Origin of the sequence: Rhizobium ruizarguesonis (assembly GCF_017357285.1) — a bacterium.
GTDB classification, from domain to species: domain Bacteria; phylum Pseudomonadota; class Alphaproteobacteria; order Rhizobiales; family Rhizobiaceae; genus Rhizobium; species Rhizobium ruizarguesonis.
This window is the reverse complement of sequence record NZ_CP071678.1, coordinates 4,220,676-4,274,909: the sequence shown is the minus strand read 5'-3', so window position 1 is coordinate 4,274,909 and position 54,234 is coordinate 4,220,676. Positions and strand designations below refer to the sequence as shown.

Below are 54,234 nucleotides of genomic sequence, written 5' to 3'. Positions count from 1 at the left end.
GTTCTTCGCCTTTTCCTTGCGCATGGTTTCGCGCAGCGCATAATTGGTGCGGTCGGCGTTGCTCATACCCTTGTCGAAATAGAAGCCGAGCCAGGGTTCGACGACGGTGTCGATATAGGGAACGTCGAGTTTGCGGCAGAGCTTGATGATGTCGAGCGAGGAGGTGTCGACCGAGAGGTTGACGCAGAAGCCCTGGCCTTCGCCTTCCGTCAGCAGCGGCTTCAGCAGTTCCTTGTAGTTGTCCTTGGTGACATGTTCCTTGACGTGACGAACGCCGTGCTTGCGCAGGATCTCCATGTCGGAGGGCTCTTCCCGCGGATCGATGACGACCATCCGGCTCTTGTCGAATTTGAAATGGCGCTCGATCAGGGGCAGGGTGCCGCGACCGATGGAGCCAAAGCCGATCATCACGATCGGACCGGTAATTTCGGCATATACCGGATAGTTTTGTTCCGTCATTCTTTTCTCCTGTGGAAGGCGACGAAGGCGTTCAGCCCGAAGAATTATTTTGAAATTGCCGCAGAGAGTGCGAAGTGACCGGCTCTAACCATAAAACGGCGTCACAATAAAGGGCGTTGACGGGGAAAGGTCAAATATCGGGCGGGCGAGAAAGCTTCGGCGCGAGAGGGGGGAGCCCGTCACCGGGGTGAGAGAGTCGGCTGCCCGCCTTAACCTATAACGGTGCCCTGGTGGAAAAGCATGCGCCAGTGCCCGTCATCCTCCAACCGCCAGATGGAACTACGCAGCGTTCGCCTTTCGCTTCCGTCAGGGTCGGTGTAGATGGCCCGATAGGTGACGAGCGCAATGTGTTCGGCGAGCCGCTGGGTTTCGAAATGCTCCCCGCGTGACGTACCCGTCCGTTTCTCGGCCAGGAGCGCTGGCACGATGACGTCGAAGATATAGAGCCGCCCGGAACTACCGATTTCGCGGAAATCGCGCGAGAGCAGCGCGGTCAGCATCTCCCGCGAGGCACGCACCGATGGTTCGAAGAGCTTTTCCTCGAGCTCTTTCAGATGGGCTGCGAGATCATCCATGATCGGCTCCTCTAAATTTAGCCCTTCAGGATTTCCAGTCCTTCGACCGCCGTCGTGACGGCAAGCTCGGTGATTTCGTATTCGGCAACGCTATGGATGGTGAAGGGATCGGCGGCGACATAGGCCTCGATTGCGGCGCGCTCGCCGATTGCGAGGATGACGCCGCCGGTACGCGGCACCTTGCGGCCGGAAGCCAGAAACCAGCCCTTGGCATAACCCTCTTTCACCCAGGCCATGTGTGGCTCCATGTGCCTGTCGGCTTCATCGTTGGGTTTCACATAGGTGAGGGAGAGAATGAACATGGTCAGCTCCTGACGAGGTTTGCGCGGATCAGGCCGCGCAGCGAGTTGCCGATATAAAACGTGCCGGCATCGAGATCGGCAAGCGTGATGCGGCCGACACGGGCCTGGCGCCGGCAGATGAGCTCGGTCCGCAGCACGCCGGCAAGCAGGCCGCAGGAGATGGGCGGGGTGCGGAGGATACCGGTTCCATCGTCCAGGAAGATCGAGGTGATGGTGCCCTCGCAGACTTCGCTGCGTTCGTTCAAAAGGATGACTTCATCGGCCTCATCAGGCCTGTATTCGGCGCGTGCGGCCTCGTAGACGGCACGGCGCGTGGTCTTGACGCGGAGCAGCGTGTCGGCGGAATCGAGGCGAGTCTCGGCGAAACGGACGGTCCAGACCGTGTCCGGTGCCAACGGAACGAAGGCGGCACTCGTTATTTCGATATGGCCTTGCGCGTCGAAGGTCAGGCGGATGCGGCGCGGACCGACGGCATCTGCAGCGGCTGCTTCGAGCTTCGCTGCCGCGGCGGTCGGCTGCGGGAATCCAAGGCGACGGGCGGAGCGGGAAAGCCGGGCGAGATGCAGCCGCAGCCGGATGAAGCCCTCGCCAGGCTGCCAGCGCAGCGTCTCGATCAGCGAAAAATCGATCATCGCGCAATCCATTGGTCGCCGACAGCGAAGCGGGCCTTGAGCAGGCATTCCTCATATTCGGCCTCGGCGGTCGAATCGAAGACGATGCCGCCGCCGACATTGAAGACGGCCCTGCCGCCCTCAAAAAGCGTGATGGTGCGGATGGCGACGGAGAAACGCATGGCGCCGGTGGGCGAGATCATGCCGATCGCGCCGCAATAGGCGTCGCGCGGGGCATCCTCGAGCGCATGGAGGAGTTCCATTGCCCGCATCTTTGGCGCGCCGGTGATCGAACCGCAGGGGAAGAGTGCGGAGAAGATGTCGCGGATCGAAAGATCGGGGCGGAGCCTTGCCTGGACATGGCTCACCATCTGGTGGACGGTCGGATAGGTCTCGATGTCGAAGAGCTTCGGGACGTCGAGCGTGCCGACCTCGGTGATGCGGGAGATATCGTTGCGCAGCAGATCGACGATCATGCGGTTTTCCGCCTGCGTCTTGATATCGCTGCGCATCGCCTCGATGATCTCGGCATCCTCGGCGGCAGTCGTGCCGCGTTTTGCCGTGCCCTTCATCGGATGGGTCTCGATCCAGCCCTGTTCATCGGTGCGGAAGAAAAGTTCGGGCGAACGCGAAAGGATAATTGGGCCGCCGAGATCGACCAGTGCGCCGTATTTAACCGGCTGGCGTTCGATCAGCGACCAGAAGGCGGCACGGGGATCGCCGTTCCAGCGGGCCTCGACCGGCATGGTGAGGTTCGCCTGATAGGCGTCGCCGAGCCGTAGGTGCTTGTGGAGGCGGTCGAAGCGCTCCTTATATATAGGGAAATCCCAGGCGGCTTTCGGAGCGGTGAGGAATTCCTCGTTTTCGAGGCGCTGTTTTGGCTGGGCAAGCGGATGCGTATCCGGCTGCGGAGCGTCGAAGACGCCGAAACAGATGAGCGGGGTGTCGCGATGTTCCCTGGCGAAGGGAGCGAGTTTTTCCTCGAAGAGGTATCCGGCCTCATAGGCCATGTAGCCGGCAAGCCATTTGCCTGCGGCCTTGGCCTGCTCCATCCGGGCAAGGCCTGCAAAGAACTCGGCGCGCGTCCTGGCAACGATGATCTCTGCCGGCTCGGCAAAGAGCATCACCTGTCCGGTCACGTCGTCGCGGAAGAGAATAGTGGGTTGGGTTTCGGCCATCGGCGGCGTCTTTTCTTGGAGCGCGATCCTTCATCCGCCTGCCGGCACCTCTTCTCGCATGCGGGAAGAGGTTTGGCGTGGGGACAGGGCTGATCAGGCCGCTCTATCTAACGCTTCCAGCTCATCGATCAGCCCTTCGATCATCGACAGGCCCTGGCTCCAGAACGACGGATCGGTGGCGTCGAGGCCGAAAGGCTTCAGCAGTTCCGAGTGATGCTTGGTGCCGCCGGCCCTCAGCAGTTCGAAATACTTCTCCTGGAAGCCCTTCTCGGCTTTCTGGTAGACGGCATAGAGCGAATTTACCAGGCAATCGCCGAAGGCATAGGCGTAGACATAAAAGGGCGAGTGGATGAAATGGGGGATATAAGCCCAGTAGGTCTCGTATCCCTCGGAAATGCTGATCGCCGGCCCGAGGCTTTCCGACTGGACGGAGAGCCAGAGTTCGCCGATGTCGTCGGCCGTCAGTTCACCTGATTTGCGGGCGGTGTGGAGCTTGCGCTCGAATTCATAGAAGGCGATCTGGCGCACGACCGTGTTGATCATGTCCTCGACCTTCTGGGCAAGCATCGCCTTGCGCTCGCGTTTGTCGGTGGTCTTTTCCAGCAGCGCGCGGAAGGTCAGCATCTCGCCGAAGACAGAAGCGGTTTCGGCAAGCGTCAGCGGCGTCTGGCACATCAGTGCCCCTTGTGCGCCGGCGAGAACCTGATGCACACCGTGCCCGAGTTCATGGGCAAGCGTCATCACGTCGCGCGGCTTGCCCATGTAATTGACGAGCACATAGGGATGGGCCGAGGGAACCGTCGGATGGGCGAAGGCGCCTGGCGCCTTGCCGGGACGGACCGGGGCATCGATCCATTGTTCGTCGAAGAAGCGCCTGGCTATATCCGCCATCTCCGGGGCAAAATTGCCATAGGCCGACAGCACCGTATCCTTCGCCTCCGGCCAGGAGATGATGGCGCTGGAGGTTTCCGGAAGGGGCGCGTTGCGGTCCCAGAAATTCATCTGCTCCATACCGAGCCATTTCGCCTTCATCTTGTAATAGCGATGCGAAAGGCGGGGATAGGCTTCGCGGACGGCCGCGGCCAGCGCATCGACGACCTCGCGCTCGACACGGTTTGCCAGGTGGCGGCTGTCGGCGATGTCCTCGAAGCCGCGCCAGCGGTCGGCGATCTCCTTGTCCTTGGCAAGGGTGTTGGTGATCAGCGTGAAGGTGCGGATATTCGCCTTGAAGGTTTCAGCGAGCGCCATGGCCGCCTTGCGTCGCGCCTCAGGATCCTTTTCCTGCAGCCTGTTCAGCGCCACTTCGAGCGGCACTTTCTCGCCATCGATGTCGTAGCGAAGTTCCGCCATGGTTTCGTCGAAGAGGCGGTTGAAGGCGGCGGCCGATGTCATCGACTTCTCGAGGAAGAGCTGTTCCAGCCTGTCGTCGAGCTGGTAGGGCTTGTCCTTCCTGAGGTCGAGCAGCCAAGGACGATAGTGCCCAGCGGCGGGATCATTCGCGATGCAGGCGTCTATCACCGCGTCGTCGATGCGATTCAGTTCCAGCGCGAAAAACAGGAGATGGCCGGAAAATTCGGTAATCTTGGCCTGTACGTCGCCATAGAGCTTGCCGTTTGTCGGGTTGGTGGTGTCGGAGAAATAGGTGAGGCCGGCAAAGGAGCCGAGGCGGCCGATGATGTCGTCCAGCGCCTCATATTCCTTCAGGGCCGCGCCGATGCCCTCAGCGTCGGTCTTCGCTGCCGCCTCCGTGAGTTTGCCCTTCCACTTTTCTTCAAAGGCGATTGCGGCCTTGCCGGCCTTTTCCATGTCGGCGACAAAGGCGGTGGAGGTAGCGGAGGGATAAAGATCCTGCAGCTTCCAGACCGGCAGATCGCCGAGCGCCGGGTCGGCGGCCCCAGCTGGCACTGCTGGAGATAAAAGAAGGCCGGCGTGCGGGAGCTTGATTTTCATGGACGCAATTCCTCTCCACTTTCATAACAGGTCTGATTGTCTACCGCATCGGCCCGAAAATCGGAATCGATTTTCGGAAAGCACGATGCGTCGATTCAAAGTGTTACAGCGTCCTTTGCGCGTCTGAAAAGACGCGCGGCGCTGTAAGCGCGCTAACGCCTCGCATCAAGGGGCTTTCGGCGCATGAAACGCGTCGCTTCGGCACCAAAATGACCCGTTCCAATCGTTAAAATGCAATTGTTTCTCAAAACTGGATGTTCAAGCCTTCCTGTCAGAGTGCGCTTTATGGTTTCGCATGAAGTGAGGCGACAATGACCGGTTACAATGAGCTCAAGGGAGCAGGGCAAATCCTCGTGGTCGAAGACGACCCCGTGCAGCGCCGTCTGCTCAAGAACGCAATCGAGCGTCACGGCCATGTCGTGCACCAGGCGGAAAACGGCCGCATCGGCCTGGAAATGGTCAAACGCGACAGCGGCCTTTTCAACGTCATCGTACTCGACCTGATGATGCCGGAGATGACCGGCCTCGAATTCCTCGATGCGCTTCACGAATTCGGCACGCAGATCCCCGTCATTGTGCAGACGGGGCAGGGCGGCATTGAAACGGTGGTGCAGGCAATGCGCGCCGGCGCCTTCGATTTCGTCGTCAAGCCGGTCTCGCCCGAACGCATCGCCACTTCGATCTCGAACGCGATGAAGCTCGACCAGCGCGAGGTCAAGGCGCGAGCCGGACGCCGGTCGCGCTCAGGTTCGGTCGGCTTCGACGATATCGTCTCGGCAAGCCCGGCGATGCTCCGCGTCATCGATCTCGCCCAGCGGGCGGCTCAGTCCAACATTCCCGTCGTGCTCGAAGGCGAATCCGGCGTCGGCAAGGAGCTGGTGGCGCGTGCCATCCAATCCGGCGGCGACCGCTCGAACAAGCCCTTCGTCACCGTCAATTGCGGGGCGATCCCGCATAATCTGGTCGAGAGCATTCTCTTCGGTCACGAGAAGGGCGCGTTTACCGGCGCGACCGAGCGCCACATCGGCAAATTCATGGAAGCCGATGGCGGCACCATCTTCCTCGACGAGATCGGCGACCTGCCGCTCGAAGTGCAAGTAAAGCTCTTGCGTGCCGTGCAGCAGGGCGAGATCGAGACCGTCGGTGCGCGCACCGCGCACAAGGTCAATGTCCGACTGATCTCGGCGACCAACAAGGATCTGATCGAGGAGGTCAAGAACGGCCATTTCCGCGAGGATCTCTATTATCGCCTCAACGTCTTCCCGATCACCATTCCGGCGCTGCGCAAACGCAAAGAAGACATTCCGAATCTGGTGCGCGTCTTTGCCGAGCGCTTCTCCAGCGAGCAGAAGAGTGGTCGCCGCATGACGGTGAATGCCGGCACGCTGGCGTTGCTGACCGCCTATGACTGGCCGGGCAATATCCGCCAGCTTGAAAACGCGATCTTCCGCGCGGTCGTTCTGGCCGAAGGGCCCGAGCTGACCGAAGCGGATTTCCCGCAGATCGCCGCCCAGCTTCCGGAATACGATGTGGTGGATCACCTGGCGCTCGTTGCCGACAATACCGGCCTCGATCCCGACGATAGCTATGGCGAGGACTTCAGGGCGTCGATGTCGGGAGAGGTGCACCACCGCCTGTCCGAGGTTTCGGAAAACGCGATCGCCAGCGTCAATCCTGCCGGAGACGTGCGCAGGCTTGCCGATGTCGAGGAGGAACTCATCCGATTCGCGCTCAAATTCTATCGTGGACAGATGAGTCAAGTAGCGCGCAAGCTCGGTATCGGCCGGTCCACACTTTATCGCAAGCTCAAGGACTACGGCATAGACCCTGACAATCCCCAGAAAGATGCGGCTTAAACGCTTTTCGTTAAGATTAAGGCAACCACGTTTTGTTACTAGTCATAAACCACTTGTTAGTGGCGCGTTCACTATGTAAAGAAAAGGTTGATCATGTGTGGCATTTTTGCCATCGTGTGACCGCATTTGACAGTCATCTGAGACAGTACGGGACATTGTCTGTCTGACGGGGATCGAGTTGCCGAATCTGAATGGGAATTCCAAGCCTTCGCGCTTGAGCTGGCGTTTGTTGTGCGCCGACATCTGCGGAAAGGCAATAAGGACGGTAGCGGCCGCCCTTCTTGCGCTCGCGGTTTCCTCACCGGTATTCGTTAGTACGCCTTCGCAGGCAGCGGGCGACACCCGCAGCCTCAAGCTCTATTTCATTCATACCGGCGAAAAAGCCGTCATCACCTACAAGCGTAATGGCAAGTTCGACCCCAAGGGTCTGGAGCAGCTGAATCGCTTCCTGCGCGACTGGCGCAAGAACCAGCCGACGAAAATGGACCCGCGGCTGTTCGACCTGATCTGGGAAGTCTATCGCCAGAGCGGTTCGAGGGACTACATCAACGTCGTCTGCGGTTTCCGTTCGCCGGGAACCAACGAGATGCTGCGTGGCCGCTCGCGCAATTCCGGTGTCGCCGAAAAGAGCCAGCATATGCTCGGCAAGGCGATGGACTTCTTCATTCCCGACGTCAAGCTGGCGACGCTGCGCGGCATCGGCATGAAGATGCAGGTCGGCGGCGTCGGCTTCTATCCGAAGTCGGGCTCGCCCTTCGTGCACATGGATGTCGGCGGCGTTCGCGCCTGGCCGCGCATGAGCCGCGACGAGCTGGTTCGGCTCTTCCCGAACGGCAATACCATCCATATTCCGGCCGACGGCAAGCCGCTGCCGGGCTACCAGCAGGCGATGGCCGACTATAAGCGCCGCGTCAGCGGCACGCAGATCCAGATCGCCAGCGCTTCCGAATCGGCGCCGAAGCACAAGACGCTGTTTGCCGCGCTCTTTGGCGGCGGAGCCGACGAGCAGGAGGACGAGACGGACGATTCCACCCCTGTTGCCGTTGCCAAGGCGACGCCGCCGAAGGCCGAGCCTGCTCCTGTCGAGCCGCAGCAGACCGAAGTCGCGGATGTGAACGCGCCGGTGCCGCAGGTTCGCCCGGCGTTCAGCAACCAGCCCGCCGGCAGCGAAGTGGCGAGCGCGCTCGTAGCGCCGCCTTCGGGTAATGCCGCACAGCAGGCTCTTGCGGCCGCCCTTCCGGTCGATCAGGCCCAGCCGCAGCAGTTCGCCGACCTCAGTGCCTACAGCATTCCGGTTCCCTCGCTTCTCGGCCAGCGCCGCGCGCCTGGTGACGCCGAGGTCGCGTCGACCGATCCCATGCTGACGGGCGCAAATGGGCTGCCGGTTCCGACGCCGGTCGAACGCCCTGCCGTTGCCGAGAACCTACTTGCCGCGGCCGATGCCGATCCGGAGGCAGAAGCCGACGAAGCCGATCAGGACGCGCTGTCTCCTGCCCTGGCCGATGCACTCGACCAGCAGCGGAACGAGGGGGAAAGCCAGATCGCGTCGAAGGCGCCGCCGCAGACGGTTGAGCAGGCGATCAACGCAGCGATGACTCAAAAGGCGCCTGCCGCAAAGCCACCGCTCGAACTCGCAGCATTGGCGCCGATGACCAAATCGGCAAGCTTTGGCGATAGTTTCGACGAACCGGCCGCCGAAAGCGCCGTGGCGCAGGGTCTTCCTGCCAAGGGTGGTCGCCCGACGCAGAAGGAAGCCGCCGCAGCGGATGCCAGCCGCACGACGGTGCGCACCGAGCCGAAGCTGACGGAAAAGATGATCTCGCAGTGGGCGCTCACCAATGCCCGCCTGGAAATGGCCTCCAAGCAGGTCAAGGCGCCGCGGTTCGTCAGCCAGACGATGCGCGCCCAGCCGTCCGCCGTCTATGCCGAGGGCTTCAACGTCAAGACCGCTTCGGTCGACCCGGCCCGCTTCAGCGGCACGGCTGTGAATTTCATGGAAGTGCGCAAGTTCAACACGAACTGAGCCTGCCGATTATGGAAATATCGAAAACCGCCGGAGCGATCCGGCGGTTTTTCATTTTGCTATTTCGATGGAGCACGTGGCTGTTCCGCCTTGCGCGCAAAAGAAAAGCCGCCGGAAGGCCCCGGCGGCTTATCGATATCGGCGATGTGGGCGGATCAGCCTTCCGGCGGCGCCTCGATCATGCCGAGCGCGTGCAGGTAGGTATCGAGGATTGCTTCCTCCTCCATGCGCTCCTGCTCGTCCTTCTTGCGCAGCGCCACGACCTTTTTCAGGATCTTGGTATCGAAGCCCATTCCCTTGGCTTCGCCATAGACGTCCTTGATGTCGTCGGCGATGGTCTTCTTTTCTTCTTCCAGCCGTTCAATGCGCTCGATGAAAGCGCGAAGCTGATCGCGGGCGACGCCATGAGCATCAGACATCGTGTTCTCCTGGTTTTTCGGTGATCGATTTTGGATGCCAGTGACTGCCGCGAAGCGGCGTCACGGTCAAGCCTGTTCGCGGTCAGCCAAGCTATTTGTGTGGGTTGTTCAGTTCAAAAGCAGCTTTTTGCACAGGCGAGGCCTCGTTCTGGTGAAGATTTTTCCAGTCCTCATAGGGCATGCCATAGACCATCTCGCGCGATTCGTCCCTGGTAACCGCGACACCTTCGGCCTCGGCGGCTTCGCGATACCAGTTCGACAGGCAGTTGCGGCAGAAGCCGGCCAGATTCATCAGATCGATGTTCTGAACGTCGCTGCGTTCGCGAAGATGTGCGACGAGGCGGCGAAAGGCGGCGGCCTCGAATTCGGTCTGTTGTTCCTTGTTGAGCGCGGTCATCTCGCTTCCTTTCGTTAAGTGGGGCCTTTCGTTCAATAGGGGCCGGTGCGTGACAGGTGAACGTCGTATTCGTGCAAGGCGGGATTGGCATTCATCGCCGCAAAGATCGGCGCCAGGCGTTCGGCCCATGCCGATATGCCGGTCTGGTCTCCGATCAGATCCTGGCGCACTTCGAGCAGTGCATGCGGAATGCCTGTGATCATGCAATGGCGGTACATGGTATCGCCCTTCAGCGCGCCGTCATAGGGTTCGTTGTCGCCAACGGCGAGATCGGGATCGGCGCGCAGCATGTCAAGCAGCGGGCCGACAGCGCGATGGTCGCTGTCCCAGAGGACGGCAGCGTGCCAGGGACGGGGAATGCCTTTCCAGGCCGGCGTGAAGGAGTGCAGCGACAGCACCAGCGGTGCCCTGCCAGTGGCAATCGCCACGCTGTCGATCGTTGTGGCCACGGCATGGTGATAGGGGCGATGGAAGGTTTCGACGCGGTAGTCCCACTCCTGCGGCGTAATTGGATGGTTGCCTGATATGACGGCGCCGTCGGAGATCTTCATGATCAGCGTCGGATCGTCTTCGCCGCGGTTCGGGTCGATCAGCAGGCGCGAAAAGCCGCCGAGCACGGCGGGAACGCCCAGCCTTGCCGAGAGCTGCCGCGTCAGGCCCTCGATGCCGATGTCATAGGCGATGTGGCGGGCGAAGGCCGCGTCGGGAAGTCCCAGCCGGCCATATCGCGCGGGAAGGCGGTTCATCGCGTGATCTGCGAGGATCACCATGCCTTTGTCATGTTTGCCGGATAGGATTTCGAAGGATTGGAAGTCGTCCATCAGGGAATTGCCGTTTGTCATTGCGCCGTCGGGGGCAGTGATCGCATGCGCCTGCGGCGGGTTCAAGCGCGGCAGGCGGGGAGAGGTTGAGCCGGACCCTCGACAGGTGGTTATGAAAGGAAATATAATCGATTAGCATTGCGTTGACTTTCGCTTGACGGCGGCGCAAGAAGACACGGATACGAATAACCGTGGAGCTATTTGGGAGCCGTGTTGATCCAAGCCGCGCCAAGTTTCCTCACGCGGTCCGGGCCGCTGGTCCGTCTCGCTCTGTTCGCTCTTGCAGCCGCCATGCCGTTTTTCATCGCAGATGCCGCACGCGCCGATTTTCGCGTCTGCAACGGAACACAGAATCTCGTCGGCGTCGCGATCGGATACCGGGCCAAGGATGGCTGGGTGACGGAGGGCTGGTGGCAGGTGCCGGCAACGACCTGCGCCACGCTGATCGAGGGAGAATTGCAGTCGCGTTATTATTACCTCTACGCAGAGGACGCCGCCCGGGGAGGACGATGGACGGGTGACGTGCAGATGTGCGTGGCGGAAAACGAATTCAAGATCACGGGTGTGCAGGATTGTTATGCCCGCGGTTACCAGAAGATGGGATTCAAGGAATATGATACGGGCCGCCAGGGTAGCTGGATGGTTCAGCTCTCCGACACCCCAGGGACGCAAGAAAGCCAGAATTGATGAAGCGTAATCGCAAAATTAAAATCCTCGCCACCCTCGGGCCAGCCTCCGCCGAGGAATCGATGATCGAGAAGCTGCATCAGGCTGGTGCCGATGTCTTCCGCATCAATATGAGCCATGCGAGCCACGACGTGATGCGGACGCTTATCCAGCGCATCCGCTCGGTCGAGGCGCGTTCCGGCCGGCCGATCGGCATTCTCGCCGACCTCCAGGGACCGAAACTGCGTGTCGGCAAGTTCGTCGACAGCAAGGTGGACCTGAAGCCCGGCCAGACCTTCACGCTCGACAACAACGAAGCGCTCGGCGACCAGAACCGCGTCTATCTGCCGCATCCCGAGATCCTGGAATCGGTGCAGCCCGGCCACCGCCTGCTGATTGACGACGGCAAGCTCGCCTTGCGCGCAGAAAAATGCGACGGCAAGAGCATCGTCACCACAGTTATTTCGGGCACGCGCATCTCCGACCGCAAGGGTGTCAGCCTTCCCGATACGCTGCTCGGCGTCGGCGCTCTGACGGACAAGGACCGTGCCGACCTCGATGCCGTGCTCGCCACCGACGATGTCGACTGGGTGGCGCTTTCCTTCGTCCAGCGTCCCGACGACCTTGCCGAAGTGCGCAAGATCGCCCGTGGCCGTGTCGGGTTGATGTCGAAGATCGAAAAGCCGCAGGCTCTCGAGCGCATCGAGGAAATCATCGAGCTCTCCGACGCATTGATGGTCGCCCGCGGCGATCTCGGCGTCGAAATGCCGCTCGAATCGGTTCCCGGCATCCAGAAGCAGCTGATCCGCGCCTGCCGCCGTTCGGGCAAGCCGGTGGTCGTTGCCACGCAGATGCTGGAATCGATGATCTCAGCGCCGGTGCCGACACGCGCCGAAGTTTCCGACGTCGCGACCGCCGTCTTCGAAGGTGCGGATGCCGTCATGCTCTCGGCCGAGTCGGCCTCGGGCGACTATCCCGTCGAAGCCGTCGCGACGATGGCGTCGATTGCCACTGCCATCGAGCGCGAGCCGCATTATCCCGGCATCATCTATGCCCAGCGTGCCCAACCGGAAGCGACCGGTGCCGATGCGATCTCGCTTGCCGCCCGCCAGATTGCCGAGACGCTGAAGCTGTCGGCGATCGTCTGTTACACCTCGTCGGGCACGACAGGCCTCCGCGCCTCGCGCGAGCGTCCGCAGGTACCGATCCTGGCGCTGTCGCCGATCATCAAGACGGCACGCCGCCTTGCCATCGTCTGGGGCCTGCATTGCGTTGTCACCCATGACGCGACCGATCTCGACGACATGGTCAACCGCGCCTGCCGCATCGTCGCGGACGAAGGCTTCGGCAAGCCGGGCGATCGCATCATCATCTCGGCCGGCGTGCCGCTCGGCACGCCCGGCGCCACCAACATGATCCGCATTGCCTATATCGGCTCGGACGGCCAGAGCGGCGTCTGATCCAACCGCATGCCTTCGAAAGCCCGCTGCCTGGAGAGGCGGCGGGCTTCTTCGTTGACGGACGGCATTGCCAAGCTTGGCGGCGCGTGCAAGTTTCGGTCGCTGGAGCAGGACATGCTCTGGGTTCGGAGGAGCATCATGGATATCGTCACGCTTCTGGCTTTTGCAGCCGTTTCCTTTGTCGGCATCGCGACGCCGGGGCCAACGGTGCTGCTGGCGCTGACCAACGGTTCTCGGCATGGCCTGCGCCGGGCAGTTGCCGGCATGATCGGCGCGGTGCTGTCCGATTTCGTGCTGATCGGCGCCGTCGCGATCGGGCTCGGTGCGCTGCTCGCCGCATCGGAATTCTGGTTCTCGATGCTGAAATGGGCGGGTGCCGCATATCTCGCGTTTCTCGGTATCATGCTGCTGCGCTCGAAGGGCACGATCGATGCGGCGTTGAAGTCCGGGGCGGCTGCGGGTGCGACATCGCCCTTCTCGATCGGACTGAAGAGCTTCATGGTCGCGGCGACCAATCCGAAGGGTTATCTGTTCTTCTCGGCTTTCCTGCCCCAGTTCATCCACCCGACCATGCCGCAGGCGACGCAATATATGCTGCTCGCCCTTGTCTTTGCCGCGCTCGATTTCCTCATCATGTTCGGCTACGCCTTCTTCGGCTCGCAGGCGGTGCGTTTCCTGAAAACCTCAGGCGCCATGTGGCTGGAGCGAGCCTGCGGTGGCGCGCTGCTGGCGCTTGCCGGCTCGCTGGCCTTCTATCGCCGGGCAACCGTCTGAGTTCAGGGTTGAGGCAGGGATAGGTGGCCGACGCGATAGGCCTGGGTGTGCTCGCCGATCTCGGGAATCTCTCGCCATAACCTGAAGCGTACCCTCGTCCAGCTCGTCGGTTCGAAGCCGGAAACGGAGGCGAGTGCGCCGCCTGTCGTCAGGTCTGCTTCGGCCGCCGCGCTTTCGGCGCGGCGAATATCGCCGAGCGGCGCGTAGGGCTGCGTCTGCAGGATATCGCGTGTGGCGAACCTGGCCGAGGCGATATCGCGCGAGATTTCTGCCTGCCAGACGATCCAGGTCCTCACCTGCGGCCAGCCGAAGGCGCCGGTCAGCGTCTCAAAGCCCGGACCGCAGAGGAAGTCGCTTGCCCCTTGCGGCCTCTGCCAGAGATAGAAGGGCGCATAGAGATTGTCGTGGCTGCCGAACTCTCCCTTGCGGGCGCTGAGATAGGCTTTGAAACCGAGATTGGGAAAGCCGTCGAGCAGCGGACCTTTGTCGCGGATGCGGCGGTCGATGACCGACATGTCGTAATCGGCGGGCAGGGCGAAGCTGTACTGCATGGTGATCATGACTGTCCCTCCACCGGCTGCAGTCATTCGACGATGCTGCCGTTTTCCACCGATTGAATACTGATATAGCTGAAGGGGCTGTCACCGGCCGCGCCATGCCAGTGGCGCTCGCCGGGCGCAAACCAGACGGCATCGCCGGCACGCAATGTTTCGACCGGGCCGCCCTCGTTTTGCGCCAGCCCGTAGCCCGAAAGTACATAGAGCAGTTGGCCTCTGGGATGCGTGTGCCAGCGGGTGATGGTGCCGGGTTCGAGCGTGGCGCGCATTGCGGTGTTCTCGCCATCGGCGCCGCCTTCGAGCAACATCTCGACCCAGAAAGGCGAAGTTGCGACGCCCTCAGGCGAGCGGATTGCCCTGCCGGGGCGCTTGACAGTCATGGTCTTCGGGTTCGAAGCGCTCATTGTCGGCCTCCGACCGCACGAAGCCGCCAGTCTGCGTCGGTCATCTGGGCAATACCATTGCCGAAGGACCAGTCTTCCGGTGCGCTGGTGCTGATGACGATCATCACGTCCTCGGGCCGGAGGCCCGGCGATTGCGCCAGGAGATCGGCGAGCCGCCGATAGAGCGCTGCCTTCATCTCGCCGGTGCGAGGCCTGCCGATCGTGATCGAGATATAGACGAAATCGTCGGAGCGCGGGCCGGCAAGATAGCTGCGGTCGAAGATCAGCTCGTTCCCGTCATGCTGGTGGATGGTCTGGAAGCGGTCGTTTTCGGGCACGTCGAAGGTCTCGACCAGGGCGCGCTGGATGTTATCGGCCAGCGCCGCGAGGTAGTCCGGCGATTTGCCTTTGCGAAGGGAAATGCGAACGAAGGGCATCGGGATCTCCATGGTTCAGGCCGTCCGTCGGCCTTGACAGCAGAACCATCGCACGGCACGATGATACCGAAAATCAGAATTTTCTGGATTAATGATCCTGAAAAATGGGATTATAGAATGCGACGGACGATCTTTGATCTCGAGGTGCTTCGAACCTTTTCGACCGGCATGGAACTCGGCAATTTCGCCAAGGCGGCCGAGCGGCTCGGGCGCTCGACCTCGGCAGTGAGTGCGCAGCTGAAGAAGCTGGAGGAACAGGCGGGTACGCCGATTTTCCGCAAGGTGGGTCGCGGGCTGGCGCTGACCGATGCCGGCGAGACGATGCTCGGTTATGCCAGGCGACTGCTGGAGCTCAACGACGAGGCGGCTGCGGCCGTGCACAGCGTCGAGCTGGAAGGCTGGGTGCGGCTCGGCCTGCAGGAGGACTTCGGCGAGACCCTGCTGCCTGATGTGCTCGGCCGCTTTGCGCGTGCCCATCCGAAGGTCCGGATCGAAGCGCGGGTGGTGCGCAATGCCGAGCTGCTTGAGCGCGTCACATCGGGCAAGCTCGATCTGGCGCTTGCATGGAGCGATGGCACGCTGACGGCGCATTGCGAGAGGATCGGCGAAGTGCCGATGCGCTGGATCGGACCTTCCGAGGGGCCGCCGGGCTGGCAAGCCGCAAGCGGCGAGCCGATGCCCCTCGCTTCGCTGGAGGCGCCATGCCTGCTGCGCAGCGCGGCGACCAAGGCGCTGGATGAGGCGGGCATTTCCTGGCGGCTCGCCTTCGTCAGTCCGAGCCTCGGCGGTCTCTGGGCCGCGACGGCGGCGGGCCTCGGCCTCACCATCCGCACGCCGATCGGCCTGCCGGCGAAGGTCCGGCCGCTGGCGCCGGGGACAATCGGCCTGCCTGATTTGCCGAAGCTCGGCCTGGTCCTGCATCGGGCGGAAGCCGAACCGCAACCGGCTGCGGCGCGGCTTGCCGAACTCGTGCTTCAGTCGGTGCATGGTGCGCTGCGCGAGGTGGTGGCCTGACATCTCGGCATTGACCCCTCGGGTGCAAGCCTGTAGCCTCGAACCGCTATGAAGACGTTCATCCTCAATATCGCTTCGGTCTTCTTCTTGAGCCTCTAAGGCTCTGCCTTCGGGCATCAGAAGATGCGGCCGCTGCCCAGCCTTTGCGGCTGGCGCGTTGCCGTGGACCGTAACGACCCTGCGTCTGGCCAAGGACAGAGCCGGCAGGATTGGCGATAGAGAGATATGTCATGACATCAGATGTTTATCCGGCGGCGCTGCGTGCCGCGCAGATCGAGCAATTCATCGAGGACGGTTTCGTCAGGATCGACGACGCTTTTCCCCGCGCATTGGCCGGGGAAGCTCGTGCCATCATGTGGCGCGACATTCCCTTCGATGCGGATGATCCAAGGACGTGGACGCAGCCAGTCGTGCGGCTTGCCGGCTATGGCGGCGGGCCGTTCGAGAAAGCCGTCAACACGCCGGTATTGCATTCGGCCTTTGATCAGCTCGTCGGCAAGGGGCGCTGGGAGCCGCGCAATGGACTTGGCAGTTTCCCGGTCCGCTTTCCCCATCCCGATGATCCCGGGGATGCCGGTTGGCATGTCGACCTCAGCTATCCCGGCGCGGATTCCAATCCGAATGAGCAGCGGGACTTTTCCGCCTGGCGGGTGAACATCACCTCTCGCGGGCGGGCGCTGCTGATGCTCTTCCTGTTCTCGGATGTCGGGGAGGAGGATGCACCGACCCGTATCCGCGTCGGCTCGCATCAGGATATCGCACGCCTTCTGGCGCCGGCGGGCGAAGCGGGGATGGGCCACCTTTGGCTGGAGCATGTCGGGGAAGAGCGGCCGCTGGCGTTGGCGACAGGCCCGGCGGGCACAGTCTATCTATGCCATCCATTCCTCATCCATGCAGCGCAGATGCATCGCGGCAAGGAGCCGCGTTTCATGGCGCAGCCCGGCCTTGCGCCTTCCGAACCTCTTCGGCTTGAACGGCAGGACGGCGCCTATTCGCCGGTCGAGATCGCAATCCGCCGGGCGCTTCAGGAGGGTTAACGAGAACAGGATGCATCCTGCCGCCTACAGCGTCCTTTGCGCGTCTTTTCAGACGCGCAAAGGACGCTGTAGCACTTTGATTTGCTGCATAATTTTATCCTTAAATCGATTCCGATTTAAGGAATTATGCAGTAGGCAGGGTGCATCACATTTGCAATTCCTGTAGGGCTGCGCGCCGGATTGCCTGCGGCGGCTGGCCGAAGGCGCGCAGGAAGGCGCGGCGCATGCGCTCGCGATCGGCAAAACCGGTTTCGCGGGCAACGACATCGATCGGGTGGCGGCCCTGCTCCATCATCAGGCGGGCCGCTTCCAGCCGCAGGTTCTCGACGGCCTTGGCCGGCGATTGCCCGGTTTCGGCGCGGAAGGCGCGGCTGAACTGGCGGGGGCTGAGATGGGCGGCTTCCGCCAGCTCCTCCACCGAAAGCGCCGATTTCAGATTGCTGCGGGCGTGGGCGAGCGCATTCTGGATGCGGTCGGATTTGGGCTCCAGTTCCAGAAGGGCGGAAAATTGCGACTGGCCGCCGGCGCGGCGATGATAGACGACGAGCGTGCGGGAAACCGCGCGTGCCACATCGAAACCGTGATCCTTCTCGACCATCGCCAAAGCCAGATCGAGACCGGCCGTCATGCCGGCGGACGTCCAGACGGAACCGTCGATGATGAAGATCCGGTCCTCTTCTATCTTTATCTTGGGATAGCGGCTTTGCAGCTCGCGGGAGACATACCAGTGCGTCGTCGCGCGGCGGCCGTCGAGGATGCCCGCTTCGGCAAGAAAGAAGGCGCCGGTGCAGATCGACGCCAGGCGACGTGTGACGGGCAGGGCGGCGCGAACGAAGTCGGTTTCCGCCGCATTCGGCAGTCTGATACCGGGCGCTCCCGCCACGATCAGCGTGTCGAGGGCCGGGTCCCCAAAGGCCTCCGTCTCCATCACCATGCCAAGCGAATTGGCAATCGGCCCGCCGTGTTCGGAGAGATAGCGGACCTCGTAAACCTTTTCCTCGAGTTCGATATTGGCGAACTCGAAGGCCGAGACGGCAGCGAGGCTCATGATCTGGAAGCCGGGATAGAGAAGAAAGCCGATTTGCTGCATGACCATCGCGTCCTGAAAAGAGGATGTCCTTAAAGGTGGTATATATGACATTTAGGACATTCGCAATCGGGCGTAAGACTCTCCTCAAGCGCAAGGCATCGGGCCGGCGCATGCAAGGAGACAGATTATGACACAGGAACATAAGGGCACGGCGCTGGTAACCGGCGCATCCTCGGGCATCGGCGCAATTTATGCTCACAGGCTGGCAAAGCAGGGCTACGACCTCATCATCGTCGCCCGCAACGGCGATCGGCTGAAGGCGTTGGCAAGCCGGCTGACTGATGAGACAGGACGGACGGTCGAGACCGTCGTTGCCGATCTCGGCGACAGGGCAGACCTTGCCCGCATCGAAGGCATGCTGAAGGAAGACCGGAGCATCACGCTTCTCGTCAATAATGCCGGCGTCGGCGGAACGGCACCGCTGCTTGCCGCCGATGTCGACAAGATGCAAGAGATGATCGAGCTAAACGTCACAGCACTGATGCGGCTGACCTATGCCGCCGTTCCCGGCTTCGTCACGCGTGGCGGCGGCACGATCATCAATATTGCGTCCATTGCCGCGATCGCGCCGGAGCTCCTGAACGGCGTCTATGGCGGTACGAAAGCCTTCGTGCTCGCCTTCAGCCAGTCGGTGAAGCATGAGCTGGCGGAGAAGAACATCCGCATTCAGGCCGTGCTGCCTGGCGCCACTGCGACGGAATTCAGGGACATCGCCGGCACGCCGGTCGAGCATCTGCCGAATGAGATCGTGATGTCGGCGGAAAACATGGTCGATGCGTCGCTTGCAGGCCTCGAGCAGGGCGAGTTCGCGACGATTCCGTCGCTCGAAGATGCCGGCCAGCTTGCAGCTTACGAGCAGGCGCGCCAGGCACTGATGCCGAACCTATCTCGCACCGCGCCGGCGAAACGCTACAAGATCGCATAACGATCACAGATAGAAACCATCCGCGGCTCTGCTGCGGATGGTCGATGGCGTTCAATTGAACGATTTTCAGCTGAACCGTTCCAAAGCCATGGCGAAGATATCGGAATCGACATTGCCGCCCGAGGTGACGGCGATGACCGTGTCGCTTTCCAGGGCGTCGCCATGGAAGAGGGCGGCGGCGAGCGCCACCGCGCCGCCGGGCTCGACGACGATCTTCAACCGCGAGAAGGCGAGTGCCATGGCGCGCAGCGCCTCCTCGTCGGTGACGACGATGCCGGCGCCGGCGAGGCGCTTGAGGATCGGGAAGGTGATGTTACCCGGCTGCGGCGTAACGATCGCATCGCAGATCGAGCCCGATACCGCCGCGTTGCGTTCGATCCTGCCGGAGGCGAGCGAGCGGGCGGTGTCGTCGAAATCCCTGGGCTCGCAGGGACGCACGCGAAAGCCGGGAGAACTGGCTTCAAGGGCGAGCGCGATGCCGGAGGTCAATCCGCCGCCGCCGCACGGAACCAGGACTTCAGCTGATGTCACGCCTTCCTCTCCAGCCTGCTCGGAGATTTCAAGACCGGTCGTGCCCTGACCGGCGATGACAAGCGGTTCGTCGAAGGGCTTGATCAGCGTCAGGCCACGCTCGGCCGAAAGTCTCGCGCCGATCTCGTCGCGATCCTCGTTGACGCGGTCGTAAAGCACCACTTCGGCGCCGAAGGCGCGGGTGTTGGCGATCTTCAGCTTCGGCGCATCGCGCGGCATGATGATGACGGAGGGGACATTGTGCAGCTTGGCCGCAAGCGCAACACCCTGGGCGTGGTTGCCAGAGGAGAAGGCGATGACACCTTTGGAGCGCACGGCCAGATCGAGGCCGGAGACGGCCGACCAGCCGCCACGAAACTTGAACGAGCCGGAATGCTGCAGACATTCCGCCTTCACGAACAGGCGCCGGCCGGCGATCTCATTGAGGAAAGGGGAGGAGAGAAGCGGCGTACGCCTGATATGACCGCGCAGACGGGCGCGGGCTGCGACAATCATTTCAATGCTAGCCATTCGGGAATCTTTCTGCTTGCGGGTTCGCCCATGCATAGGGCGAGGCAAGCCAATTGTGAACGGCGACTTTGTCACGGTGACATGAATGGTGCCACCGCTGCTTCTTGAGCCGCGGTTGCGTTTCTACCGACTGTTTGACCAGGCGATCCCGAAGCGTCAGTAGCCGCTTGCCGAACCTTCCGCTGCGCGGCTGTCCATGGCGCCGTTGTAGCGGGCGCCGCCGCCTTTTTCGATGGCAGCAAGGCTTTTGCCGCCGACGAGGATGCCGGCGGCCTGGCCCCATTGCGGTGCATCATTGCCTCCATCGAAGCTGTAGCCCATAGCGGCGAGCGTCTTTTCCGTATCCGGCGAAAGTGCATAGGGTTCGAGAAAGACCTTGTCGGGCTGCCATTGGTGGTGGAGACGCGGGGCGTTGACCGCCTGGCTGATATCCATGCCGAAATCGACGACGTTGAGGATCGCCTCCAGCGTGATGGTGATGATGCGCGAGCCGCCGGGGCTGCCGATCACCATGAAGGGCTTACCGTCCCGGGTGACGATAGTCGGGCTCATTGAAGAGAGCGGCGTCTTCTTCGGGACAATCGCATTCGCCTCGCCCTGCACCAATCCGTAGAGGTTCGGCACGCCGGGCTTGGAGGTGAAATCATCCATCTCGTTGTTGAGCAGGACACCCGTGCCGGGTGCCACGACGCCGGCGCCGAAAGAGCCGTTCAGCGTATAGGTGACGGCAACCGCATTGCCCTCGTCGTCGATGATCGAATAATGCGTCGTCTCGGTGCTTTCCTTGCCGCCGAGCGGCTTCAGATTCGCCGAGGCGCCGGCCTTGTAGGGGTCGATCTTGGCGGCAATTTCCGAGGCATATTTCTTGTCGAGCAGTTTCTCGACCGGGTTCTCGACGAAATCGGGATCGCCGAGTGCCGCGTTGCGGTCGACATAGGCGTAGCGCATCGCCTCGACCATGATGTGCACCGTTTCGGCCGAGTTATAGCCGAGATAGGAGAGCGGGTAGCCTTCCAGAACGTTGAGGATCTCGCAGATGATGACGCCGCCGGAGGAGGGCGGAGGCGAGGAGATGATGTCGTAGCCGCGGTAATTGCACTCGATCGGCTTCAACTCGCGCACGGCATATTGCTCGAAATCTTCCTTGGCGAGGATGCCGCCCTTGGCCTGGCTCGCCTTGACGATCGCCTCGGCGGGCGCTGACTTATAAAAGGCGTCGGGGCCTTTTTCGGAGATGGCTTTCAGGACTACGGCAAGGTCCGGCTGCTGGAGTTTTTCGCCCGATGCATAGGGTTTGCCATCCGGTTTCAGGAAGATTTTCGCTGCCGCCTCATCCTTGGCGAGGCGCTTGGCGCCGCCGGCAAAGCTTGCGGCATCGCCCTGTTCCAGCGTGAAGCCCTCCTTGGCGAAGCGGAGCGCCGGTGCGATCAGTTCCTGGCGCGGTTTGGTGCCGTATTTCTCGCGTGCGGTCTCGAAGCCCATCACGGAGCCCGGCACGCCGACGGCGAGATAACCGTCGAGGCTGGCGCGCGGCACGACATCGCCCTTGGCATCGAGATACATGGTTTTTGTCGCGGCAAGCGGCGCGCGTTCGCGGAAATCGAGGAAGGTCTTCGTGCCGTCCTTCAGGCGGATGGTCATGAAGCCGCCGCCGCCGAGATTGCCGGCCGCGGGATAGACGACCGCCAGCGCATAACCGACGGCGACCGCCGCATCGACGGCATTGCCGCCGCTCTTCAGCACCTCGACGCCGACATCGGTCGCCAGATGCTGGGCGGTGACGACCATGCCGTGCTCGGCTTCGACGGGTGCAGGCGAGGCGGCGAAAGCCGAGGTCAGGCTCAGCGCGAGTGCTGATATGACGGAGATCGTCCCGATATGCAGGCGGCCCATGATTTCCCCTCCTATGGACAATGATGGAAAAACATATGGGACTGCGGCAGCCCGAGGCAATGCAAGGGGTCGGCTTTATGTGAGGAGCTCGGCGAGTTTCCTGTTGGTGTCGTCGTCATCGAGCGGGGTATAGACGATAAGCTTCATCTCCGGCCGGTTTGTCAGCGTCAGGCCGGTATGTTCGAAGGACATGCGGCCCTTGACGGGATGGTCGATGCGCTTGATGCCGGACAGCGGACTGATGACCTCGTGGCGCTGCCACCAGTCGCGAAATTCGTCGCTTGCCTGCTTCAGCAGCGCGATCAGCCGTTCGAAATCCGGATCGCCGGCATAACGCGCGCTGTCGGCGCGGAACATTGCCAGCGAGACGCGGGCAACCGATTCCCAATCGACGAGCAGCCGGCGATGCGCCGGGTCGGCGAAGAGACGATGCATGATGTTGCGTTCGTCGCGGTCGAGCGTGTCGTAACCACCGAACAGCATGTCGGCGGCGCGGTTCCAGGCGAGCACGTCCCACCGGCGGCCGAGCACATAGGCCGGTTGGTGGGTCAGGTTGGCGAGCATGCGTTGCAGCGGCTCGTCGACGCATTCGGGTGCGGACGATACAGCCTGCGGCACATGGCGATTGTTGAGGGTGAAGAGATGCCGGCGTTCGGCCTCGTCGAGGCGCAGTGCATCGGCAAGGGCGTTGAGCACCTGTGCGGAGGGCCTGATGTCGCGGCCCTGTTCCAGCCATGTGTACCAAGTGGTGCCGACGCCGGCGAGCATGGCGAGCTCCTCGCGCCGGAGACCCGGCGTGCGCCGACGAAAACCCTCCGGCAAGCCCACCTCGGACGGCGTCAGCCGCTCGCGGCGAGAGCGCAGAAAGGCTGCGAATTCACGGCGGCGGGCTTCGAATGTGTCGGCTCTCTGGTCCATGGCGGCGATCATATCAGTATCGATACCAGGATAAAACTGGAACTGTTTGCCGTTTCCAGGCCGCGCATGATGCCGGCGCCGCGGGTGGTTGAAACGCCCGCGGATTGATCAATTCAAGGAGCAGCATCATGTCTTTGCAGCATGTGGTCGTCATCGGCGGTTCTTCCGGCATCGGCCTCGCCACGGCAAAATCACTTTTGAAACAGGGATATACGGTCACCATTGTGGGCCGCGACGGCGAAAAGCTTGCGGCGGCGAAGGCCTCGCTCGATGGCGATCTGCGTAGCCTCGTGCTTGATGCGACGGTGCTTTCCCGCCTCGGGGAGGCTTTTGCCGGGATCGGCGCATTCGGCCATCTCGTGCTGGCGATGGGCAGCGGTCACGGCGCCGGACCTTTTGCGACGCTCGACATGACGGATCTGCTTGCCGGTTTCCAGACCAAGCTCATTCCGCATGCCGCGGCTGCCCAGGCGGCTCTACCGCTGCTGCAGCCGGGCGGCAGCATCACCTTCGTTTCGGCGGTCAGCGCGCAGGCTGCGATGCCTGGCACGGCTGGGCTTGCGGCCGTCAATGCCGGCATTGAGGCGATGGTGCCGGTGCTTGCCGCCGAATTGAAGCCGCTGCGCGTCAACGGCGTTTCCCCTGGGGTCGTCGATACGCCGTGGTGGAGTTTCCTGCCGCCCGAGCAGCGCGGCAGCGTCTTTGCGGATTTCGCCGGCCGCACGCCGGTCGGCCGTGTCGGCAGACCGGAGGATATTGCAGAGGCGATTGTCTTCCTGATCGGAAACGGCTTCATGAGCGGCCATGTCGTCACCTGCGACGGCGGTGTGCGTCTCAGCGCCTAGAGCATGCCACCGAAAAGTGTGAGTGGTTTTCGGACAACATCATGATTTAACTATTTAATTCAACAGAATTCAAACGGTCCCGCCGATGGTTGCGTCGGCGGGAAATGCCATGCCGGAGAGATCACGGTCCTTAAGTGCCGCCCATTTCAGCAGCGCATCGAGCGCCGGGCAGAGCGCCTGGCCCCAATCGGTCAGACAATATTCGACTTTGGGCGGCACCTGATGATGAACGATACGGCGGACGATGCCGTCCGCCTCCATCTGCCGGAGCTGCTGGATCAGCATCTTCTGCGAAATGGCCGGAATGGCGCGTTCTAGTTCGGAGAAGCGCAGGGTCTTGCCGCCGAAGAGGTGGAAGAGAATGATCAGCTTCCAGCGTCCCTCCAGAATTTTCAGCACGTTTTCGACGCCGGTCGCGGCGGAATAGGGTGTCATCTGACCGCCTTACTTTTTGGTAAGTACCATACTTTTTAGTAGGTTCTTGTTATTTCGTAAGTCTATCGCCATCCTCTTTCCAATGCAAGAAAAGAGGATCTTTCATGACTATAGAACTTCCGAAACCGCTGGCGACCTATTTCACCGCGAAGAACCGCAAGGACATAAATGGCATGCTTTCGGCCTTTGGCGAGGACGCAGATGTGCGCGACGAAGGCGAGGATCTGCGCGGCCATGCGGCCATCCGCGACTGGATGGAAAAGACGACACGCAAATACGGCGTGACCGTCGAGGTGACCGGTCTGGCCGGGACGGAGGCTCAGCCTATCGTCTCCGCCCTCGTCTCCGGTAATTTTCCAGGCAGCCCGGCAATACTGCGCTACCACTTCACACTCGACGACCGGTCCATCATCCGTCTGGAGATCGGCGCATGACGATCGCTCCTGCATTCCCCTTCGATCCGAACGAATTTTCCGGCAAGCGCATTCTCGTCACCGGCGGCACCAAGGGCATGGGCGAGGCGATCGTCGCCCGTCTCTTGGCCGCCGGCGGCCGAGTCGCGACGACGGCGCGTTCGCCACTGCCGGAGGGCCAGGCGCCTGACCTGTTCGTGCAGGTCGACATCAGCACCGCTGCCGGCGTTAAGACCCTCGTCCAACGGGTGTTCGAAGCATTCGGCGGGCTTGATATCCTTATCAACAATGTCGGCGGATCGTCGGCGCCGAGCGGCGGCTTTGCAGCCCTTGCCGACGAACATTGGCAGGCGGATATCGCCGCGAACCTGCTGGCGCCGGTGCGGTGCGACCGGGCCTTTCTACCCGGCATGATCGAGCGTGGCCATGGCGTCATCATCCATGTGTCGTCGATCCAGAGGCGGCTGCCGCTCTACGAGGCGACACTTGCCTATGCGGCGGCGAAAGCCGGGCTTTCGAATTACAGCAAGGGGCTCTCGAAGGAGGTTGGGCCGAAGGGCGTTAGAGTAAATACTGTCGCGCCGGGCTTTATCGAAACGACGGCAGCCACGGCGTTGATCCAGCGCATCGCCGACGAGGCGGGGACAGATGAGGAGGGCGGCCGGCAAATGTTGATGGGTTCGCTTGGCGGCATTCCGCTCGGCAAGCCAGGGCGCCCCGATGGCGTGGCCGAACTTGTTGCTTTTCTGGCATCGCCGCGTGCGGCCTTCATTCACGGCGGCGAATATACGATCGACGGCGGTACGGTTCCGACCGTCTGATCGCGTGAGGCGGCGGCAAGCCTCTCCTCGGCCCTGCGGGCGATCGCCTGCAGGTCGCGCGGCTTGCCTGATATCTTCTCCATGGCGGCGATGGCGACATCGGTTGCGAGATAATCCGGCTTGTGGCCGACGCCGCTGACGGTGATGAGTTCGGAGCCTGATATATCGCGGGCAAGGCCGCGCGAGTGCAAGTGTTCCCAGACGATCTCGTCGCTGTCGCCTGTTATGATGACGGTCGGCGCGGTGATCTGCGAATAGCGCAGCGACTGCTCCTTCACATAGGCGAGCAGCCTTTTGAAATCGGCGGCGTTGTTATGGAAAGCGTTGGGTCGCAGCACCAGCGACGGCCCCGTTTTTTCGATGTAGTCGGCCGGGCGCGGATTGGGACGGAAGATATTCAGCGTGCCGCGCTCCAGCCGGCTCAGACCGAGGGGCACGACGATCGCGTGGTTGAAGAGCCAGCCGACGATCGGCACGGTTGCCACATGATAGTACCAGTCGATGCCGCCCGGCCATGGATGGGTGGCGGGCGCGAGGAAGAGCAAACCGACGGTCTTATCAGGATGGCGCAGGCCAAAGGCGGCGGTAATCGCGCCGCCGAAGGAATGGCCGACGATGATCGCCTTCTCGATGCCGCGCTTCTCCATCAGTCTGGCGATCGCATCGGCCTGGCCGGAGGGGACGGCGTTCTCAGCGCCGCCGCGCTCGGAATAGCCATGACCGGGGCGATCGACGAACAGCATTTCCGCCCGGCCTTCGAGTGCGGCGCGGAAGGCAACGACCTGGTCGAGCAAATTGCCGCTGGCGCCGTGAATGAAGACCAGTGCCGGCAGATCCGCATTTTCGGGACGCTCGATGTGGACGGCATTCATGCGGTAGCCGCCGACATCCGTCAGTTCGCCGATATTCGGATAGGCGTGTTCGAATTGCCGCGCCTTATAAGTGGAGTAACCGATGGCGGCGGCGAGCGGGGCGAGAAGAGCGGAAACTTCTGCAAGCATGATCTCAACGAGCGATAATTGCGGGACGACCTGCTGGCGGACAACCGCCATATCGTTCCCTCCATATGCTAAAATTGCGCGGCGAAATCCGACGTCAAGAGATCAGACCAGGAATCAGGTGCGGTTGCCGGCGAGTTTTTCCGCAAGCGTGTTGGCCTGTTCCTGCGCAGTGCGTTCGGCGGGATAGACATCGAGGAAACGCTCCCAAGCCTTCAAGGTCAGCTGATCGTTGCCGGAATTGCTGAGGATCGCCGCCATGCCGGAGAGCGCGCCGAAATGGCGCGGCTCGAGATCGAGCACACGTTCGATGTCGGACATCGACTTGCGATAATTGCCCATGACGAAATTCAGCGTGGCGCGGCGGTTCCAGCTTTCGGCATAATCGGGCTTCAGCGCGATCGCCTCATCGAGGAAATCGAGGGCCGCGGGATTGCGCTTTTCCTCGATCGCCTTGTCGGCCCACTGCATCAGCAGATTGATGGTGGCGCTGCCGGAATCGTTCCATTCCATGCGGATTTCATTGGCGATGCCGCTGGCCTTTTCGGGATCGCGTTCACGCTTCAGCTGGCTGAAGAGCTGGTCGAGGTGTTGCTTCGGCGAACTGTTGGTATCCGCCTGCTCGACGATGACGTCCTTTTTCGCGGCGGCAGCGGGCTTTTCCGCGGCGGCGGCCGGAAAGGAGGCGGTGAGGAGAATGAGGGCGAGCGGCAGCGCCGCTGATGTCAAAGCAAAAAAGCGCATGGCGGACATATTAGCCCGCCAGCGCCGAAGATCAAACAAATTTGATGTGATCACCGCAGCGACCCACCGGATATATCTGCCGGCGCAAGCTCACGCGGCGAGGCAATCCGGACGCGCGAAATCAGCCCTGACGAGCCTTGAAGCGCGGGTTCAGCTTGTTGATGATGTAGATGCGGCCCTTGCGGCGAACCAGACGGTTGTCACGGTGACGAGCCTTGAGCGACTTGAGCGAATTCTTGATCTTCATTTTTCTGATCCGCGATCTCTATGGGGGAATTCACATTCGCCCGTATCTTTAACAATCAAAAGCGCGCCATCGGGCGCGCTGTTTAGGTGGGGAGCAAATACCTCTTCACCTTTTCGGTGTCAACCACATGAAGGTGCTTTTCCCAAGGCGCAAGGGTATTTTCTCAGGCCAAAACTGGCGATTTCGGCGTCAAGGTGGTGACATGGCCCATCTTGCGGCCGGGGCGCCAATCGGTCTTGCCATAGAGATGAACCAGCGTATCGGGGCGCCTCAGCCAGTCGGGAACGGCAAGGATATCGTCGCCGATCAGGTTCTGCATGATGCAGTCGGAATGGCGCTCGGCACTGCCAAGCGGCAGGCCAGCAACGGCGCGGATATGCTGCTCGAACTGGCTGACGACGCAGGCCGCTTCCGTCCAGTGACCGGAGTTGTGGACACGCGGCGCCATTTCGTTGGCAATCAGGCCGCCATCGGCAAGCACGAAGAATTCGATGCCGATGACGCCGACATAGTTCAACGCGGCAAGGATCTTTTCGGCCGATTGGCGCGCGGCGTCCGCCGTCGATGCAGAAATCGCGGCGGGAACCGTCGAGGTGTGAAGGATACCGTCGCGGTGCACATTCTCGGCGGGATCGAAACAGACGACCGCCCCGTCGGTGGCGCGCGCGGCGATGATCGAGACCTCGCGCTCGAAAGCGACGAAACTTTCGAGGATGAGCGGCACGCCGCCGAGTGCGGCATAGGCGCCATCCGGGCTGTCGGCCGCCGAGCGGAAAACCTTCTGGCCCTTGCCGTCATAACCGAGACGGCGGATCTTCAGCACGCCCTGGCCGCCGAAATCCTTAAGTGCCGCCTCAAGGTCGGCCTGGCTATCGATCGCGTGGAAGCGGGTGGTTGATATGCCGCAGTCATTGAGAAAGCGCTTTTCGACGAGGCGATCCTGGGCGGCCTCCAGCGCCTTTGGCGGCGGAAAGACGGACACGCTCGCCGAGAGCCTTTCGGCGGCTGCGACGGGCACGTTCTCGAATTCGTAGGTGACGACGTCGCAGATATCGGCGAGTTCGGCCAGTGCCGCCGGATCGTCGTAGGCGGCGGCAATCTGCCGGTTGGCGAGCTGGGCGGCCGGGCAGTCCGCCTGCGGCTCGAGGATGATCGTGCGAAAATTCAACCGGGCGGCGGCAATGGCCAGCATGCGGCCGAGCTGGCCGCCGCCGATAATGCCGATCGTTCTTGCCGTCATAGGTCGTCCATCGGGTATTCGGCGACGGCAGCACTCTGGCGCTCGCGCCATTCGTCGAGCCGGTCGGCGATTTCTTCGTCGGAAAGGGCGAGCACGGCGGCGGCGAGAAGCGCGGCGTTGACCGCGCCGGCCTTGCCGATGGCAAGCGTGCCCACAGGAATACCGGCCGGCATCTGCACGATGGAAAGAAGACTGTCCTGGCCGGACAGGGCTTTCGACTGGACCGGCACGCCGAAAACCGGCAGCGGTGTCATCGCGGCGGTCATGCCGGGCAGGTGGGCGGCGCCGCCGGCGCCGGCGATGATGACCTTGAAGCCCTCCGCGCGTGCGCCCTTGGCGAAGTTGACCAGCCGGTCCACTGTGCGGTGCGCCGAAATTATGCGCGCGTCATAGGGAATTTCCAGCGCCTCCAGCGTGTCGGCGGCGTTTTTCATCGTCTCCCAGTCGGACTGGCTGCCCATGATGATGGCGACGGGTGGTCTGTCTGTCATCGTTGCTGCTATTCCCTCTCAGGCGATGATGTCAGGGATGATCTGATCTTCCAGCTTGGAGAGCCTGTCCTTGATGACGAGTTTTTTCTTTTTCATGCGCTGGATTCGCAGAGCATCGCATCCGGTCTGGATCATGGCGTTGATCGCGGCATCGAAATCCTCGTGCTCCTGACGCAGACGCGCCACCGTGAGCCTGATTTCCGCCTGTTCCTGATCGGCCATATGCATTCCCCGTTACCGTCCCTGGACCTTGTCCGATCTGGCGATGATTTCCGCAAGCTCCTATCACCAAATACAGGTAACGGCTAGTTAGTCTTGATCATGAAATTGCCATCCAGTCTTCATCTTTTGGCCTTCGACAAGCCTTCAAAAATATGTCACAGTCCGGCCGTTGACACCTTGATCCCCGACGATGTTGGCCGGGGAGGGTAAGAGGAAGGAAGGGTCATATGACTGTTCAAGCTCATCTTGAGTCACTCCAGAAAAAGCATGTTGCTCTCGAGGAGGAGTTGCACGCGCTCAGAACATCTCCCTCTATTTCCGATACGGAACTTGCCGAATGCAAGCGCCGGAAGCTGCGCATCAAGGACGAGATTCAGCGTCTTAAGTCATCCGTCCACTAATCTTCCCAAGGGTCGCCGGACGATCATCTTGCGCAACAAGGTAAAATCCATCCATTCCGCCAAGAATTAGCAAGAACCGGTGATTTGACACCAGATTTGCGCCAGTCCGATGCATCCGGCATCGCGGCTGGCGCTTTTGGGTCGCCACGTCTCACATGGCGTTCATATGATTTGCATGATATCCGTTGATCTCATGGGAACCTGCATCAGGCCCAGAACTGATCCAGCCACAAATTGAGCTTGTCGAAGCCGCGGTTGTTGACCGTGTAGATGCGTTTGGTGCCTTCTGAGGTCACGGAGACGAGATTGCTGTCGAGCAGCGCCTTCAAGTGTTGCGAGACAGCGGGGCGACTGATCGGCAGGCCTTCGGCGAGCTCATTGACCGTCCGTGGCGCGCGACGCAATTCCTCCAGCAGAAACCGCCGGTTCGGATCGGCAATCGCAGAGAAAGGGTCCGTGTTCGACATGACGGGAACGCTACGTCAAACCGGCCGCGCCAGCAAGGAAATTGTGCATTGCAGCGTGCCACGGTCTAAAGCGCGTCGCGAACCTTCGGATTCGCTCGTCGCGCTTTAGGTCTTTGTTTTTACGCATGTCGTTATCGCAAAACCGCTGCACAGTTTTGCGCGACATGCTCTAGCGGTTTCTACCAGCCAAGGCCCTCGCGCACGATCAGGAAGGCGGCGATCAGCGCCATCGCATACATGAAGGGATAGAAGATCTGTGGCTTCATGCGGCGCACGCACCAGGCGCCGGCAATGGTGGCGAGCGGGGCAAAGGGCAGAAGCGTCGCGGAGGTCGCAAGATTCTGGGTGCCGAGCTGGCCGAGCGCGAAATAGGGGATCAGCTTGATGGCGTTGAGGATCGCAAAGAAGCGCACGCTGGTGCCGGTATATTCGCGTGGCTGCAATTTGAGCGGCAGGGCATAGATCTGGAAGGGCGCACCGCCGGCATGAGCAACGAAGCTGCCGTAACCGGAAAATGTTCCCCAGAGGCTGGCGGCCACCGGTCGCTGGCCGCGCGGCGGGATCACCTTGCCGGCGCCCGGGCCGAAATTGTTCCAGAAATAGCGCAGGCAGAAGAGGATGGTCACCGCGCCGATGACGATGCGCAGCATGTTGCCCGGAACCAGCGCCGAGGTCGCCCAGCCCAGCGCAATGCCGAGGACGGCGCCCGGCAGCATGATCTTCAGCGTCGCCCAGTCGCCATGCTTGCGCCAGATGACCAGCGAGATCATGTCCATGAAGACCAGGATCGGCAGAAGGATCGCCGCCGCCTCGACCGGCGAGACGACGAGGGCGAGGAAGGGCAAGCCGATCAGCGACAAAGCGTCGCCCATGCCGCCCTTTGCGAGGCCTACCAGCAGAACGGCGGGCACGGCGGCGTAGTAGAATGACAAATCCTGCGGCATGCTTTCGACGTCCTCCTCTTGCAAGCCTCGTCTAACGGAACTACTCACACAAAACGAGTGCGGATCCCTCATTTCGAAGGGGAATTCGCAGGAAACGGAAAGACCTCATGACCGAACCGGAAAACCGCTGCCGCCTTGTGCTCATCGTACCTGATATCGCTGATGCCGATGAACAGGCAAAGGTCGTCGCCGACGCGCTGAAGGGCGGCGATGTCGCCTCGGTGATCGTGCCGCAATATGGGCTTGACGACGGCACCTTCCAGAAACATGCCGAAAAGCTGGTGCCATTGATCCAGGATGCTGGAGCAGCCGCGTTGATTGCAGGCGACAGCCGTGTCGCAGGCCGGGCCAAGGCCGATGGCCTGCATCTTTCCAGCAATGCAGAGGCGCTTTCGGAAGCGATCGACAAACATGCGCCGAAGCTGATCGTCGGCGGTGGCAACGCGGCCGACCGGCACCATGCGCTGGAAATCGGCGAAGTCAGGCCGGACTATATCTTCTTCGGCAAGCTCGACGGCGATATCAAGCCGGAGGCGCATCCGAAGAACCTTGCGCTCGGCGAATGGTGGGCCTCGATGATCGAGATCCCCTGCATCGTCATGGGTGGCACCGATCCGGCCTCGGCGCTCGCCGTCGCCGAGACCGGAGCGGAGTTCGTGGCGCTGCGGCTGGCGGTCTTCGGCGAGCCCGCCCGGGCGCCGTCGGTCGTCGCCGAGATCAATGCGTTGCTTGACGAAAAAGCGCCACGGTTTGAGGATTGAAATCGCGCTCATGCCGATCCCACCCGTCCGCCTTTTGAAATATCTCCTTGCCAGCACGGCCGTCCTCGTTGCGGCTGGACCCGATGTCGCTTTGGCGCAGGCGCCGGACAGCGTCATCAGCCAGCCGGGCACGGGGCCGGCTTCGACCTTCCGCACCGACCGGCCCTCCGCCTCGAGAGCGGGCCCCTCCGATGGTGTCGGCGTGTTCGACCGCATGGGTGCGAAGCTGCCGGATCTGCCGCCGGAGAAGGATTATAAGGGGCCGATCGACGAGGCTTACGGCGCCTTCCAGCGCGGTTATTATCTGACGGCAATGGACAAGGCGCTACCGCGCGCCCAACTCGGTGATCCGGCGGCGCAGACGCTGATCGGCGAAATCCTCTCGCAAGGCCTCGGCGTCAAGAAGGACGTGAAGAATGCTGCCTTCTGGTACGGCAAGGCGGCCGAAGGCGGCGATGCGGCGGCGATGTTCAAATATGCGTTGATCCTGATGGAAGGTGAGGGCGTGCCGCGTGACAAGGTCAAGGCCGACGACTACATGCGCAAGGCGGCCGAGGGCGGCAATCCTTCGGCGGAATTCAACTGGGCGCAGCTTCTCATCGCCGACAATCCCGGCGAGAAGGGACTGAAGCTTGCGCTGCCGTTCTACGAGAAATCGGCCGAGCAGGGAATTGCCGATTCGCAATATGCCGTGGCGCAGATCTATGCGACGCTGAAGGACCTGCCTGAGGAAAAGAAGCAGCTCGCGCGCGAATGGATGGCACGTGCGGCGCGCGCCGGCTTCGACACCGCCCAGCTCGATCTCGGCATCTGGCTGGTCAACGGCGTCGGTGGGCCGAAGGATTACGTCAAGGGCTTCGAATGGCTGAAACTTGCCGCCAATGGCGGCAATGTCGCCGCGCAGAACAAGCTCGCCCATCTCTATATCAATGCCATTGGCACGGCGCCCAATCCGATCGAGGCGGCGAAGTGGTACGTGCTGTCGCGCCGGGCCGGGCTCGCCGATCCGGCGCTTGAGGATTTCTATCTTGGCATCGAGGAGGATCAGCAGAAGGCGGCGATCGAGGCTGCCAACAAATTCCGGCGGCGATAGCGGCCGCTTGGCGATCCGGCCGCCGACAGGCGAACGGCCCACTGCACAATTCCTTAAATCGGGATCGATTTAAGGATAAAATTATGCGTCAATTCAAAGTGCTACAGCGTCCTTTGCGCGTCTGAAGAGACGCGCGGCGCCGTAGCGTTCCAACCTAAAAAAGCGCGTCGGCGAAGAGGTCTTCATCGTTTTCGACTTTGGCGGCCTCGGCGGGGGCGGGAGTATTGTCCTCGCCCGCCGGGATGATATCGCGATGAATGTTGCGCTCCTGGACCATCGTATAGTGCTTGAAGATCTTGCGGTCGAGCGGCGCGATCATCTCGGCGAGATCGGAGATATCGGCGACATCGGTGCCGGCGACGCCTTCGAGCAGATCGGCGCAGCCGGCAAGGACTTCACCGAGATCATGCTGGAAATCGAGTTTACCGATCAGCAGGCTGATCTTGGTGGCGACCGCGCGGCCGTTCTCGGCGAGCACCTTCAACTCGTTTTCCATCACGTTGGCTGCAGAGCGGATGTTGCCGACGGCCGACGTCAGGCTTTCTCCCAGGCTGCCGGCTCCGGCATCCGTGGCGGGGGCAACGCGCCCGGCCGCGGCTTCGAGCGCCGGCAGGCCGGTGACGATGGCGTCAGCGGAATCGTCGAGCTTGCCGGCGAAGATGCGCAGCTCGGCGGTGACGACGTTGATCGACTTGCCTTCCTCGCCAAGGCGGCTGCAGCGCAGGTTGGTATTCAAAGCCATATAGTGAATGTCGGTCTTGACGGCGCGGATGTTGCCGATCGCTTCGGAGAGCTTGGCGGCCGTGCCGATCGTCGACTGGCTCACCTGATCGGCCTGGCGGCTTGCCGTGTCGACCTGCTTGACGATTTCATGGGCGGCCGAAACGCTGGATTCCAGCGAGCGCATGAAGTTGCCGCCGGCCTCGCCGCTCTGACCGCTCATCTGATCACGCAGCTTGAGGATCTCTCGCATATCGTGGTCGAAACTCGCGATCGTCTTGACGACGTTCTCAGAATCCCGCTGGAAATTTGCGCACATGTCGCTCATCTGCGCTGCCGTCAGATGGTGAATGACGTTCTGGAGGCGCTGGCGCGCGCCGGCGTCGAGCTTCGCGCCATCCTCGCCGGCAAAGAAATCTTCAAGCAGCGAAAAGGTGGCCTGTACATGCTCGATGCGCTGGCGGGTGATATCGCCGATCTGCAGGGCAGACAGCGTCGAGGCGACCTTGCTCTGCACCGCGCGGGCAATCGCGCCGACCTCGCGAGCAATGACGCCGAGATCCCTGCGGTGTTCGGCGATCTTGGCGGCGTCATCACGCAAGGCCCCGGCGACGGCCGGAACGGTATCGGCATAACCCTTGGAAACGCTGGCGCCAAAGGAGGCGGCGAGCTTGACCTCCTTATCGAGACTGTCGAGGTGTGTAGCGAAGCGGTTGACCTCATCGGTGCCGGAATAGATACGCTCCAGAATCTCCTGGGCGAAGCCGGCGAATTCGGCAATGCCGGCGCCGGTGATCTTCACGGTCACTGCGAAGGTTCTGAGATAACGCATCGTCTCCTGCATGTCAGCGACGTGCTTGCGCAGTTCCCTGCCGGTATGCGCCAGTGAGACGAGGGCCTGCTGGCGGCTTTCCTCGGTGATCGGCAGCGCCGTCAGGCTCGCCACCGTGGCGCGGAGATCGGCGCTGGTGTCGCTCGCCTCTTTATTGTCGAGCGCCGTGGTGACGCTCTCGAGCGAGTTCAGCAAGCGGTTGAGGACATCCATAACCGACAGCAGCACGGTGCCGCCTTCGAGGAAACGTTCCTCGACCTGGCCGCGGGCGGATTCCAGGGTCTGGCTGATGTCCCGCCCTGATGTGTAGGCTGCAGCGTTCGGTGATACCAGAGCGTGTGCCACTTTTATACCTTTTGTTAAAATCCAGGCAATTCAACTCTATTTTTACGGGCAGGATGGAAACGTCCGGTAAACGCGCCGGACTCGCCAGCGTTGTGATTAACGAAAGATGTTGATGGCGTGTCGCTGAAAGCCCAACGCTTGATTTGATGATTCAACATGTTGTTTTTATTTTACTTATTTCTAAATTTTGAGAAAAAAATACAACTTATCCCGGATGAAAATTGGGAGTCGCGGAACGCGCTATACGGCAGTTTCCTACAACCGCTGTTTACCCCGCATTAACGCTGCCGTGAGAGTCCTTTTAGGGTCGTCAAGTATTTTCTGGCCCAGGAGGCTGCATTGGATACTCAGAAACAATATTACGAATCTATAAATTTGCCGGACGTGCTTAGCATCCGTAACGTGACCGAACTATATTCCAAGTTTAATGATGAATTTCATAGCCGTGATACAATCATCGTCAGCATTCCAGAAGGTGCAGAAGCGGATCTGAGTTTCGTTCAGCTTATCGAATCCTCGCGCCGACAAGCAAAATCCAAAGGAAAGACGTTCAAGCTTTCTTCGCCGGCCAATGGCTCGGTCCTGAAGATACTTGAGCGCGCAGGTTTCATCGAATGCTTCGATCAAGAAGACGCAAATTTCTGGTTGCATAAAGAGGTGACGTTATGAGTGCAAATATCCTGACTGTCGACGATTCCGCCAGCATTCGTCTGACCACCAAGGTCACGCTGACCAATGCCGGCTATCGCGTCACCGAGGCGGTCAACGGGGCAGAGGGCCTCGCGACGGCGAAGGGCAGCAGCTTCGATCTGATCGTGACCGATCTGAACATGCCTGTCATGGACGGGCTGACGATGATCGAGGAACTGCGCAAGCTGCCGGCGCAGGCGGGCGTTCCGATCATCTTCCTGACGACGGAATCGGACGCCGATCTCAAGGCGCGCGCCAAGGCCGCCGGTGCGACGGGCTGGCTGACCAAGCCGTTCGACCCGGAAAGCCTGGTGAAGATCGTGAAGAAGGTTCTTGGACGATGAGCACGCTCGATCCCGTCGCCGTATTCCGCACGGAGGCTGCCGAATGCCTCGAAGCGATCGAGGCCGGTCTCCTCGACCTGACTCACCAGCTCGACAACAAGGATCTAGTCGACGCCGTGTTCCGCGGGCTCCACACGCTCAAGGGCTCCGGCGCGATGTTTGGCTTCGAGGCACTCGCCGCCTTCACCCATCATTGCGAAACAGCCTTCGACCGCGTCCGCAAGGGCGAGGTCGCGGCGACCAGCGAACTCGTCGCCGCCGTTCTCTCCGCCCAGGACCATATGCGTGCCCTCGTCGACCAGCCGGACGCCGATCATGGCGATATTGGGCATAAGCTTCTGGCACAGTTGCAGGCCGCCGTCGGCGGCAAGGAAGCGGCGCCTGCCGCCACGCCGGTCGCTGTTCCCGCACCCGCAGGCGTGCGCGAGGCACCGGCGAAGAAGAAGAACAGCTGGCGCATCCGCTTCAGCCTGCCCGCCAATTCGATGGCCAACGGCACCAACCCGCTCGGTCTGCTGGACGAGCTGCGCGATCTCGGCGAATGCACCGTGCGCGCCAATACATCGGCCATTCCGGCTCTCGACGAGCTGGTTCCGACGGATCTCCATATTTCCTGGGACGTGACGCTGACCAGCGAGCAGGACCGTTCGGCGATCAACGACGTCTTCATCTTCGTGCTCGATGACATGGAACTCAGTGTCGAGGAGATCGACGGGCCGACAGCGGCAGCCGTCGCTCCGGCCGATGAAAAGGCAGCCCCTGCGCCTGTCGCCGCGGCATCGGCGGCGCCCGTTCCGCCGGCGGCCGTCCCGGAATTCCGTCCTGTCGAGGCGGTTCCGGCCAAGCGCGAGGCGCCTGCCGCCGTCAGCCAGGCGAAGGCGGCCGAGAATGTCCGCGTTCCGGCCGAACGTCTCGACGAGTTGATGGATCGCGTCGGCGAGCTCGTCATCGCGCAATCGCGCCTCAGCCAGCTCGCCAGCGCCAGCACCGATATCGCGCTACGCTCCGTTTCGGAAGAAATCGAACGCCTCTCCGGCGAATTGCGGGACACGATGATGGTGTTGCGCATGGTGCCGGTCGCCACCCTGTTCTCCCGTTTCCGCCGCCTCGTCCATGATCTCGCCCGCGAAACCGGCAAGGTGATCGAACTGGTGACGGAGGGCGAGAGCACCGAAGTCGACAAAACAGTCATCGAGCGTCTGGCCGATCCGCTGGTGCATCTGGTGCGCAACTCGATCGATCACGGCCTCGAAACGCCCGCCGAGCGCCTTGCCTCCGGCAAGATCGAAGCCGGCACGGTGACGCTTTCGGCCCGCCAGGCCGGCGGCGAAGTGATCATCTCGATCAAGGACGACGGCCGCGGTATCAATCGTGAACGGGTTCGCGCCAAGGCGGAATCCTCCGGCCTCATCCAGCCCGGCCAGCCGCTTTCCGACTCCGAGCTGCTGCAACTGATCTTCGCCCCTGGCTTCTCGACGGCTGCCGCGATCACCAATCTGTCCGGCCGCGGGGTCGGCATGGACGTGGTCAAGAAGACGGTCGAAGCGCTCCGCGGCGCGATCGACATTGTCAGCGTGCCGGGACAGGGTTCGGAAGTGTCGCTGCGCATCCCGCTGACGCTCGCCATCATCGACGGCCTACTGGTGCGCGTCGGTTCCGGCCGCTACGTCATCCCGCTCTCGGCAGTCGAGGAATGCCTCGAACTGTCGCTCGAGGAAGATCTCCGCTCGCGCGGCCGCAGCTTCATCTCGCTGCGCGACAGCCTGGTGCCGTTCCTGCGCCTGCGCGACCTCTTCCGCACCGGCACCAAGCCCGACGTGCACCAGAAGGTCGTCGTTATCTCGACCGGCACGGAGCGCGTCGGTCTCGTCGTCGACCAGATCATCGGTGACCACCAGACGGTCATCAAGTCGATGTCAAAACTGCACAATAACGTTGCGACCTTCTCGGGCGCGACCATTCTCGGCGACGGCAGCGTCGCTCTCATTCTCGACGTCGGGCACCTGGTTGCCGCGGGTCAGCAACAGGAGGCGCAATTGCGGGTGGCAGGATGAGTGCAACAGCAGCAACAGCCGAACGATTCGACAATCACTGGAGCTATGCCGAGGAAGTCGAGGTCCTGACCTTCGATCTCAACGGCGAAACCTTCGCGCTGGAGGCGGTCATCGTCCAGGAAATCCTGGACCTGCTTCCCGAGACCGCTGTGCCGGGCAGCCAGCCCTTCGTCGCCAGCGTCATCAACTTTCGCGGCAAGGTCATTCCGCTCGCCGATCTGCGTCTCGCCTTCGGGATGGAAGCAGCTGAGGCGACGATCGACAGCCGCTTCATCGTCATCGAGATCGACCTGCAGGGCGAGCAGACGCTCGTCGGCCTCAGGACCGACAAGGTGAACGAGGTGACGACGCTTTCAAAGTCCGCCAGCGAGGCTCCGCCCAGCGTCGGCATGCGCTGGCGCGCCGATTACATCAACTGCCTGGTGAAGAGGGGCGGAGAATTCATCATTCTCCCCAATCTGCAGGCAATCTTTTCATCGAGGCACGATGCGGCAGGCGCCGTCAATTGACGCTGGATGAATTCAACGAGGGGTTTGGGGACCATGCGACTGACAATCAAGACGAAACTGGTGACCGCGTTCACCTTCATCATTGTAATGCTCGTGGGTACCGCCGTTTACGGTATCTTCAGCCTTGGATCGCTGAACGACACGATCGATAAGCTTCTCTCCGGCCCGGCAGCCCGCCTCGACCTGGCGCAACAGATCAATATTGCCCAGCTCGAGGCCATCCGCCAGCAGAAGAATCTGCTCACCGCCCGTGGCGCAGACGAAACGGCCGGGGCAATCGCCAAGGGCAATCAGGCCCGCAAGGAGTTCGCCGACGCCTTCAGCCAGGTGCTGGCGCTGGCAACGGAAGAAGGCAAGGCGCGCTGGGCGCGCATCGCTGAACTTTCCAAGACCTTCAATGGAGCCGACGATCAAATCCGAGAATATGTGAAGGCCGGCAATGCGGAAGGCGCAAATACCATCTCCGTTACGACGGCGCGGGCCGCTGCCAACGACATCGACTCGACGCTCAGCGAGATCCTGGCACTTGAAAAGCAGCGCATGAAGGCTGCGGACGACGGCGCCGAAGCGCAGTACACGACGACGCGCACAATGATGGTTGCGGTCGCCGCCGTCGCCCTGCTGATTGCTGCCTTCACCGCCTTCTGGATCGCCAGCACGATCAGCAAGGGCCTCAGCCGCGCCAACACCGTGGTTCGCGAGGTGTCGGAAGGCGATCTGACGAAGATGGCGGATATCACCAGCCATGACGAAATCGGCGAACTTCTGGGCAACGTCAATACGATGATCGAACGCCTGCGCGGCGTCGTCGCCGACGCGCTGTCGGCCGCCGACAACGTCTCCTCCGGCAGCCAGGAACTTTCGGCGAGCTCGGAACAGGTGTCGCAGGGCGCTACCGAACAGGCGGCTTCGGCCGAAGAGGCTTCCGCCTCGATGGAAGAGATGGCCGCCAACATCAAGCAGAACGCCGATAACGCCGCCCAGACGGAGAAGATCGCCCGCCAGTCGGCCAAGGATGCGGAGATGAGCGGTGAAGCGGTGACGCGCGCCGTCGACGCCATGCGCACGATCGCCCAGAAGATCGGCATCGTCCAGGAGATCGCCCGCCAGACCGATCTGCTCGCCTTGAATGCCGCCGTCGAAGCCGCTCGTGCGGGTGAACACGGCAAGGGTTTTGCGGTGGTCGCCTCGGAGGTGCGCAAGCTTGCCGAACGCAGTCAGTCGGCTGCAGCGGAAATCAGCTCGATGTCGAGCGACACGGTCAAGGCTGCCGCCGATGCCGGCGACATGCTCGGCCGGCTGGTGCCCGACATCCGCAAGACGGCGGAACTGGTCTCCGAGATCAGTGCGGCCTGCCGCGAACAGGATATCGGCGCCTCGCAGATCAACGAGGCGATCCAGCAGCTCGACAAGGTGACGCAGCAGAATGCCGGTGCTTCCGAGCAGATGTCGGCAACCTCCGAGGAGCTCGCCTCCCAGGCAGAGGAACTGCAGACCTCGATCGCCTTCTTCAAGGTCGATACGGCAGGCAGCGCGCGGCCTGGTGCCCACAAGACCCAGCCAAAAGCTTCGACCAAGGTGCTCAAGGCCCCGGCCGCTGTCCGCAAACCCGCCCCGCAGGCCCACAGCCAGGGCCGTGGCCAGACGGTTTCGGCCCAGCAGCAGCGTCTCAAGGGCTTTGCTCTCGATATGTCGATGGGCGGTCCAGACGCCAGCGACGACGATTTCAGGGAGAGCGCATAGGCGCTGTCCGGGGAGAGGCTAGCTCTCCCGGGGAAAGCGCCTGAGCGCCTTCGCCTCAAACCGATCCCTCGGGCTGCTCCGGTGGCCCGAGGTGGGAATATCCCCCAACGCATGTAGGCGTTGGCGCTGCGATCGATAGATGTCCGGCTGCCGGGAAGTGAATGTAGTCGCTTTCCCCCTTTTCAGACACATCACTTTCAAGCTCGACGCCCCGTTGACGGGACGTGTCTCTATCCATTCGTTTTGACCGCATAGGGGGTATCACATGCGTTTCACCATCAAGCTCAAATTGGGTCTTGCCTTCGGCATCATGACGCTGCTGCTGATCGGCATCGCGGTTTATGGAAGCCTGAGCCTCGGCACCTTGAATGAAGCAAGCGGCAATATGATCGACGGCCCGATGCGCCGCCTGGAACTGGCGCTGAACGCCAATGTTGCCGAAGTCAACGCCATCCGCGCCCAGAAGAACGCGCTGCTTTCCACGGATCCCGACGCGACTGCCGGTTTCTACAAGGAAGCCGACCAGAACTTGCAGGCCATGTTCGATGCTGTCGATGCCGGCCTTGCGATCGCCTCGCCCGAAGGCAAGCCCTATTGGGAAAAGTTGCTGACGATCGGTGCGAAATTCCGCGACAGATCCGCCGAACTGCAGCAGCTTGACGCCAGGGGCGATCAAGCCGGCGCCCTGGCGCTGTCGCTCGGCGACCTGCGCACGATGACCAACGACATGGGTGAGGCGATTGCCCCACTCATCGAGATCCAGCGCAAGGGCATGAAGGCGACCGATCAGTCGAACACTGATCTTTACAACTCGACGAAGCTGATCCTCGGCACCGCTTCCGGTATCGCCGTGCTCATAGCTCTCGGCGCTGCACTGTGGATCACGCTCGGCATCAACAACGGTCTGCGGAAGATCACGACTGTCGTAAACGCCGTCGCAATCGGCGACCTCAACCAGAAGGTCGATGTCAAGACCAATGACGAGATCAAGGATCTCATCAATACGGTCAATACCATGACTGCCAATCTGCGCGCCACGGCAGCACTTGCCGACCAGATCGCCATGGGCGACCTCAGCACCGATGCCAAGCCGCTTTCGGACAAGGATTCGCTCGGCATCGCGATGCAGAGCATGATCTCCAACCTGCGGACCACCGCCGGCATCGCCGATCAGATCGCAAACGGCGACCTGACGGTATCTCCGAAGCCGCTCTCCGATAAGGATGCGCTGGGCATTGCGCTCGAACAGATGGTCGAGCGCCTGCGCGGCGTCGTCGCCGACGCGATCTCCGCTGCCGAAAACGTCTCTTCCGGCAGCCAGGAACTTTCGGCAAGCTCGGAACAGGTATCGCAAGGCGCAACCGAACAGGCGGCGTCCGCCGAAGAGGCGTCCGCCTCGATGGAGGAGATGGCCTCCAACATCAAGCAGAACGCCGACAACGCCGCCCAGACGGAGAAGATCGCCCGTCAGTCGGCCAAGGATGCGGAAGCCAGCGGCGAGGCCGTCTCCCGCGCCGTCGATGCCATGCGCACGATTGCCCAGAAGATCGGTATCGTCCAGGAGATTGCCCGCCAGACCGACCTTCTCGCTCTTAACGCCGCCGTCGAAGCCGCTCGTGCGGGTGAACACGGCAAGGGTTTTGCGGTCGTCGCATCTGAAGTGCGCAAGCTTGCCGAACGCAGCCAGTCGGCTGCAGCGGAAATCAGCGCCATGTCGACTGACACCGTCACGGCTGCCCAGGAAGCCGGCGACATGCTCGGCCGCCTGGTGCCCGACATCCGCAAGACAGCCGAGCTGGTCTCCGAGATCAGTGCGGCCTGCCGTGAACAGGATATCGGGGCTGCCCAGATCAACGAAGCGATCCAACAGCTCGACAAGGTGACGCAGCAGAATGCCGGCGCCTCCGAGCAGATGTCGGCGACCTCCGAGGAACTTGCCTCCCAGGCCGAAGAGCTGCAGACGTCGATCGCTTTCTTCAAGGTCGATATGGCAGGCGGGCGCCGCGAGCGCGCGCCGGCTGCAAAACTCACCGCCCGCAGCCGGACTCAGGCTGCACCGCGCAAACCGGTCGGCAAGGCGCCGGTGAATACGGTCGCCGGTCAGCAGGCCCGCGTGAAGGGGTTTGCCCTCGACCTGTCGATGGGCGGTCCCGACACGGCCGATGACGAGTTTAGGGAGAGCGCATAGCGCTCACCTGGGGAAAGCGCATAACCGCTCCCCGTTCGCAATTGTCGTGGGCCAGTCAGGATGGCCCGCGACGCACGCTTCGCCTACCGGAATTTCTTTGCTGCATGATGCCGCGCCCCTTGGTCCACATTAATTGCTTCGCTCTCGGAGAGGTATATTGAGATGCGTATTACGATCAAAATTAAGCTCGCAGCCGCATTCGGCTTTGTCATATTGTTGCTGGTGGGCAGCGCGGTCTATGGAATCATCAGCCTCAGTTCCCTGAACGATGCTGTCGGCAACCTTGTTTCTGGTCCGGCAAAGAGGCTGGAACTGGCTCTGGAGGCAAAGACTGCGGAGCTTAATGCCGTTCGCTGGCAGAAGAATGCGCTTCTGGAAATGGATCCCGAAGTGGCCAGGAAGGACTACCAGAACTCGGCGAAGAGCCTGGATGACATGGTGGTCTTCGCCACAGGCGGCCAACAGCTCGCAACAGCCGAGGGCAAGCCCACCTGGGACAGGCTGGTCGAGTTGGCCAAACGCTTCAGTGAGGGCTCCAACAAAGTCGCCTCTATCCAGGAAAGCGGCGACAGGGCAGCGGCAGCGGCGCTTTCGTCGGGAGAGGTCCGCGGCCTCGTCATGGAACTGGAAGAGGTTTTCGAGACGCTCGTCACGCTTCAGCAGAAGTCGATGGCGCAAGCCGATAACGACACCGACGTTCTTTATAGTTCGACGAAGAACATGCTGATTGGTATCGCGATCGGGGCTTCCGTCATCGCTTTCGCCGCTGCGCTGTGGATCGCGCTCGGCGTCAACAGCGGCCTGCGCAAGATCATGAACGTTGCCAGCGCCGTCGCCATCGGTGATCTCAACCAGAAGATCGAGATCAAGAGCAACGACGAGATCAAGGATCTGGTCAACACGATCAACGTCATGACGGACAATCTTCGCAACACCGCCGAGATTGCCAATCAGATCGCGAATGGCGACCTGACGGTGTCCCCGAAGCCATTGTCGGAGAAGGACATGCTCGGCATTGCGCTCGAACAGATGGTCGAGCGCCTGCGCGGCGTCGTCTCCGATGCGGCTGCAGCCGCAGAAAATGTTTCGGCCGGCAGCCAGGAACTTTCCTCGAGCTCGGAACAGGTGTCGCAGGGCGCTACCGAACAAGCCGCGTCGGCCGAAGAGGCTTCCGCCTCGATGGAAGAAATGGCCGCGAACATCAAGCAGAACGCCGATAACGCCGCCCAGACGGAAAAAATCGCCCGCCAGTCGGCCAAGGATGCGGAAGCCAGTGGTGACGCGGTGACGCGCGCCGTCCAGGCGATGCGGACCATTGCCGAGAAGATCGGCATCGTCCAGGAAATCGCCCGCCAGACCGATCTGTTGGCGCTCAACGCTGCCGTCGAAGCCGCTCGTGCGGGTGAACACGGCAAGGGGTTTGCGGTGGTCGCATCTGAAGTGCGCAAGCTTGCCGAACGCAGTCAGTCGGCCGCTGCCGAAATCAGCTCGATGTCGGGCGATACGGTCAAGGCCGCTCAGGAAGCCGGCGACATGCTCGGCCGACTGGTGCCCGATATCCGCAAGACGGCCGAATTGGTCTCCGAGATCAGCGCCGCATGCCGCGAACAGGATGTCGGCGCTTCGCAGATCAATGAAGCGATCCAGCAGCTCGACAAGGTGACGCAGCAGAATGCCGGTGCTTCCGAGCAGATGTCGGCGACCTCCGAAGAGCTCGCGACCCAAGCGGAAGAATTGCAGGCCTCGATTGCCTTCTTCAAGGTCGATACGGCAAGCAATCGCCAGTCCCGCATGCCGGCCACCAAGGTCACGGTCCGCAGCCCGGCTCCCGTCGCCGGCCGCAAGCCTACGCCCAAGAAGCCGGCTGCCAACAACGTCGCCAGCCAGCAGGCGCGGGTGAAAGGCTTCGCTCTCGATCTCTCCATGGGCGGTCCCGATGATGGGGACGTCGAATTCAAGGAAAGCGCATGATCATGGCCACGACATCTTTGGAAGCGCAATTCGTGACCTTCAGCCTCGGCGAGGAGATTTTCGCGGTGCCGGTTGAAGTGGTACGGGAAATTCTCGACTATGCGGAAGCTTTCAAGATTCCGAATGGTCCCGACTATCTGCTCGGCCTGCGCGACGTGCGCGGGCAGGGCGTGCCGACGATCGATCTTCGATTGAAGCTCGGCATGACGAAGACGGTGCCGACGCCGCATACACGCGTGCTCGTCCTCGACGTGCCGATGGAAAGCCGGCTGCTGACGCTTGGCCTCGTCGCCGACCGCGTCTTCGAGGTCACGCCGTTCCGGCGCGAGCAGATCGAGGCGGCGCCTGACATCGGCGTGCGCTGGCGCTCGGACTATATCGCCGGCGTCGTTCGCCGTGAAAACGGCTTCGTCGTCATCATCGATCTTGCACGATTGCTGTCGCGCGAGGACGCCTCGGCACTGCAATCGGCAGCCTGACCGCGAATCAACTCGGAGTACTGCGTTCTATGAGTATGGCAGCAGCGGTGGAAACCCAATTGCCGGGCGACCGGATCAGCAAGCGCAATTTCGACAAGCTTGCCCGGTTCATCTACGATTACAGCGGCATCAAGATGCCGCCGACCAAGCTGACGATGCTCGAAGGGCGGCTGAGGCGCCGCCTGCGCGCAACCAACCATGCGACCTTCGACGATTATTGCGACTTCCTGTTCAATCACGACGGGCTCGACCAAGAAACCGTCTACCTGATCGACGTGGTGACGACGAATAAGACCGACTTCTTCCGCGAAGCCAAGCATTTCGACTATCTGCAGACGGTAGCGCTGCCGGCGATCGCCAGCAGCGGCGTGCGGACGATCCGCACCTGGAGTTCGGCCTGCTCGACGGGGGCGGAACCCTACACGATGGCGATGGTGCTGGCTGAATTCACCGAAGGCCGCAACGACGTCTCCTACAGCGTTCTGGCCACCGACCTTTCCACCGACGTGCTGCAGACGGCGCGCCGGGGCATCTACCCGGAAGACCTCATCGCGCCCGTGCCGCGCGATCTACAGCGCAAATACGTGCTGACGGCCAAGCAGCCGGATCGGCGGGAGGTGCGCATCACGCCGAAACTGCGCAGCAAGATTGGTTTTGCCCGTATGAATCTGATGGACGAAAAATACCAGATCGGCGAGGCGATGAACGTCATCTTCTGCCGCAACGTGCTAATCTACTTCGACAAGCAGACTCAGGCCGGCGTGCTCAACCGCCTCTGCGACTGCCTGGCGAAGGGCGGCTACATGTTCATCGGCCATTCTGAATCGATCACCGGCTTCGATCTGCCGTTGAAGCAGGTCTCGAATACGGTGTTTCAGCGTATCTAAAGCGCATCGCGTCATCCCAAAACCGCTGCGCGCTTCCGGACGGCATGCATTAGGGGCATTCATGGCTAAGAAAATCCGCGTTCTCATCATCGACGATTCCGCCAGCGTCCGCCAGACGCTGGCCCATGTGCTGGAGCAGGATCCCGATATCGAGATCATGGCGGTCGCATCCGACCCCTTCATGGCGGCGCGGAAGCTGCAGGAGGAGATCCCCGATGTCATCACGCTCGACGTGGAGATGCCGCGCATGGATGGCATTACCTTCCTGCGCAAGCTGATGGCGCAGCGGCCGATCCCTGTCGTGATGTGCTCGTCGCTGACGGAAGCGGGTTCGGAGACCCTGATCCAGGCGCTGGAGGCCGGTGCCGTCGACGTCATTCTGAAATCGAAGATCGGGGCCGCCGACAGCCTTGCCGATGATGCGATGCGTATTCGCGAAGTCGTCAAAAGCGCCTCGCATGCACGGCTTTCCAATGTCCGCCGCGCCGCCGGAACCATCCGTTCCGCTTCAGCGGAGGGGCCGGCCAAGAAACTGACGGCGGATGTGATGCTGCCGCCACCGACGGGGCGAGCCATGGCGAAGACGACGGAGATGGTCGTGTGCGTCGGCGCCTCCACCGGCGGCACCGAAGCACTGCGCGAGTTCCTGGAGGAGCTGCCGGCCAATGCGCCTGGCATGGTGATCGTCCAGCATATGCCTGAGAAATTCACCGCCGCCTTCGCCAAGCGGCTGAACGGGCTCTGCGAGGTCGAGGTCAAGGAAGCCGTCGATGGCGATCCGGTGCTGCGCGGCCATGTGCTGATCGCGCCAGGCGACAAGCACATGCTGCTCGAGCGCCAGGGTGCGCGCTACTATGTGAGCGTGAAGACCGGGCCGCTGGTGTCGCGACACCGGCCTTCCGTCGACGTGCTCTTCCGCTCGGCGGCGCGCTCGGCCGGCTCGAACGCCATGGGCATCATCATGACCGGCATGGGCGACGACGGTGCGCGCGGCATGCTGGAAATGCACGAGGCCGGCGCCTATACGGTGGCGCAGGACGAGGCGAGTTCCGTTGTTTTCGGCATGCCGAAGGAGGCGATCGCCAAAGGCGGCGTCGACCGGATCCTGCCGCTCGATCAGATCGCTCGTGAAGTGCTGATGACGCAACAGAAGTTCTAGGACCTCTTTAAACAGCCAGACCGAAGCCGGCGGTATCGCAGGATGCCGCCGGTTTTTGGTTGTAGCCCTGCAGGCTCTCTATTCAGGCGAGGTAACCGCCGTCGATCGTCAGGCTGGCGCCGGTGACGAAAGCGGCCTCGGCACTGGCGAGATAGGCGGCGAGGCCGGCAATCTCGCGGTCCTCACCCAAACGGCCAAGCGCCATCAGCGGCTTGAGGCGCTCATGATCGTCCTCATTGGGGTTCATGTCGGTCGCCGTCGGGCCGGGCTGGATGTTGTTGACGGTGATGCCGCGTGGGCCGAGATCGCGGGCGAGGCCGCGGGTCATCGAGGCGATCGCGCCCTTCGTCATACTATAGACCGCGGAGGTCGGAAAGCCGCTGCGATCGGCGGTGACGCTGCCGATGGTGATGACGCGGCCGCCTTCCTTCATGTGTCTTGCCGCTGCCTGGATGCCGACGAAGGCAGCGCGGACGTTGACGGCGAACATCCGGTCGAAATCTTCGAGCGAATAGTCGTCGAGCGGGTTGAGGATGAGAATGCCGGCATTGCTGACGAGAATGTCGAGACCGCCAAAATGCCCGGCTGTCAACGCGATGGCATCCTGTACGGCCTTCGCATCGGCGCTGTCGGCCCGGATTGCCAGCGCCCTGCCGCCAGCAGCCTCCAGCTCGGCGACGATCGCCTTCGCCTTGTGCTCCGAGCTGGAATAGGTGAAGGCGACGGCGGCGCCGTCAGCGGCGAGCCTGCGGACGATGGCGGCACCGATGCCGCGCGAGCCGCCGGTGACGAGGGCGATCTTGGTGGAAAGGGGTTGAGACATTTATGCTTCCTTTGTTTTTGGATTGATCAGTCTAGAATTGTCCATGGAAAGGCCGGTTCGGAGTTATCCCTTCGTCAGCGGAGGCTTCTGATTGCCATGCGTGCGATACCGCGGAGCGTCTCGGGTGGGGCGCCGTTTCGGGCGCTAACTTTCATGCCCGACAAAGCAGCGCCGAGAAACGGGATGGCGTCGGCGATATCGATATCTGTTGCGAGTTCTCCGGTCCTGCGAGCCTCAGCGAGAAGGCTCTCGATCGCCGCGTGAAGCGCGTGGCCGGCGCTGTCGGCAAGGGCTGCGATTTCGGCATCGGTGCGGCCGAATTCACAGATGGCGCTGACACCGAGGCAGCAGCGCCGTGCCTCGGCAGCGGGACGCGAGGCGAAGGCGACGAGAGCGCCTTCCAGAGCCTCGATCGGCCGGTCTTCGCGGCGAAGATCAGCGATGATCTTGTCGATGCTCTCCACATTGTAGCGCTTCAGCGCTTCCAGATAGAGGCCGCGCTTGTCGCCGAAGGTATCGTACATGCTTTGCCGGCTGATCTTCATCGCCGTCAGCAATTCCTCGGTCGAAGTGCCCTCATAGCCGTGCTCGGAAAATACGCCGATGGCGGCATGAAGGGCGGTGTCGCGATCGAATTCCTTGTGTCGTGCCATGACCAGGCTTCTACTCTTATTGGACTGATCTGTCCAGAATAAAATTAGTGGCTTCCGGCATCGCAGGGCAGCCATGCGCGCCTCCCCTTGAAATTTCCCTGATTTTGTGGTCTTGAGGCCGCCAATCTTCGCAGCGCTGCCTGTCATGCATGTTCAGGGACACTTCCCGCCCCTGGCAGCGCGCGCGCCCCGTATCAGTCCCAAGGAAAAATGCGCCGATGGCCCGTTCAGCTCTTCTCAATGTCATGGTTCAGGCTGCCCTCAAGGCAGGAAAATCGCTGGGACGTGATTTCGGCGAAGTGCAGAACCTGCAGGTTTCCGTGAAAGGACCGGGCGATTTCGTTTCCACCGCCGACCGCAAGGCCGAAAAGATCGTCAGGGAAGAGCTGCTCAAGGCGCGTCCGACCTATGGCTTCCTCGGCGAGGAAAGCGAGGAAATCAAGGGCACCGACGGCGCACATCGCTGGATCGTCGACCCGCTCGACGGCACGACGAACTTTTTGCACGGCATCCCGGCCTTTGCTGTCTCGATCGCGCTCGAACGCAACGGCGAGATCGTTGCCGCCGTCGTCTTCAATCCGGCGACCGACGAGCTCTATACCGCCGAGCGCGGTGGCGGTGCCTTCCTTAATGACCGACGCCTGCGCGTCGCCGCGCGCCGGGCGCTGTCGGATTGCGTCATCGGCTGTGGCGTGCCGGCGCTCGGCAAGCGCAATCACGGCAAGTTCCTGATCGAGCTTCGCCACGTGATGGGCGAAGTGGCGGGCATCCGTCGCCTGGGCTCGCCGACCCTCGATCTTGCCTATGTCGCTGCTGGGCGGTTCGACGGTTTCTGGGAAGCGGAGCTTGCGCCGTGGGATATGGCAGCCGGCATCCTGCTCATCCGCGAAGCCGGCGGTTTCGCCACCGACTGGGACGGTGGCGCAACGATGCTGGAAAGCGGCGCGATCGTCGCCGGCAACGAGATCATCCACAAGGCGTTGATCGAAGTCGTCAAGCGGCCGGTTCCCGCCAAGTGACCGAACGAAAATCTGGCTGTTGTAAAGTCACGGTTTTCGCCCCGGCATACTTCAATTCGGCACAATGTTGCTCTAGTCTCCGCCAGCAATGACTCCGGAGGCAGCGACCCTATGGAAAATGTGAATGTGGCGGAGATCGGCTCCACCGAAAAGACGGCTGGCACCCATGCCAACAGGCTTTCGAGCCCCATGCCCTTCCTCTGGACGATGCTGCTTTTCCTCGTCATCGTCGGTTTTATCGCCGCTATCCTCTTCCGCCAGACGCAGACCGCCTTCATGCACAATCCGGGCCTGAACGGCCTGATCGTCGGCGTTCTCGCGGTCGGAATCATCCTTGTTTTCAACCATGTACTGGCGCTTCGCCCCGAGGTGCGCTGGTTTAATTCGTTCCGCGCCGCCGGCAGCGTCGACAAGGTCAACCGCAATCCGCGGCTGCTTGCGCCAATGCGGGCGCTGCTCGGCAGCCGCAAGTCCGCAGTGTCTCTGTCGACGACGGCGCTGCGCTCGATCCTCGATTCGATTGCCAGCCGCCTCGACGAATCGCGCGACGTTTCACGCTACCTGATCGGCCTCTTGGTCTTCCTCGGCCTGCTCGGCACCTTCTGGGGCCTCATCGGCACGATTGGTTCGATCAGCATTGTCATCCAGTCGCTCGATGCCGGTTCGAACGGCACCGGGGACGTGCTCTCGGCGCTGAAGGAAGGGCTTTCCACGCCGCTTTCGGGCATGGGCCAGGCCTTCTCCTCCTCGCTGCTCGGCCTTTCCGGTTCGCTCATTCTCGGCTTCCTCGACCTGCAGGCCGGCCGCGCGCAAAACCGCTTCTATATGGAGCTGGAAAACTGGCTCTCCTCGGTCACGGATGTCGGCTCCGATCATCTTGCCCCGGCTCTCGACGCCGTTTCCGGCGCTTCCTCGGACGACATGCGCGCGCTCTCCGATTATCTGCGCAAGGTCTCGGAAGAGGGTGGTGCCGGCAGCCAGCGCTCCGTCGCCGCCATGGCGAGCCTTGCCGAAGGCATTCAAGGTCTCGTCAAGAACATGCGCAACGAGCAGCAGATGCTGCGCGACTGGATCGAGGCACAGCAGGACGAGGCGAAGGCGATGCGCCGGACGCTTGACCGGCTTGCCGAACGCATCGGCGTGCAGGAGCGCGCAGGCGAGAGGGGCGAGCGTTTGCGCGACCGCGCCAGCCAGGCAGAAAAGAGCGAGGGCAAGTAAGCCATGGCTTTAGCCCGCAACCGGCGCCGCGAACGCACGGTCGATTATTGGCCGGGCTTCGTCGACGCGCTGTCGACGCTGCTCATCTCCATCATGTTCCTGCTGACGGTCTTCGTCGTTGGGCAGTTCATCCTCAGCCGTGAGATCACCGGACGCGATGAGGTGCTCAATCGTCTTAACAGCCAGATCAACGAGCTGACGCAGCTTCTTGCGCTGGAAAAGGGCAGCAACCAGGATCTACAGGATTCGGTCGCCAATCTGCAGGCCTCGCTTGCCAGCGCCGAAGGCGACCGTTCGCGGCTGCAGGCGCTACTGAATGCCGGTTCCGGCGGTCAAGATGCGGCGCAGAAGCGGATCGGCTCGATGACGCAGGAGCTTGACGAGCAGAAGCAGGTGAGCGAACGGGCGCTCAGCCAGGTCGAACTGCTGAACCAGCAGATCTCAGCACTTCGCAGCCAGATCGCCGCCGTCGAAGCAGCCCTTCAGGCGTCGGAGGAGAAAGACCGGGTCTCGCAGACCAAGATCGCCGATCTCGGCAGCCGCCTCAACGTGGCGCTCGCCGCACGCGTGCAGGAGCTGAACCGCTACCGTTCCGACTTCTTCGGCCGGCTGCGCGAGATTCTCTCGGACCGCGAAAATATCCGCATCGTCGGCGACCGGTTCGTCTTCCAGTCGGAAGTGCTGTTTCCTTCGGGCGGTGCCGATCTCAACCCCGACGGGCAGACCGAGATGGCAAAGCTTGCCGCAGCCCTTCTCGATCTCGCCAAGGAAATCCCGCCGGAGATCAACTGGGTGCTGCGCGTCGACGGTCATACCGATAACGTGCCGCTCGCCGGAACGGGCCGCTATCGCGACAATTGGGAGCTCTCCTCGGCGCGCGCGATTTCGGTCGTCAAGTTCCTGATCGCACAGGGCGTGCCGGCCGACAGGCTGGTTGCCGCCGGCTTCGGCGAGTTCCAACCGATCGCGCCGGGCGATACGCCGGATGCGCGCTCTACCAACCGCCGCATCGAGCTGAAGCTGACCGAGAAGTGATTACAGCGCCGCGCGTCTTTGAAGACGCGCAAAGGACGCTGTAACACTTTGAATTGCTGCATAATTCCCTAAATCGATTCCGATTTGGGGAATTATGCGGTGGCCTGACATTACCGCTGCACGCCCCTTAACCGGCCGGCGAGAAAGTCGCGCACGGCAAGGCTGTCGCTGAGGCCGATCGCTGTCATATAGGCGTCGGCTGCGGCGGCACTGTCGCCGGCCTGCGCCTGAAGATAGGCACGCACGGCCCAGTAAGGCTGATAGGCTGCGACGTCGCGCCGATCGAGCTTGTCAAGCTGCTCCAGCCCGGCAGCGGCGCTCGAGGCCCTGCCGATTACCGCAGCCTGGCTGACGCGTGCACCCAGCGTCGGCTTCATCATCACCAGCGCCGCGTAGAGCGTCGTCAGCGCCTGCCAGTCAGTCGTTCCTGACAGCCGGCGCGCCGCATGCACGGACTGGATCGCCGCCTGGCACTGGAAGGGGCCGAAACGGTCGAAGCTTCCGGCTTTGCGCAGCAGCGCATCCGCCTCGGCAATCATGATCGCGTTCCACGCGGCTGTATCCTGCTCGTCCAGCGGCACATATCGGCCGCTGCTGTCGCGCCGGGCGCTGCGGCGGGCTTCGCAGTGAAGCATCAAGGAGAGCAGCCCGACCGCTTCCGGCTCGTCCGGCAGCACTGCCAGAAGCGCACGGCCGAGCCAGATCGCCTCGCCAGCCAGCGAATGGCGTTCGTTCTCCCCGTCGAGCCCGTCCCATCCGAGACCGTAGGCGGCGTAGATCGCCGAAAGCACGGCGGCGAGCCGCCCGGGCAAGGCGGGGCGAGGCGGGACGGCGAAGGGAATGCCGGCATCGCGGATCTTTACCTTGGCCCGCACCAGCCGCTGGCTCATTGCCTCTGGTGCGACGACGAAGGTCCGCGCGATGGTCTTTGCCTCGATGCCGAGAACGGTCTGCAGCATCAGCGCCGTATGCACGGAGCTGTCGATGGCGGGATGGGTGCAGGCGAAGAGCAGCTTCAGCCGCTCATCGGGAAAGACGGCATTGCCGGCCTCGTTCATGCGTTCCTCCGCCTCCTCGAAGGCGACCGATATCGTCGTTTGCGCATTGGCCTCGACGGTGCGGTGGCGGGCGGCCTGCATGAGGTTGCGGCGGGCGGCCACCAGCAGCCAGGCTTCCGGATTGCCGGGAACGCCGCGCTCCGGCCAGACGCGAAGCGCCGAAGCCAGCGCTTCCGACAATGCATCCTCTGCCGCCGGCACGTCGCGCGAGCGGGCGGCGAGGAAGGCGATCAGCTTGCCGTAGGACTGACGCGCCACCTTTTCGGCAGCGCGTCCGGCATCGGGCGGCATTGCCGCCTCACATCTGCAAGCGCGGGCGTACTTCGACCGAGCCCTTGTCGGAGATCGGGACGCGGGTCGCCCATTCGAGCGCGGTATCGATATCGGGAACATCGATCAGATAGAAGCCGCCGAGCTGTTCCTTGCCTTCCGGATAAGGCCCGTCCTGAACATCGTGTTCCTCGCCTTTGCGGCGCACGATCGTGCCGGTCTCCGGGCCGGTCAGCCCGGCGCCACCGGTCATGATCCCCGCCTGAGCAAGCGCCTGGCTGTAGGCGACCCAGCCGTCGCGATAGACGGGATCGCCGCGGCGGGCGAAATCTTCGGCGGCTTCGCGAATAATGAGAGCATATTGCATGGAGAACTCCTGATCTCGTTGTTGCGTTGATCCGGGCGTGCCGATTTCGGGGACCGATATCCCGAAAACCGTGACGCCCGGCGGAGCGGCGGGGCCGTTCCGAAACAATGAGGCGCGGCCACCGGTCGTTTCGACATGGCCTTCAAAAAAATATGCGAAAAAGAAAAATGGCGCCGAAAATCGCAAGCAAGCGAGCCGGGCTCAAGGGCACCGGCGCTGCTCAAGGGCGCGAAAGGGCAGGGCGGCAATCACGCCGCCGCTGCCGGTCTGCTCAGGACTCGGCCTTCGTCTGGTCGACGACCTCGGCGCTTGGCGTGTTCTTCTTGATGGATTCGATGGCACTCATGGCGGACGCCTTCGCCTTGTAGCCCTCGGACGAGAACATGGCCTCCCCGTTCGATGCCTTGAAGCGGAAGCGGAACTCGCCGGCCTTATCCTTATAGACTTCGAATTTATACATAGATGTCTCCCGAAATCCCAAAACGCTGAATTGCAATTATCAGCTTAGGGGAAGCTAGATCAAAATGGCGAGCTTTTCCACTGCCTTAATCAGGATTGGATTGCCTAGCGTCCAATTGCCGCCGTTTCCATTGGACGCAAGTGAAGGAGGGATGCCGGTACATGCTCTTTCACATTACTCCATCTGGATATTCGCGCCCTTGACGACCGGCCCCCATTTGGCGAGCTCGGCCTTTACATGAGCAGCCAGTTCCTCCGGCGTCGAGCCGACGATGGTGGCGCTGAATTCCTTCATGCGTTCAGCGACGGCAGGGTCGGCAAGCGCCTTTTTAGCCGAGGCGTTGAGACGCATCACCACCTCGTTCGGCGTCTTGGCCGGGGCGAAAAGCGCGTTCCAGGTATAAGTCTCGTAACCTGGAATGCCCGACTCGGCGACAGTCGGCACGTCGGGGAAGGAGGGTGCACGCTCGGCCGTGGTCACCGCCAGCGCCCGCAGGGTGCCG

59 protein-coding genes (2 of these 59 running past the window's edge) are annotated in these 54,234 nt (G+C 62.0%); 27 read left to right on the top strand and 32 right to left on the bottom strand.

Annotation, left to right across the window (positions count from 1 at the left end; genetic code table 11):
- From J3P73_RS21045 to J3P73_RS21020, 6 genes are all read right to left on the bottom strand, one after another.
- Positions 1-459 carry the 5' portion of a homospermidine synthase gene (locus tag J3P73_RS21045; protein WP_018072827.1) on the bottom strand. It extends 993 nt beyond the left edge of the window, so 459 of the gene's 1,452 nt are visible here — the first part of the coding sequence; the start codon lies at positions 457-459; the stop codon falls past the left edge of the window.
- 209 nt (positions 460-668) lie between these two features.
- Positions 669-1,034, bottom strand: a complete 366-nt coding sequence (locus tag J3P73_RS21040) for a nuclear transport factor 2 family protein (RefSeq protein WP_130692710.1) — start codon at positions 1,032-1,034, stop codon at positions 669-671.
- Positions 1,035-1,051: 17 nt separating this feature from the next.
- A complete protein-coding gene (locus J3P73_RS21035) occupies positions 1,052-1,336 on the bottom strand; it encodes a YciI family protein (RefSeq protein WP_018481084.1) in 285 nt (94 codons plus the stop codon).
- 2 nt (positions 1,337-1,338) lie between these two features.
- Positions 1,339-1,968 carry an aminotransferase class IV family protein gene (locus J3P73_RS21030; protein WP_024322350.1) on the bottom strand — a complete coding sequence of 210 codons (630 nt, stop codon included), beginning with the start codon at positions 1,966-1,968 and terminating at the stop codon, positions 1,339-1,341.
- Entirely contained in the window at positions 1,965-3,125 is a 1,161-nt protein-coding gene (locus tag J3P73_RS21025) for an aminodeoxychorismate synthase component I (protein ID WP_024322351.1), read from the bottom strand. Before J3P73_RS21025 ends, J3P73_RS21030 begins: the two co-directional genes overlap by 4 nt.
- A gap of 93 nt (positions 3,126-3,218) precedes the next feature.
- A complete protein-coding gene (locus J3P73_RS21020) occupies positions 3,219-5,075 on the bottom strand; it encodes a M3 family oligoendopeptidase (RefSeq protein ID WP_130692708.1) in 1,857 nt (618 codons plus the stop codon).
- 311 nt (positions 5,076-5,386) lie between these two features.
- Between J3P73_RS21020 and J3P73_RS21015 the strand changes: the two genes are divergently transcribed.
- Positions 5,387-6,931 (top strand): sigma-54-dependent transcriptional regulator, encoded by a 1,545-nt coding sequence (locus tag J3P73_RS21015; protein ID WP_018495518.1) that lies wholly within the window; start codon positions 5,387-5,389, stop codon positions 6,929-6,931.
- Between the two features lie 178 nt (positions 6,932-7,109).
- Entirely contained in the window at positions 7,110-8,954 is a 1,845-nt protein-coding gene (locus tag J3P73_RS21010) for a peptidoglycan L,D-endopeptidase MepK (RefSeq protein WP_130675745.1), read from the top strand.
- A gap of 155 nt (positions 8,955-9,109) precedes the next feature.
- On the opposite strand, the gene J3P73_RS21005 is transcribed toward J3P73_RS21010, so the two are convergent.
- The 3 genes from J3P73_RS21005 to J3P73_RS20995 form a co-directional block, all read right to left on the bottom strand.
- The gene (locus tag J3P73_RS21005; RefSeq protein ID WP_008533181.1) at positions 9,110-9,373 is read right to left on the bottom strand and encodes a DUF2312 domain-containing protein; all 264 of its coding nucleotides are present in this window, start codon (positions 9,371-9,373) and stop codon (positions 9,110-9,112) included.
- A 91-nt stretch (positions 9,374-9,464) separates the two neighbouring features.
- Positions 9,465-9,770, bottom strand: coding sequence for a DUF1244 domain-containing protein (locus J3P73_RS21000; protein ID WP_024322354.1), 306 nt, complete (start codon positions 9,768-9,770; stop codon positions 9,465-9,467).
- A gap of 32 nt (positions 9,771-9,802) precedes the next feature.
- Positions 9,803-10,591: an N-formylglutamate amidohydrolase gene (locus J3P73_RS20995; RefSeq protein ID WP_130656967.1), complete on the bottom strand. Its 789-nt coding sequence runs from the start codon at positions 10,589-10,591 to the stop codon at positions 9,803-9,805.
- Between the two features lie 201 nt (positions 10,592-10,792).
- Here J3P73_RS20995 and J3P73_RS20990 point away from each other — a divergent pair, with 201 nt between their 5' ends.
- From J3P73_RS20990 to J3P73_RS20980, 3 genes are all read left to right on the top strand, one after another.
- The gene (locus J3P73_RS20990; RefSeq protein WP_017967841.1) at positions 10,793-11,278 is read left to right on the top strand and encodes a DUF1036 domain-containing protein; all 486 of its coding nucleotides are present in this window, start codon (positions 10,793-10,795) and stop codon (positions 11,276-11,278) included.
- Complete coding sequence (gene pyk, locus J3P73_RS20985; protein ID WP_018072837.1) at positions 11,278-12,717, top strand: pyruvate kinase; 1,440 nt, start codon at positions 11,278-11,280, stop codon at positions 12,715-12,717. Before J3P73_RS20990 ends, pyk begins: the two co-directional genes overlap by 1 nt.
- A gap of 138 nt (positions 12,718-12,855) precedes the next feature.
- Entirely contained in the window at positions 12,856-13,491 is a 636-nt protein-coding gene (locus tag J3P73_RS20980) for a LysE family translocator (RefSeq protein ID WP_026170957.1), read from the top strand.
- Positions 13,492-13,493: 2 nt separating this feature from the next.
- Here J3P73_RS20980 and J3P73_RS20975 read toward each other — a convergent pair whose 3' ends face one another.
- Genes J3P73_RS20975 through J3P73_RS20965 form a run of 3 tightly spaced genes read right to left on the bottom strand, consistent with a single transcriptional unit; the run spans position 13,494 to position 14,868 of the window.
- Positions 13,494-14,051: a DUF4865 family protein gene (locus J3P73_RS20975; protein WP_075224394.1), complete on the bottom strand. Its 558-nt coding sequence runs from the start codon at positions 14,049-14,051 to the stop codon at positions 13,494-13,496.
- A gap of 23 nt (positions 14,052-14,074) precedes the next feature.
- Positions 14,075-14,452, bottom strand: coding sequence for a cupin domain-containing protein (locus J3P73_RS20970; protein WP_130692706.1), 378 nt, complete (start codon positions 14,450-14,452; stop codon positions 14,075-14,077).
- Entirely contained in the window at positions 14,449-14,868 is a 420-nt protein-coding gene (locus J3P73_RS20965; protein ID WP_024322359.1) for a tautomerase family protein, read from the bottom strand. Before J3P73_RS20965 ends, J3P73_RS20970 begins: the two co-directional genes overlap by 4 nt.
- A gap of 117 nt (positions 14,869-14,985) precedes the next feature.
- Here J3P73_RS20965 and J3P73_RS20960 point away from each other — a divergent pair, with 117 nt between their 5' ends.
- Both J3P73_RS20960 and J3P73_RS20955 read left to right on the top strand, forming a co-directional pair.
- Positions 14,986-15,882, top strand: coding sequence for a LysR substrate-binding domain-containing protein (locus tag J3P73_RS20960; RefSeq protein ID WP_075224392.1), 897 nt, complete (start codon positions 14,986-14,988; stop codon positions 15,880-15,882).
- A gap of 230 nt (positions 15,883-16,112) precedes the next feature.
- Positions 16,113-16,919, top strand: coding sequence for a phytanoyl-CoA dioxygenase family protein (locus J3P73_RS20955; protein WP_075224391.1), 807 nt, complete (start codon positions 16,113-16,115; stop codon positions 16,917-16,919).
- Positions 16,920-17,064: 145 nt separating this feature from the next.
- Here the strand turns inward: J3P73_RS20955 and J3P73_RS20950 are convergent, their stop codons facing one another.
- Positions 17,065-18,009, bottom strand: coding sequence for a GlxA family transcriptional regulator (locus J3P73_RS20950; RefSeq protein ID WP_075224476.1), 945 nt, complete (start codon positions 18,007-18,009; stop codon positions 17,065-17,067).
- Between the two features lie 127 nt (positions 18,010-18,136).
- On the opposite strand from J3P73_RS20950, the gene J3P73_RS20945 reads away from it, so the two are divergent.
- Positions 18,137-18,934: an SDR family NAD(P)-dependent oxidoreductase gene (locus J3P73_RS20945; protein ID WP_130692704.1), complete on the top strand. Its 798-nt coding sequence runs from the start codon at positions 18,137-18,139 to the stop codon at positions 18,932-18,934.
- A gap of 66 nt (positions 18,935-19,000) precedes the next feature.
- On the opposite strand, the gene J3P73_RS20940 is transcribed toward J3P73_RS20945, so the two are convergent.
- The 3 genes from J3P73_RS20940 to J3P73_RS20930 form a co-directional block, all read right to left on the bottom strand.
- Entirely contained in the window at positions 19,001-19,975 is a 975-nt protein-coding gene (locus J3P73_RS20940) for a threonine ammonia-lyase (protein ID WP_075224389.1), read from the bottom strand.
- Between the two features lie 156 nt (positions 19,976-20,131).
- Positions 20,132-21,868, bottom strand: a complete 1,737-nt coding sequence (gene ggt / locus J3P73_RS20935; RefSeq protein ID WP_207579695.1) for a gamma-glutamyltransferase — start codon at positions 21,866-21,868, stop codon at positions 20,132-20,134.
- A 75-nt stretch (positions 21,869-21,943) separates the two neighbouring features.
- Complete coding sequence (locus J3P73_RS20930) at positions 21,944-22,798, bottom strand: helix-turn-helix transcriptional regulator (RefSeq protein WP_130692702.1); 855 nt, start codon at positions 22,796-22,798, stop codon at positions 21,944-21,946.
- Positions 22,799-22,914: 116 nt separating this feature from the next.
- On the opposite strand from J3P73_RS20930, the gene J3P73_RS20925 reads away from it, so the two are divergent.
- Positions 22,915-23,631, top strand: a complete 717-nt coding sequence (locus J3P73_RS20925) for an SDR family oxidoreductase (protein ID WP_130691242.1) — start codon at positions 22,915-22,917, stop codon at positions 23,629-23,631.
- 69 nt (positions 23,632-23,700) lie between these two features.
- Here J3P73_RS20925 and J3P73_RS20920 read toward each other — a convergent pair whose 3' ends face one another.
- Complete coding sequence (locus J3P73_RS20920) at positions 23,701-24,066, bottom strand: winged helix-turn-helix transcriptional regulator (RefSeq protein ID WP_130692700.1); 366 nt, start codon at positions 24,064-24,066, stop codon at positions 23,701-23,703.
- 104 nt (positions 24,067-24,170) lie between these two features.
- On the opposite strand from J3P73_RS20920, the gene J3P73_RS20915 reads away from it, so the two are divergent.
- Together J3P73_RS20915 and J3P73_RS20910 are read left to right on the top strand one after the other, a co-directional pair.
- Positions 24,171-24,500 carry a nuclear transport factor 2 family protein gene (locus tag J3P73_RS20915; protein WP_018072851.1) on the top strand — a complete coding sequence of 110 codons (330 nt, stop codon included), beginning with the start codon at positions 24,171-24,173 and terminating at the stop codon, positions 24,498-24,500.
- On the top strand, positions 24,497-25,300 hold the full coding sequence (locus J3P73_RS20910) for an SDR family oxidoreductase (protein WP_130691240.1): 804 nt from the start codon (positions 24,497-24,499) through the stop codon (positions 25,298-25,300). The genes J3P73_RS20915 and J3P73_RS20910 overlap by 4 nt, the downstream gene beginning before the upstream one ends.
- Here the strand turns inward: J3P73_RS20910 and J3P73_RS20905 are convergent.
- From J3P73_RS20905 to J3P73_RS20880, 6 genes are all read right to left on the bottom strand, one after another.
- A complete protein-coding gene (locus tag J3P73_RS20905) occupies positions 25,252-26,301 on the bottom strand; it encodes an alpha/beta fold hydrolase (protein ID WP_130691477.1) in 1,050 nt (349 codons plus the stop codon). The genes J3P73_RS20910 and J3P73_RS20905 overlap by 49 nt on opposite strands.
- A gap of 114 nt (positions 26,302-26,415) precedes the next feature.
- Positions 26,416-27,051, bottom strand: a complete 636-nt coding sequence (locus J3P73_RS20900; protein ID WP_130665082.1) for a tetratricopeptide repeat protein — start codon at positions 27,049-27,051, stop codon at positions 26,416-26,418.
- Between the two features lie 112 nt (positions 27,052-27,163).
- Complete coding sequence (gene ykgO, locus J3P73_RS20895; RefSeq protein ID WP_003566454.1) at positions 27,164-27,289, bottom strand: type B 50S ribosomal protein L36; 126 nt, start codon at positions 27,287-27,289, stop codon at positions 27,164-27,166.
- Positions 27,290-27,452: 163 nt separating this feature from the next.
- On the bottom strand, positions 27,453-28,529 hold the full coding sequence (locus J3P73_RS20890; protein ID WP_130686791.1) for a 5-(carboxyamino)imidazole ribonucleotide synthase: 1,077 nt from the start codon (positions 28,527-28,529) through the stop codon (positions 27,453-27,455).
- Positions 28,526-29,020, bottom strand: coding sequence for a 5-(carboxyamino)imidazole ribonucleotide mutase (gene purE / locus J3P73_RS20885; RefSeq protein WP_011653459.1), 495 nt, complete (start codon positions 29,018-29,020; stop codon positions 28,526-28,528). The genes J3P73_RS20890 and purE overlap by 4 nt, the downstream gene beginning before the upstream one ends.
- 18 nt (positions 29,021-29,038) lie before the next feature.
- Positions 29,039-29,242, bottom strand: coding sequence for a YdcH family protein (locus J3P73_RS20880; RefSeq protein WP_017968168.1), 204 nt, complete (start codon positions 29,240-29,242; stop codon positions 29,039-29,041).
- Positions 29,243-29,469: 227 nt separating this feature from the next.
- Here J3P73_RS20880 and J3P73_RS20875 point away from each other — a divergent pair, with 227 nt between their 5' ends.
- Positions 29,470-29,643 carry a YdcH family protein gene (locus J3P73_RS20875; RefSeq protein WP_003542831.1) on the top strand — a complete coding sequence of 58 codons (174 nt, stop codon included), beginning with the start codon at positions 29,470-29,472 and terminating at the stop codon, positions 29,641-29,643.
- A 206-nt stretch (positions 29,644-29,849) separates the two neighbouring features.
- Here the strand turns inward: J3P73_RS20875 and J3P73_RS20870 are convergent, their stop codons facing one another.
- Both J3P73_RS20870 and J3P73_RS20865 read right to left on the bottom strand, forming a co-directional pair.
- Positions 29,850-30,110, bottom strand: coding sequence for an ArsR/SmtB family transcription factor (locus J3P73_RS20870; RefSeq protein WP_003542830.1), 261 nt, complete (start codon positions 30,108-30,110; stop codon positions 29,850-29,852).
- A gap of 179 nt (positions 30,111-30,289) precedes the next feature.
- On the bottom strand, positions 30,290-31,054 hold the full coding sequence (locus tag J3P73_RS20865; protein WP_130686790.1) for a sulfite exporter TauE/SafE family protein: 765 nt from the start codon (positions 31,052-31,054) through the stop codon (positions 30,290-30,292).
- A gap of 107 nt (positions 31,055-31,161) precedes the next feature.
- On the opposite strand from J3P73_RS20865, the gene J3P73_RS20860 reads away from it, so the two are divergent.
- Both J3P73_RS20860 and J3P73_RS20855 read left to right on the top strand, forming a co-directional pair.
- Positions 31,162-31,815, top strand: a complete 654-nt coding sequence (locus J3P73_RS20860) for a thiamine phosphate synthase (protein ID WP_130665079.1) — start codon at positions 31,162-31,164, stop codon at positions 31,813-31,815.
- A gap of 10 nt (positions 31,816-31,825) precedes the next feature.
- Positions 31,826-32,908, top strand: coding sequence for a tetratricopeptide repeat protein (locus J3P73_RS20855; RefSeq protein WP_130665078.1), 1,083 nt, complete (start codon positions 31,826-31,828; stop codon positions 32,906-32,908).
- Between the two features lie 154 nt (positions 32,909-33,062).
- On the opposite strand, the gene J3P73_RS20850 is transcribed toward J3P73_RS20855, so the two are convergent.
- The gene (locus J3P73_RS20850) at positions 33,063-34,805 is read right to left on the bottom strand and encodes a chemotaxis protein (RefSeq protein ID WP_130686788.1); all 1,743 of its coding nucleotides are present in this window, start codon (positions 34,803-34,805) and stop codon (positions 33,063-33,065) included.
- Between the two features lie 339 nt (positions 34,806-35,144).
- On the opposite strand from J3P73_RS20850, the gene J3P73_RS20845 reads away from it, so the two are divergent.
- The 10 genes from J3P73_RS20845 (at position 35,145) to J3P73_RS20800 (ending at position 46,829) form a co-directional block, all read left to right on the top strand.
- The gene (locus J3P73_RS20845) at positions 35,145-35,474 is read left to right on the top strand and encodes an STAS domain-containing protein (protein WP_018072860.1); all 330 of its coding nucleotides are present in this window, start codon (positions 35,145-35,147) and stop codon (positions 35,472-35,474) included.
- Positions 35,471-35,839, top strand: coding sequence for a response regulator (locus J3P73_RS20840; RefSeq protein WP_017968162.1), 369 nt, complete (start codon positions 35,471-35,473; stop codon positions 35,837-35,839). The genes J3P73_RS20845 and J3P73_RS20840 overlap by 4 nt, the downstream gene beginning before the upstream one ends.
- Entirely contained in the window at positions 35,836-37,893 is a 2,058-nt protein-coding gene (locus J3P73_RS20835) for a chemotaxis protein CheA (RefSeq protein WP_130662196.1), read from the top strand. The genes J3P73_RS20840 and J3P73_RS20835 overlap by 4 nt, the downstream gene beginning before the upstream one ends.
- Positions 37,890-38,402: a chemotaxis protein CheW gene (locus J3P73_RS20830; protein WP_018072862.1), complete on the top strand. Its 513-nt coding sequence runs from the start codon at positions 37,890-37,892 to the stop codon at positions 38,400-38,402. Before J3P73_RS20835 ends, J3P73_RS20830 begins: the two co-directional genes overlap by 4 nt.
- A gap of 33 nt (positions 38,403-38,435) precedes the next feature.
- A complete protein-coding gene (locus tag J3P73_RS20825; RefSeq protein ID WP_130656195.1) occupies positions 38,436-40,145 on the top strand; it encodes a methyl-accepting chemotaxis protein in 1,710 nt (569 codons plus the stop codon).
- 265 nt (positions 40,146-40,410) lie between these two features.
- Complete coding sequence (locus tag J3P73_RS20820) at positions 40,411-42,333, top strand: HAMP domain-containing methyl-accepting chemotaxis protein (RefSeq protein ID WP_130771824.1); 1,923 nt, start codon at positions 40,411-40,413, stop codon at positions 42,331-42,333.
- Between the two features lie 162 nt (positions 42,334-42,495).
- Positions 42,496-44,304: a methyl-accepting chemotaxis protein gene (locus J3P73_RS20815; protein WP_130692694.1), complete on the top strand. Its 1,809-nt coding sequence runs from the start codon at positions 42,496-42,498 to the stop codon at positions 44,302-44,304.
- Positions 44,301-44,783 (top strand): chemotaxis protein CheW, encoded by a 483-nt coding sequence (locus tag J3P73_RS20810; protein WP_018072866.1) that lies wholly within the window; start codon positions 44,301-44,303, stop codon positions 44,781-44,783. Before J3P73_RS20815 ends, J3P73_RS20810 begins: the two co-directional genes overlap by 4 nt.
- A gap of 29 nt (positions 44,784-44,812) precedes the next feature.
- Complete coding sequence (locus J3P73_RS20805) at positions 44,813-45,670, top strand: CheR family methyltransferase (protein WP_105007310.1); 858 nt, start codon at positions 44,813-44,815, stop codon at positions 45,668-45,670.
- Positions 45,671-45,731: 61 nt separating this feature from the next.
- A complete protein-coding gene (locus J3P73_RS20800) occupies positions 45,732-46,829 on the top strand; it encodes a protein-glutamate methylesterase/protein-glutamine glutaminase (protein WP_130692692.1) in 1,098 nt (365 codons plus the stop codon).
- A gap of 82 nt (positions 46,830-46,911) precedes the next feature.
- On the opposite strand, the gene J3P73_RS20795 is transcribed toward J3P73_RS20800, so the two are convergent.
- Positions 46,912-47,652: a 3-oxoacyl-ACP reductase family protein gene (locus J3P73_RS20795; protein ID WP_130662190.1), complete on the bottom strand. Its 741-nt coding sequence runs from the start codon at positions 47,650-47,652 to the stop codon at positions 46,912-46,914.
- 74 nt (positions 47,653-47,726) lie between these two features.
- Positions 47,727-48,305 carry a TetR/AcrR family transcriptional regulator gene (locus J3P73_RS20790; protein WP_018072870.1) on the bottom strand — a complete coding sequence of 193 codons (579 nt, stop codon included), beginning with the start codon at positions 48,303-48,305 and terminating at the stop codon, positions 47,727-47,729.
- A 218-nt stretch (positions 48,306-48,523) separates the two neighbouring features.
- Here J3P73_RS20790 and J3P73_RS20785 point away from each other — a divergent pair, with 218 nt between their 5' ends.
- From J3P73_RS20785 to J3P73_RS20775, 3 genes are all read left to right on the top strand, one after another.
- Positions 48,524-49,324 carry an inositol monophosphatase family protein gene (locus J3P73_RS20785; RefSeq protein WP_130692690.1) on the top strand — a complete coding sequence of 267 codons (801 nt, stop codon included), beginning with the start codon at positions 48,524-48,526 and terminating at the stop codon, positions 49,322-49,324.
- A 111-nt stretch (positions 49,325-49,435) separates the two neighbouring features.
- On the top strand, positions 49,436-50,542 hold the full coding sequence (locus tag J3P73_RS20780) for a MotA/TolQ/ExbB proton channel family protein (protein ID WP_130692688.1): 1,107 nt from the start codon (positions 49,436-49,438) through the stop codon (positions 50,540-50,542).
- A 3-nt stretch (positions 50,543-50,545) separates the two neighbouring features.
- On the top strand, positions 50,546-51,577 hold the full coding sequence (locus J3P73_RS20775) for a peptidoglycan -binding protein (RefSeq protein ID WP_018072873.1): 1,032 nt from the start codon (positions 50,546-50,548) through the stop codon (positions 51,575-51,577).
- A gap of 110 nt (positions 51,578-51,687) precedes the next feature.
- On the opposite strand, the gene J3P73_RS20770 is transcribed toward J3P73_RS20775, so the two are convergent.
- From J3P73_RS20770 to J3P73_RS20755, 4 genes are all read right to left on the bottom strand, one after another.
- The gene (locus tag J3P73_RS20770; protein ID WP_130675740.1) at positions 51,688-52,926 is read right to left on the bottom strand and encodes an RNA polymerase sigma factor; all 1,239 of its coding nucleotides are present in this window, start codon (positions 52,924-52,926) and stop codon (positions 51,688-51,690) included.
- A 7-nt stretch (positions 52,927-52,933) separates the two neighbouring features.
- On the bottom strand, positions 52,934-53,272 hold the full coding sequence (locus J3P73_RS20765; protein ID WP_024323253.1) for a YciI family protein: 339 nt from the start codon (positions 53,270-53,272) through the stop codon (positions 52,934-52,936).
- 271 nt (positions 53,273-53,543) lie between these two features.
- Positions 53,544-53,732, bottom strand: coding sequence for a YegP family protein (locus J3P73_RS20760; protein WP_017968150.1), 189 nt, complete (start codon positions 53,730-53,732; stop codon positions 53,544-53,546).
- Between the two features lie 174 nt (positions 53,733-53,906).
- Positions 53,907-54,234 carry the final stretch of a Bug family tripartite tricarboxylate transporter substrate binding protein gene (locus J3P73_RS20755; protein WP_130656190.1) on the bottom strand. 662 nt of this gene lie beyond the right edge of the window, so 328 of the gene's 990 nt are visible here — the last part of the coding sequence; the start codon falls outside the window, past its right edge; its stop codon occupies positions 53,907-53,909.

Excerpts from the sequence above, each read along its gene's own strand:
- J3P73_RS21040 (WP_130692710.1), bottom strand. The coding sequence starts at position 1,034 with ATGGATGATCTCGCAGCCCATCTGAAAGAGCTCGAGGAAAAGCTCTTC.
- J3P73_RS21035 (WP_018481084.1), bottom strand. The coding sequence starts at position 1,336 with ATGTTCATTCTCTCCCTCACCTATGTGAAACCCAACGATGAAGCCGAC.
- J3P73_RS21030 (WP_024322350.1), bottom strand. The coding sequence starts at position 1,968 with ATGATCGATTTTTCGCTGATCGAGACGCTGCGCTGGCAGCCTGGCGAG.
- J3P73_RS21025 (WP_024322351.1), bottom strand. The coding sequence starts at position 3,125 with ATGGCCGAAACCCAACCCACTATTCTCTTCCGCGACGACGTGACCGGA.
- J3P73_RS21020 (WP_130692708.1), bottom strand. The coding sequence starts at position 5,075 with ATGAAAATCAAGCTCCCGCACGCCGGCCTTCTTTTATCTCCAGCAGTG.
- J3P73_RS21015 (WP_018495518.1), top strand. The coding sequence starts at position 5,387 with ATGACCGGTTACAATGAGCTCAAGGGAGCAGGGCAAATCCTCGTGGTC.
- J3P73_RS21005 (WP_008533181.1), bottom strand. The coding sequence starts at position 9,373 with ATGTCTGATGCTCATGGCGTCGCCCGCGATCAGCTTCGCGCTTTCATC.
- J3P73_RS21000 (WP_024322354.1), bottom strand. The coding sequence starts at position 9,770 with ATGACCGCGCTCAACAAGGAACAACAGACCGAATTCGAGGCCGCCGCC.
- J3P73_RS20995 (WP_130656967.1), bottom strand. The coding sequence starts at position 10,591 with ATGGACGACTTCCAATCCTTCGAAATCCTATCCGGCAAACATGACAAA.
- pyk (WP_018072837.1), top strand. The coding sequence starts at position 11,278 with ATGAAGCGTAATCGCAAAATTAAAATCCTCGCCACCCTCGGGCCAGCC.
- J3P73_RS20980 (WP_026170957.1), top strand. The coding sequence starts at position 12,856 with ATGGATATCGTCACGCTTCTGGCTTTTGCAGCCGTTTCCTTTGTCGGC.
- J3P73_RS20975 (WP_075224394.1), bottom strand. The coding sequence starts at position 14,051 with ATGATCACCATGCAGTACAGCTTCGCCCTGCCCGCCGATTACGACATG.
- J3P73_RS20970 (WP_130692706.1), bottom strand. The coding sequence starts at position 14,452 with ATGAGCGCTTCGAACCCGAAGACCATGACTGTCAAGCGCCCCGGCAGG.
- J3P73_RS20965 (WP_024322359.1), bottom strand. The coding sequence starts at position 14,868 with ATGCCCTTCGTTCGCATTTCCCTTCGCAAAGGCAAATCGCCGGACTAC.
- J3P73_RS20960 (WP_075224392.1), top strand. The coding sequence starts at position 14,986 with ATGCGACGGACGATCTTTGATCTCGAGGTGCTTCGAACCTTTTCGACC.
- J3P73_RS20955 (WP_075224391.1), top strand. The coding sequence starts at position 16,113 with ATGACATCAGATGTTTATCCGGCGGCGCTGCGTGCCGCGCAGATCGAG.
- J3P73_RS20950 (WP_075224476.1), bottom strand. The coding sequence starts at position 18,009 with ATGCAGCAAATCGGCTTTCTTCTCTATCCCGGCTTCCAGATCATGAGC.
- J3P73_RS20945 (WP_130692704.1), top strand. The coding sequence starts at position 18,137 with ATGACACAGGAACATAAGGGCACGGCGCTGGTAACCGGCGCATCCTCG.
- J3P73_RS20940 (WP_075224389.1), bottom strand. The coding sequence starts at position 19,975 with ATGGCTAGCATTGAAATGATTGTCGCAGCCCGCGCCCGTCTGCGCGGT.
- ggt (WP_207579695.1), bottom strand. The coding sequence starts at position 21,868 with ATGGGCCGCCTGCATATCGGGACGATCTCCGTCATATCAGCACTCGCG.
- J3P73_RS20930 (WP_130692702.1), bottom strand. The coding sequence starts at position 22,798 with ATGATCGCCGCCATGGACCAGAGAGCCGACACATTCGAAGCCCGCCGC.
- J3P73_RS20925 (WP_130691242.1), top strand. The coding sequence starts at position 22,915 with ATGTCTTTGCAGCATGTGGTCGTCATCGGCGGTTCTTCCGGCATCGGC.
- J3P73_RS20920 (WP_130692700.1), bottom strand. The coding sequence starts at position 24,066 with ATGACACCCTATTCCGCCGCGACCGGCGTCGAAAACGTGCTGAAAATT.
- J3P73_RS20915 (WP_018072851.1), top strand. The coding sequence starts at position 24,171 with ATGACTATAGAACTTCCGAAACCGCTGGCGACCTATTTCACCGCGAAG.
- J3P73_RS20910 (WP_130691240.1), top strand. The coding sequence starts at position 24,497 with ATGACGATCGCTCCTGCATTCCCCTTCGATCCGAACGAATTTTCCGGC.
- J3P73_RS20905 (WP_130691477.1), bottom strand. The coding sequence starts at position 26,301 with ATGCTTGCAGAAGTTTCCGCTCTTCTCGCCCCGCTCGCCGCCGCCATC.
- J3P73_RS20900 (WP_130665082.1), bottom strand. The coding sequence starts at position 27,051 with ATGTCCGCCATGCGCTTTTTTGCTTTGACATCAGCGGCGCTGCCGCTC.
- ykgO (WP_003566454.1), bottom strand. The coding sequence starts at position 27,289 with ATGAAGATCAAGAATTCGCTCAAGTCGCTCAAGGCTCGTCACCGTGAC.
- J3P73_RS20890 (WP_130686791.1), bottom strand. The coding sequence starts at position 28,529 with ATGACGGCAAGAACGATCGGCATTATCGGCGGCGGCCAGCTCGGCCGC.
- purE (WP_011653459.1), bottom strand. The coding sequence starts at position 29,020 with ATGACAGACAGACCACCCGTCGCCATCATCATGGGCAGCCAGTCCGAC.
- J3P73_RS20880 (WP_017968168.1), bottom strand. The coding sequence starts at position 29,242 with ATGGCCGATCAGGAACAGGCGGAAATCAGGCTCACGGTGGCGCGTCTG.
- J3P73_RS20875 (WP_003542831.1), top strand. The coding sequence starts at position 29,470 with ATGACTGTTCAAGCTCATCTTGAGTCACTCCAGAAAAAGCATGTTGCT.
- J3P73_RS20870 (WP_003542830.1), bottom strand. The coding sequence starts at position 30,110 with ATGTCGAACACGGACCCTTTCTCTGCGATTGCCGATCCGAACCGGCGG.
- J3P73_RS20865 (WP_130686790.1), bottom strand. The coding sequence starts at position 31,054 with ATGCCGCAGGATTTGTCATTCTACTACGCCGCCGTGCCCGCCGTTCTG.
- J3P73_RS20860 (WP_130665079.1), top strand. The coding sequence starts at position 31,162 with ATGACCGAACCGGAAAACCGCTGCCGCCTTGTGCTCATCGTACCTGAT.
- J3P73_RS20855 (WP_130665078.1), top strand. The coding sequence starts at position 31,826 with ATGCCGATCCCACCCGTCCGCCTTTTGAAATATCTCCTTGCCAGCACG.
- J3P73_RS20840 (WP_017968162.1), top strand. The coding sequence starts at position 35,471 with ATGAGTGCAAATATCCTGACTGTCGACGATTCCGCCAGCATTCGTCTG.
- J3P73_RS20835 (WP_130662196.1), top strand. The coding sequence starts at position 35,836 with ATGAGCACGCTCGATCCCGTCGCCGTATTCCGCACGGAGGCTGCCGAA.
- J3P73_RS20830 (WP_018072862.1), top strand. The coding sequence starts at position 37,890 with ATGAGTGCAACAGCAGCAACAGCCGAACGATTCGACAATCACTGGAGC.
- J3P73_RS20825 (WP_130656195.1), top strand. The coding sequence starts at position 38,436 with ATGCGACTGACAATCAAGACGAAACTGGTGACCGCGTTCACCTTCATC.
- J3P73_RS20820 (WP_130771824.1), top strand. The coding sequence starts at position 40,411 with ATGCGTTTCACCATCAAGCTCAAATTGGGTCTTGCCTTCGGCATCATG.
- J3P73_RS20815 (WP_130692694.1), top strand. The coding sequence starts at position 42,496 with ATGCGTATTACGATCAAAATTAAGCTCGCAGCCGCATTCGGCTTTGTC.
- J3P73_RS20810 (WP_018072866.1), top strand. The coding sequence starts at position 44,301 with ATGATCATGGCCACGACATCTTTGGAAGCGCAATTCGTGACCTTCAGC.
- J3P73_RS20805 (WP_105007310.1), top strand. The coding sequence starts at position 44,813 with ATGAGTATGGCAGCAGCGGTGGAAACCCAATTGCCGGGCGACCGGATC.
- J3P73_RS20800 (WP_130692692.1), top strand. The coding sequence starts at position 45,732 with ATGGCTAAGAAAATCCGCGTTCTCATCATCGACGATTCCGCCAGCGTC.
- J3P73_RS20795 (WP_130662190.1), bottom strand. The coding sequence starts at position 47,652 with ATGTCTCAACCCCTTTCCACCAAGATCGCCCTCGTCACCGGCGGCTCG.
- J3P73_RS20790 (WP_018072870.1), bottom strand. The coding sequence starts at position 48,305 with ATGGCACGACACAAGGAATTCGATCGCGACACCGCCCTTCATGCCGCC.
- J3P73_RS20785 (WP_130692690.1), top strand. The coding sequence starts at position 48,524 with ATGGCCCGTTCAGCTCTTCTCAATGTCATGGTTCAGGCTGCCCTCAAG.
- J3P73_RS20780 (WP_130692688.1), top strand. The coding sequence starts at position 49,436 with ATGGAAAATGTGAATGTGGCGGAGATCGGCTCCACCGAAAAGACGGCT.
- J3P73_RS20775 (WP_018072873.1), top strand. The coding sequence starts at position 50,546 with ATGGCTTTAGCCCGCAACCGGCGCCGCGAACGCACGGTCGATTATTGG.
- J3P73_RS20770 (WP_130675740.1), bottom strand. The coding sequence starts at position 52,926 with ATGCCGCCCGATGCCGGACGCGCTGCCGAAAAGGTGGCGCGTCAGTCC.
- J3P73_RS20765 (WP_024323253.1), bottom strand. The coding sequence starts at position 53,272 with ATGCAATATGCTCTCATTATTCGCGAAGCCGCCGAAGATTTCGCCCGC.
- J3P73_RS20760 (WP_017968150.1), bottom strand. The coding sequence starts at position 53,732 with ATGTATAAATTCGAAGTCTATAAGGATAAGGCCGGCGAGTTCCGCTTC.